Here is a 57,671-nt window from a genome sequence, read left to right as displayed (position 1 = left end):
GCCATTTTCTGGCAGTTCAGCAGCGATTTGTCAAAATCCAGCCGCCCTTGCAGCACGCCGTTGGTCAGCAGATCATAAAGCTGCGGATTGGCGCGCTGAATAATCATCGCGGGCAGGCTGGCAACCGCGCCGGTGGCGCTCTGGATGACGTTGCCCATCAGTTGCTGGAAGCCGTCGGTGATGCCGTTCAACTGGTTGCGCACGGTGGTGCCGATATCGAAATTGCCGCACATCATATCGGCGTTCCAGCCAATCCCCACGCTGAGCGGAGAGGGACTGCGGCGAACGGGTGGAGGCATCACGGCCTCGCCGCCGCCAATCTGATAGTAAAGCAGGTCGTCGACCGCGCCTCGCGTGCGGAAGCTGTAGTCATCGGCGGCCGCGCAAACCCAGGCGAAAAACAGTAAGACCAGGATAAGCGCTCTCATCACCGCCTCCGTTAACCCGTACTGCCGAGAAAAGTCTGTCCCCGGCGCGGGCAGCATTTGTAAGGCCGCCACAGCGTCCAGGCGTACGCGCCATCCTCCGCCAGCTTGTCGGCGTAGGTGTCGGTGGCGCTGCCATCCGGGAACACCGAACAGGCGGCGGATTTTTTCGGGGTGAGCATCTGCCAGCGATGGTTATCGCTGTCGCCTTCGATAATCGGAGAGGGCGGCCAGTACCCGGCGCGGGAGGAGGCTGCCAGCGGCGTATAGATATGCGGTTGTCCGGTACGGGTCACCAGATCGGCCACGCGCTGGGCGATAACGGCGGCAGCTTTATAGTCGTGCGTCTGGCTGATGGCACCGGCGCGAGGGTAGATATTGCCCCACATATCGCCGTCTTTCCCTACATCTCGTAACCCCGGCGTCAGCGCCTCCGGCCAGGTCATCTCCGGTACGCCGCTGCGCCACGCCAGCGTATCCAGTTGACTCAGAAAGTACGGTTGAAAAGGCTGCGATGAAGGCGAGCAGATATAGCCAAACTGGGTGAAAAACGTCGCCAGTTCGTCGCCTGCCGGGAAGCCGATGGCGTCGGCATTCTTAAAGCGGATCTTGCTGTGCTGGCTGGCCGTTCGCGGATTAGTGTCGCCACCGCCTTCGGCAATGCCGGGCAGCGGTGGGCTGAGCGACGACATCTCTGTCCACGGATTCTGCCCGGTGATGCTGTAAGCCGACACCACCAGATCCGGGCGGAAATGGCGAACCTTCACCGACGTGCGTACCGAGCAACCGAGCGGCGTGCAATAGAGCCAGTAGCACAAGCCGACAACCCGGTAGTTCACGCAGTCTGGCGACAGGGCGGAAGCGGCAATTTCCGGCGTGGTAATGGCTCTGAGCGGGAAAGCGGCGCACAGCATCAGGGGCAACAGCAGAGTAAAGCGGTCTGGCATAACGCCTCCGGCAACAGAGTTTTCTTCTGCCGGGTGTAGCACTATGCCCGCTAAATCGCGGTAGAAAACTGGAGCCAGCCTCTGAAAATTGTTGAGTCTGTCATCACCCTTTTGGGCTTTCTGGTAGTATTCTCTGGTCCAGGCCGGGCTACGAAAGTGGTTCCGGCCTGTTTTTTTCTTCATTGTTTATTGTGTTTAAGGAGCAAGGCTTATGCCAGTAAAACGAAAACACCTTACACGCCAGGAAGTGGGGCAGATACTGCTTGCAGCGGACCGAGGGATCCATTTCGAGCGCGATTACTGCCTCATCCAGATGTGTTTTTTACACGGTCTGCGCGTCAGTGAGCTGTGTGGAATGCGCCTGTCGGATATCGATTTGGTCGGACGCTCGGTGTATATCAGGCGACTCAAAAACAGCCTGTCCACGCAGCATCCGCTGTTCGATGCTGAACTGCCCGCGTTGATGCGTTGGCTAAAGGTGCGCCGCCGCTGGCGGGAGGCAGACAGCGACTGGCTTTTTTTGTCGCAGAAAGGGGGTCCACTGTCGCGCCATCAGGTCAGGTTATTGCTCAGACGTTACGGCGAACTGGGTGGGATCAGCATTCCCGCGTATCCGCATATGCTGAGACACGGATGCGGTTACGCGCTGGCGGACCTGGGGCGTGATACCCGTCTGATACAGGATTATCTGGGGCACCGGAACATCCGGCATACGGTGATTTATACGGCGACAAATACGCAGAGGTTTATGAATGTCTGGGGGAACATGAGAGAAAACCACACAATTAGTGCCAGAATGTAAAGTAGTATCAGAAAAATTTAGCAAAGTGTCAAAATTTTTCTGAGACCCCTTTAGGTTACGGATTATCTCGCTGTTTTTAAATAATTTATCTGCGCGAATATTGTCTAACACACCTCTGGCTCCTGCTGGCAACGTGCTGAAGTTGTTCACGTTGCCAGTTTTCATTTGCTCACCTTCTTATGGTTTTATGCCGTTCCTTAAGCGGTATTCCGCTTTCACCAACGTTTTATTCTGGACTTTCTTTTTCCACCAAATTTTCTCCTGAACTCACCACTCTGGCACTAACGGGAAAGTCTAATGCGGATTTTTTCACCGCCGGAGTGAAGCAGGGCAGACCCCTGGAGTGATTTTTCATCAAGGAGAAAGGTATGAAAAAAACGATAACAATCGTGTGTTTTATGCTGGCGGCCGGCAGTGCAATGGCCGCTGACGGGACGATCAATTTTACTGGCAGCATTACTGACCAGACCTGCACGGTGGACAGCGGTTCACAAAACCTGAATGTCAATTTAGGCAAAGTGGCGCAGACCGCGCTTAACGGCGCTGCCGGAATGAAAGCGGCGCCAACGCGTTTCACACTCAGCCTGAGTGACTGCCCGGACACCGTAACGGGAGCAAACGTGAAATTTGACGGCACTTCCGACGGCGTAAACCAGAACCTGCTGGCGCTGGACAACGGCACAGGTATCGCGACCGGCGTTGGTATTGAAATCGCTGACAAAAACGGTACGGCCATTCCGCTTCACACCGCCTCTCCTGACTACACCCTCGCCGCAGGGGCCAACTCACTGGACTTTATTGCCCGTTATGTCTCTACCGGCGCAGCCGTCACCACCGGTACAGCAAACGGCACCTCGCAGTTCACCATTAACTACAAATAACACTGTGCCGTCGCGGGGCGCATTCTCCTCCTCCTACCCATGCGCCGCCGCATAACAGGGAGCGTTTCGCAGGGATGCGTATTTTTCGTCCGGAGATAACAAGATGAACAGGTATGTACACGTTGCGCTGGCGTTCTTGCTGGCTTTATTTACCGTGCAGGCGCAGGCCGGAATCGTGATTGGCGGGACGCGGGTGGTTTATGACGGGGATAAAAAAGAGGCCTCAGCGTCCATCCGTAACCCGGAGAAATCCGGCGTTTATCTGGTGCAGAGCTGGGTGGATAATGGCGAACGGGGCGGCAAAGCGCCGTTTATCGTCACGCCGCCGCTGTTTCGCATTAACCCCGGTGAAGAGAATATGCTGCGCATCATTCGCACCGGCGGCAACCTGCCGCCGGACCGGGAGTCGGTGTTCTGGCTCAACGTAAAATCCATTCCCGCCACTGATGACAGCAAACCGCACACCAATGTATTGCAGGTAGTGGTGAAGTCGCGCCTGAAGCTTTTTTACCGACCGGCGGGTCTGGACGGGCATCCGGAGGCCGCATACCGCCAGCTGTCGGTGGCCCGCAGCGGCAATCGCCTGACTATCAGCAATCCGACGCCGTATTACGTCACGCTGTTCATCCTGAAGGTAGATGGGAAGGAGATAAAGAGTGCGGATATGGTGCCGCCGAAGGGCAGTGTGAGTTTCACGATCCCTTCCGCCACGGCGTCCCGCGTTAGCTGGCAGGCCATCAGCGACTACGGCGGCGTCAGCCAGTTCGAAAGCCGCCAGCTGTGAGGGGAGAGCGTGATGAACAACCCTGAACGGCGCACCATGATGATCCTGCTGGCGCTGCTGCTGGTGATGATCCTCCTGCTGGCATATTTCCGCAACGCAGAGGCCCGCGAGACTTTTAACTCCCATGCGCTGGAAATCGACAATCCCGGCCAGCCGGTGGCGGATTTATCCACCTTTGCCGAAGCGGACGGCCAGTTGCCGGGCGTTTACCGGGTGACGGTGTATGTGAACGGCGAACAGCAGGGCGAAGCGCAGGATATCGCCTTCACCGCCGGGCCAGACAAAAAACTCCGCGCGCAGATAACCCCCGCCATGCTGAAAGCGTGGGGCGTAAAAACCGATGCTTTTCCCGCGCTGGCGGCGTTGCCTCCGGATAAGCCGCTGAAGGATATCGGCCGCTATATCCCGATGGCGTCCAGCGAACTGCGCTTCAGTAAACTGCAACTGAACGTCAGCATTCCCCAGGCGGCGATGAGCGCCGCGGCCCGCGGCCAGGTGGATCCCTCGCAGTGGGATGAGGGCGTTCCCGCCGCGTTGCTGAACTACAGCCTCAGCGGCAGCAATACCTGGCGCGACCACCAGAGCGGCTCAGAGGATAACTACTATGCCAACCTGCAAAGCGGCCTGAACCTCGGCGCGTGGCGGCTGCGCAACTATTCCACCTGGAATTACGACGAGGACAATGGCAGCCACTGGGATTCGGTGAACACGTATCTTCAGCGGGATATCCAGCGCCTGCAGGGGCAACTGACGCTCGGCGACAGCTACACCCCTTCCGATATCTTCGACAGCGTGCAGTTCCGCGGCGCGCAACTGGCGTCCGACGACAATATGCTGCCGGATAGTCTGCGCGGGTTCGCTCCGGTTATCCGCGGCATTGCGCAGTCGAACGCGCAGGTGACGGTGAAGCAGAACGGCTACATCATCTACCAGAGCTACGTCGCGCCGGGTGCGTTCGCCATCAGCGACCTCTACCCGACCTCGGGCAGTGGCGACCTGGAAGTGACCATTAAGGAGGCCGACGGCAGCGAGCGCACCTTTATTCAGCCATTTTCAGCCGTTCCCATTATGCAGCGCGAGGGTCGCCTGAAATACGCCCTGACTGCCGGGAAGTATCGCAGCGGCAACAACGACAGCGATGAGCCGCAGTTCGGCTAGGTGACGGCGATTTACGGCCTGCCGCACGCCATCACCATTTATGGCGGCACGCTGTACTCGGAGGACTATCAGTCCGGGGCGGCGGGGCTGGGCTTTGGCCTCGGCACGCTCGGTTCGCTATCCGTCGATATCACCGCTGCGCACACCACGCTCAACAACGATGAAACCCACGACGGCCAGTCGTACCGGGTGCAGTACTCAAAGGATTTCCAGGCCACCGACACCAGCTTCACCCTGGCGGCGTACCGCTACTCCACCGAAGGCTTTTACACCTTCCAGGAGGCCAATGACCTGCGGACGGACAGCGATGACGGCTGGCGGATGCAGTACAACAAGCGGCAGAAACTCCAGCTCGACCTCAGCCAGAGCCTCGGCAGCTACGGCTCGTTCTTTATCTCCGGTTACCAGCAGGATTACTGGCACGAGGACGGCTACGAGCGCACCCTCAGCACCGGCTGGAACGGCAATATCAATGGCGTCAGCTACAGCGACTATCCTGACAGCACCCAGCCTGCCGACCAGCAGCTGGCCTTCAGCATGCAGGTGCCGCTCAGCCGCTTCCTGCCCAACGCCTGGGCCAGCTACAGCATCAACACCGCGAAGCACGGCGATACCCGCCAGCAGGTGGGACTTAACGGCACGGCGCTTGCCGACAACAACCTCAGCTACAGCCTCCAGCAGAGCTACACCAACCATGGCGTGGGCGGCTCCGGCAACATCAACGCCGATTACAAAGGCGGCTGGGGCGAAGTAACCGGTGGCTACAACTACGACGATGACAGCCAGCAGGTGAACTACGGCCTGAAGGGCGGGATTGTCGCGCATCCACATGGCATCACTTTCGGGCAACCGCTCGGCGACTCGCTGGCCGTGGTGAGCGCGCCCGGTGCGGAGGATGCAAAAGTGCAGAACAACACCGGGGTGTACACCGACTGGCGCGGTTATGCGGTGGTGCCTTACGTCAACCCGTACAAGAAAAACCGCATCGCGCTGGATACCAGCACGCTCGGCGATGAGGTGGATATCGACACCGCCGTCCAGACTGTGACGCCGACGCAGGGTGCGGTGGTAATGGCTGACTTCAACACTCGCGTCGGACGGCGCGTGCTGATGACGCTGCTTTACCGTGGGCTGCCGGTGCCGTTTGGCGCGCAGGCGAAGCTGAAGGAAGGCGGCAGCGGCATCGTTGGCGATGATGGCCAGGTCTATCTCACCGGCGTGCCGGATGAGGGCGATATTGCGGTGAGCTGGAACGGGACGCGGCAGTGCATGGTGCTTTACCGGCTGCCGGAGAATGCCGGAAACGTTCCGGTGACGGAAACTGAACAGGAGTGTCGTTAAATGAAGGTGTTATTAAAATCCGGCTGGCTGGTGCTGGCGTTGTGGCTGGTTTCTTTTGGTACACAGGCCTCCTGTGGTTTCGCTTCCGGAGTGAGTAGTGAAGTTCCGGGTATATCAGTTTCGGCAATGTGGCGGTCCAGCGTGATGCGGCGGTGGGCAGTGTCATCGCCACGGCCACAACGGGGCGTATAACGGCGGCAATACTATCGCCGGGTGTTCAGAAGCCTGGACCTACCGTTGGGAACTGAGTAAATGGGGAACGCTGAGCAGTCTCGGAAGCAATATCTATAACACTAATGTTCCTGGAGTGGGTATCCGGTTGACTAACACCTCTTCCGGGAAAGTGCTTCCCTATGACCAGAGTGTGGGCGCGAATGTTTATATTTACATCGGTGGTGATGGTATTAAAGCGGAGTTAATCAAAACGGGCGATATTACGGGAGGAACGCTGGATAGTGGCATGCTGGCGCGGGCCTCGGTGGCGAACCAGTTTTATTTTGCCAATGTCACCCTGAATGGCACAAATACCATTACCTCTGAATCCTGCTCCGTTACCACTAACCCGGTTAATGTCCCGCTGGGTGACCATGACAAAAGCGAGTTCAGCGGTCCGGGTTCCGCAACGGCCTGGCAGACATTCAATATCAATCTGAGTTGTATTCAGGGCGCACGGATTAATGTGCGTATTGACGCCACAGCAGATAGCGACGCCGGCGTACCCGGCGTCATTAAACTCGACAGCGATCCGGTAAATGCCAGCGGTGTCGGCGTGCAGCTCTGGTACCGCTATGAAGACAGCCCGGTACAGTTCGGTCAGGAGCGGTATTACTACACCTCGCCATCAGGCGGCAACGAATATGTTCAGCTTCAGGCGCGCTATTACCAGACAACACAGAGCATCACGGCCGGGAAAGCGAACGCCACGGCGACGTTTACGTTGACATATAAATAGCTACCTGAACAATTATAAAGGTTTTAGACTAACCCTCTGTTTATCAGGGAAGATGATAATGATCCAATATTGGTGGAAAGATCTGTTTGATCGCAATAATAACTGGCAGGGTCTGGAGCCGACACTTAAGAGCAGCCAGAGGACCGACGTGGCAATGGAAATGCTAAGTGGTCGTTATGGGCGGATGGCGTTGCAGGTTTCTGGGGAGACATTATTCTGGGCATCAATGTTGAAAGATCATTCCGGTGTCTGGTTGGTGTTTAATGCCGATCATTCCGCTTGCCAGACATTATTACCGGCTGTCACATCTGAAGATATTGAAGGCATTAAAAGCAAAGGCGAACGGGCCTGGACAGGTGAATGGTGTCGCTATTTTTCCCGGCAATTAATGAATGCGCCAGTGCCTCTTCTGTCTCTTCGCCGATGGCTGATAAGGCCGATGGAGGCCAAATATTCATTACCGAAATTATCCGGACAGCGTGTTCCTGTAAATAGCTGGCGTTTTGATGCCCCAGAAAGCAGCGGGAATATCGGCTGTAGCTGGACGCTCTACGGCGAAGATTTTCCTGATTTGGTCAATCCTGACAAAGTCAGATTAGTGGACTGGTGGTGGGGAGGTAGCCTGCTACTTGGGCGTTATCCGATACAACCTGATGCCGGAAGGTTGAAATGGTGGCGTAAAAAATGCCGGGAGGGTGCGCTGCCTCCAGTACTTGTCTGGTATATAGCAGGGCTGGGATCATTTGTTATTCTTGATGGTCATTATCGTTTACAGGCAGCGATTGCAGAAGAAATCCCACTTTCATTTCTGGTGCTCAGCGAATTGCAGGAACGGGATTTTGCTACCGATCAAGACCATCGGGCCCGTATTGTCCGGGCGTTAGAACAGCAGCTCAAAAATCCTAAGTGCAAAATCGATGGTGTAAATCAGACGCTGATTAATCTTTATGATACACGTTATCTTTATGCCTCAACCCATAGCCGCGCGACGCTTGGCGAAGGAACGCGCTGGACACAGGAGTTAGAAAGCTATCTGCAACGGTATCAGTTGGAAGACTATCGGGACAGGGTACTTAATGGCGTTAACGATGAATGCTGAATTAAGGATAACAAATGGCGGCATTCTTTAGGGAATACAGAGTCAACGGGCTTGCGGATACCAGCATCCCTGCTGGCCGACTATTTTAATGACACTGGTTTTTGACTTTCGAGACTCTGATGCACCGCCTCGCAGATCCGGCTTACCGCCAGCCCGTCAACTGCGGTGACCGGGTACGGTGACCTGTTCCTGACCGCCCGCACAAAGTCATTGATGGGGTCGATACCAAAGCCGCTGGCGACACCGTTGCGGTAGTTGATGAAGTAGCTGTTGGGCGTGAGCGTCTTGTCCGGGGTGGTAATTTCCAGTCCCCGATGCTGCGAGGAACTGCGGATATAGGTTGCCTCGCAGAGAATATCAATGCGCCCGTCGTTGTCTTTCGGAAAGCCTTCCGGCAGCACCCACGAGTTCTCGACCACCCACGAACTGCCGTCGCCCATCGTCAGCAGGCTTTGCACGCTGTCAAAGGTGTCGAGGCCGCATTCGACCATCAGCCGCTTCTGTCCGACGGCGTACACCGACACCACTTCCTGGCCGGAGAGGTGGCGCACCAGGTCGAAGCAGTGGGAGCCGAGGAACCATACCGGGGAGCTTGCGCCCGCCCAGTCCAGCCACGCCGTCGGGACCGTTATCACGTCGTCCATACTGATATGCCCGCGCAGGATGCGCCCGGCTTCCGGCCTCTCCAGTTCAGCCTTAATGCGCATCACCGCCGGGTCCCAGCGCTTGTGGAAATCGACGCCGACCAGCAGGTCCCGCTGCTGCGCCATCTCCACGATAAGCTCACACTCGCGTACCGAGGTGGCGAGCGGTTTTTCTGCCAGCACATGTTTACCGTGGCGCAGGGCGGTGAGGATGGATTCGGTGTGGTACGGATCCGGCGTCGCCACCGAGACCACGTCGATGGCTTCCTCCTGCAGAAGAACGTCCAGCCGGGTATAGCCCATCACGCCGTACGCCATGGCAAGGTCGTCACAGCGTTCCTCATCTGTTTCGCAGATGGCGACCAGCACCGTGTCCGGGTTATGGCGGTACGCGTTCATATGGTGTTTGCCGTAGATACCTGCGCCGACCACGGCGGCTCTGATTTTGTTCATCGTTGAGTCCTCAGAATAAGCCCAGGGAAAACAGCCAGCCGATGATGACGGCCAGCGGTCCGGTCAGTTGTCTCGACAGCAGAAAGGCGGGTACACCTTTTGCGATGGTCTCCGGCTTTGCCTCCTGCATGGAAAGACCTACCGGCACGAAGTCGCAGCCGACCTGCACATTGATCGCAAACAGGGCGGGCAGGGCGAAGGCCGGGGATATCGCCCCTGCGCCAATCTGGGTGCCTATCATCACGCCAATCACCTGCGAGATGGCTGCCCCCGGCCCGAGCACCGGGGAGAGGAAAGGAATGCCGCAGATGAGAGACAGCAGCAACAGCCCCCACAACGAGTTCGCCAGCGGCGTCAGGGCGTGGGCAATCAGGCTGCCGAGTGCGGTCTCCTGCACCAGGGCTATCAGCAGCGAGACAAAGGCCATAAACGGGATAACGTTGCGCAGCGACACGTCCACCGCCTCACGGCTGGCGGCGAACAGCAGGGCGATAACGTGGCCGACGGCGGTGCCGGTCTGCTCGACCATGTGCACCAGCTTCTCTGTGCCGCGAGGAGGTGGTGGCGTGGTGATAACCCGTGGTGCAGGCTCCGGTGTTATCTCAGGCTCGCTGTCCGGCGCTTCGGCGGTGTCCACCAGAACCAGCTGTTCCATCGTGACGCCGGAAACGTAGTTATCCTCGGTAATAAAGTGTGCCAGCGGTCCGGCCCGCCAGGTAGGCAGCACGTTGATGGTCGGGATGCCCTTCTGCGGATACAGGCCGCAGCGCAGGGACCCGGCGCAGTTAATCACCACGCACAGGATGTCGTTATCCGGCGGGATATCGGCAAAACCGTTGACGATTTCCGATTCGGTGAGCGCGCCGATTTCTATCGCCACCGGATGGATTTCCCGCCCGGTCAGCGACAGCACCTTTTTGCCGCTGGCGACGGGCAGCCACAGCCCCTTGCCGTAGCCGCCGGGACCGGGGGGAATAAGCACCGTGTTCATGGCCGTCCCTCCTCAATCACCAGATTGCCGTGGAGGTCTCGCAGGTTCGGCACCGGGCCGGAGAGATGAACCGCGCCGATATGGCAGGGATTCAGGTCGCCGTTGAACACCAACGTCAGGTGGCCGAGTTCAAACAGCGCCTGCTGTGCTCCTTTGCCGACGGCAGTCACCAGATAGTCGTGACCCGCCAGCAGCAGGCGGTCACCGGGCAGTATCATCAGGCTCTCTTCCCGGAACGATGGTTCCAGAGACAGGGAGTAATCGAGGCAGTCCTTCGGCCCGTTGCTGTCGAAGGTGATGAGTATCTTGTCGGTCAGGCCGTCAGCGACAAACAGCCCGATAGCAGTAATACGTGCGCAGTAAATCATCATGGCGCATTCCCCCGCTTGCTGAGCCGCAGGAACAGGTACTCGGTGATAATCCCGCGGATTAAACCAATCAACATGGCGGCAGCGATATAACGCAGCGCCAGCGAGGTGACGGGCAGGCCGAGCGCCTTAACCCCCGCAGCCACGCCGAGCCAGACAAACAGCTCTGATGGCACTACGTGGGGAAACAGGCTGGTGAGGGGATGGGCGGTGGTGCCGAGTGCATCCTCATAGCCGGGTTTACTCTTCTCAGGTAAGAGCTTACCGAGCGTCAGCGCGCCGGGGCTACTCATAAAGAACCAGCCGAGCACTGGCAACACGCCGTAGGTGAGAATGCGCGAGCGGCCGAGCAGGGCAGCGACCTTCTCCATCCGCACGATGCCGACCAGCTTCATCAGGAAGTTGATGGCCAGCAGCAGGCAGATGAGCATCGGGATTAGCCCGGTCATCATGTCGAGGAAGATTTTGCCTGCGGCCTGGAACAGGTGGATAAAGCCTTCAGCCAGGGAGACCAGAAACATGGCGGCCTCCTGCGATGGGTATGATGGTGCATGGTTGTGGTTCGGTGTGCATAAACAACTCTCCTGTCAGGTATCGTTGGTTAATGCGTCCTGCCACTCACAGCGCGGGTCGTTATGTCCCGGAGTTGTCGGTTGTTGTCATGGGGTGAAGCGGTTTTCGGGGTTTACATTTATTACTGGAATTGAGGTAACGGGCGGGCCAGATCTCTGAGGGATGAACGTCGAGCGCGATGGCAATCAGCCATTCGCCTTTTGGCCACGGGCGCGTCAGGGTATTCGACAGAGTTGACGAGGCCAGCCCCGCTTCCCGCGAAAGTTTCGCCAGACTGGTACCGCGCTTGTGTAAGGCGGCAACAATGTCGGCCGGGTGCCAGTCTTTTTTAGTCATTCCGTTTACCTTCTTGTGTTACAAAGCTGATTAAATATCCCATTTTGGGATATTTTTGTAAATGGCTGATATTCGATTTTGGGATATTAATCGGGTTTTATGAATGTCATCTATTTATTCTGATGAATATCAGTTAGTTATAAAGTTACTGCGCTCTGCAAGAATTGATCGGGGGATTACTCAATCTCAACTGGCTAAATCGCTGGGCAAACCCCAGTCATTCGTTGCAAAGGTGGAGAATGGCGAACGTCGTTTGGATGTGATTGAATTTGCAGCTATTGCTCGCCTGCTTTCGCTTGATCCCGCAGAAATACTGAACGCAGTTATGAAGTAATTTGCTTGGGTTGTTATCCTGTTTTGGGATAATGACAAGGCCACCGGATAGTCAGTCTTAACATAGAGTTGAGGCTGCCGGGATGACTTCTATCTACTCAAATGACTACCAGCTGGTGATTAAGGCTCTCCGGGATGCGCGGATAGCCTGTGGCATCACTCAACAAGAGGTTGCCAGTGCTTTCGGAAGACCACAGTCATTTATCGCAAAGGTAGAGAGTGGAGAAAGGCGACTGGATGTTGTGGAGTTTGTCAGACTCTGCCGTCTTTTAAATATTGAACCCGCGAGTATACTGAATAAACTACAGTAGATAATACGTTCAAAAAAAACGATTAATATGCATGGGGATTATTTTTAATTATAACAAATATCTAGTTTGAAATGTAGAAGTCTGTGTCTATCGAAAATAAAAATGGAGGGAAAAAGAGTATATAAAAATTAGATGTTGTTTATTATAGCTTGTTTTCAACTGTATTGTGGCCCTGTATGATTCGGGCCAGCAAATATTTATTTTAGTATTTCATTTTCCAATCTTTTCTGCAATGGTTTTAACTGTCTTTTTATAGCTTTCGAATTCATGATCTTCGCGGCGCGATAACCATAAGTCAAAAAATTCCTTCTTCCAATATGTGAATATCTGGCATATAATTTTTTCTTAAATAAAGCTTTTAAAGCTTCACCTTTATTTTCTCTAATCCTATTCTTGCTGTCCATTGTAGCTTTTGCTAAGCGGACACCTCTTTTCATTCGTTCCGAATATCTTGCGAGAGAAGATGAACGTAATAATATATTACTCCCATCAAAAATAAACCCAAGATACTGTAAAGGCATATTTGCCACTAAGGTACTGTCTTTGTATATAAAATCTCGAATCTCAGTTTTCTTAGTATTGAGTTCTACCTTAAGATGCTTAATCCGCTGGGCTACATCACCTGCTAGAGTTTTATTATACTTAGTTGGTACAATGAATAGCATATCATCACAATAGCGATAATAATGGCCACCACGTTCCTGCGCGTAATCTCTCATTTCAATATCAAAGTCAAGCATATATATATTTGAAAGTAGAGCACTAATTGGCGAGCCTTGGGGTATACCTTTTTGGGAATTATTAACTATAATAAGACCATTTTTTCTAATCTTATTTCTAAAATCAACAGGGGTGCAGATCTTGCGTCTATTATACTTGGGGTTATTCTTTGATATACCTAAAATCTCATACGCTCTATTTTTATCAACTTTAGAATATCTTGTTATACTTTTGTATATGGCAAAATGGTCTTGCGGCAACGCTTCAGTCCCAATAACTTTGCACCACTGGTGTTTCAAAATTTGATGATCTAAATTGTCAAAAAAACCAGAAAGATCTAATGCAACAGCGCTACACTCACCCATTTCAGTAATTGTATCAAATGCTCTCTTGGCAAATTCTATATTGCTTTTATTTAAAGATCTGAAGGCAAGGATGTTCTCGTGTAAATTGTTTTCTTGGATCAATAATTCATAATGTCCAGTAAGATATTCTGCGTAAAATGCATAAATATGACTATCCAAATGTGAGGAATAGGCAATAGGTCTTAATTTTTCAGTTTTACTTAATTGTTTTGTTGATTTGTCTTTTTTGATTTTAAACGATTTTACTTCAAAGCTTAAAAATGGCAGAAAAGAATGTTTTATTATTTTTTCTGGAGAGGAAACATATTTAACCGCTTTTTTTAATGAAACAGGTTCATCGAAATGCAAATAACCACGTTTTCTGAACCATGGGTAATCATCATTATTCATTATATTCCCTGAATGAAATTAGCAAAACCGGAGGATGACAGAATAGCGACAATTCTAGGACACATCCTCCGGCTTAACCAAGTGGTCTTTCTCCAACCTTCTCATCCACAATCAGTACCTAAATACAAATTGTGAACCTCGCCGCAAATGTTAGATATGCTGTATAATGTAATCAGTAGCGTGGAGTCAATTATGAATATCATCCAAGTGTTGCTTACCGTCGTCACAGTGATTGGTTTCACCAAGACCTGTGGGAGGCTTGACAACCTGTACAATACCCCTAAACCTTTGTTTAGGGCATTGTTTTTATATCATCGTAAATTTAAAAAAACAAGGTTTACCTATTAAATTTTGCGAAATTCTAGAAAAAAATTCAGCAACTCAGTTAACCCAGCAAGCAATGAGATGGTTTTATATCGTGTCTGTAAAGAATGTTCACAGGAATAAGAACTATGACGGCATGGAATCAGTGCAGCAATTGATAAATTTAGAACTTAAATTTCATAGCCGCCTCCACCTCACTACACCCCGTCTCCTGCATAATCCGCCTCCGCTCGGCCTTCTCATGCTTCTCAGTCATGGCCAGCGCCAGATACAGCGCTGGCGGCACCACCCGAAACAGCGCCTCCACGCGCGGCGACAGCACCACGCCCTCGGTATACTGCCCCGGCGATTTTACCGCTGAGCGCAGCAGTTGGCGCTGTTCTTCCGTCAGCGCTTTAAATCGGCAGACCTGCTCGATCTCTTCCGGCGGCATCACCAGCAGTTCCCACCACTCGATCATATTGAGCAGCTTCTTCGCCTCATCAGGAAAATCTGCCAGGTTCTGGGTGGCGAGCCACAGCCAGATACCGAGCTTGCGCCACATCTTCGAGCCTTTGGTGAGAAAGCGCGCCAATAAGGGATTAACAGTGATGATATGCGCCTCATCGGTGATATTGACGATGGGTCGCACCAGATGCTGGTCGCGTTCGCCGAGGTTATTGATATGGTTAATCAGCGAGATATAGCTGATGGCAAGCTGGGCTTCGTAACCCTCACGGGCGAAGGTGGCGAGATCGACCAGAGTTATATCCGTCTCCGGCCACATCTGGCCTTCACGGTTAAACAGTTCGCCTTCAAATCCGGCGCAGAACAGGTTGATGGACTCCGCCATTTCATACGCCCGCTGGCGGCGGGCTTCCGGCAGGCTGTTGTCGCGGGAAAGGGCGAACAGTGCATCGCGGATATCCTGCGTTAGCGTCTGGCGTTTTTCCTGATAACAGGTATGTGCGGCAGCGATAATCGCCTGACGGATCATCGCCATGTCTGGCCGGGTGAGGCGTGCATCTTCTTTCGCCTCGCCACCGGTGATCATCAGCCGGGCGGTGATCTCCATTTCACCGAGCACGTCACGCTGGTCATCGCCGTCGCTCTCTTCATCTTCCGGTGGTTCGGCGTCGGTGACCGCCTGTTCCACCAGTCGCCAGGCATCGGCGAACAGGGGCAGGGTGACACCGGAACCGGGACGCAGGTTGATTTTGTTCACCGTCAGACCGTGGGCGGCAGCGTAGTCCGCCATCAGGCCGAACGAGTTCCCGGCTTCGATGATAAACAGGCGAGGGCGGTGCAGTGCCATCAATTGGGCTATTTTCGCGTTCAGCGTGGCGGATTTGCCCGCTCCGGTCGGGCCGAGCAACAGCAGATGGCCGTTCTGGGCGCGGTCTAGCTTATTCAGCGGATCGAAGCACAGCGGCGCGCCGCCGCGATTGAAGTAACAAATCCCCGGATGCCCGGTGCCGGTTTCCCGCCCGTACACCGGCATCAGCCCGGCGATATGCTGAACGAAGTTGAGCCGGGTATACAGCCCGCACAGATCGCGCAGGGGATCGAAACACATCGGCAGCCAGCGTAACCAGTGGCTTAAGGGGGCCACTTCATGCTGCTCCTGTACGGGTACCAGACCGGCGTTAAGCAACAGGCTGTGCAACTGGCGCTGCTGGCGAAACAGGGTATCGGTGTCGGGTGCATGCAGGTAAAACGCCAGCGTGCTGCGGTAGAGCTTATGGCCGTCCTTGAGATAGCTGCGTACCTCGTGGCAGTCGCGGCGGGTGTATTCCGAATCGGTGTTGTCGCCAATCGCCCGGTCGGCGAGGTGGCTGATATGCTGCTCCAGCTTGTCCTGCGGATACACCACTACGGTCAGGTTTATGATGGTTCCCGCAGGCAGCAGGTCGAACAGGGCATTGATGCCGTCGCCGCGCGAGGTTTCTCCGGTCAGCAGGCCGGGCGGCGGCGCTTTGCGCAGGCGGTCGACCACCATCACTTTATGCGGTCGGTTATCCAACCACCAAACGCCGTTCTTTGCGTCCGAGCGCGGTTCGCTCGTCAGCAGTCGTTCAGCGAAATCGGTGATAACGGGCAGAGATTCAGCTTCCGGTAAATCCAGTTGTCGCCAGAAGGCTTTTTTATCTTCCACTGGAGGCGCAGGATTAAACCAGCGCACCATCCAGCGGTGAATGGCCTGTTCATTCTGGCGGATGGCGTTAATTCCCGCCGCTTTCAGCCCGGCGGTGAGACGCTCGCAGATATTGTTCAGCGTCTCTTCCGGGGACGGTTCGTCCGGCGAGAAACCTGGAAGCCAGCGGTACACCACCATCCGCGTGCGCCGCCACGTCGCCCGCCACCGGGTACGGGTGACGGTGTTATCGAGAAACAGCCCCTCATCGCGGGTGAGATTCGCCATATGGTTTGCCATCTGCGTGAGCCATTCGCGGGTAAAGGCGGAGTTGCGAATTTCCGGTGCGGCGTAAGCTGAAAGTGATGCCAGCCACGCCTCGCTGTCGTCCTCGTCCTGGCAGAAAAACTGCACCACCCACGGCGCACGTTCATGCTCATCAAAGGCATCCTGTAATGCGTCGGTGACGGTATCGCGCATCTGTTCGAGAAAGGCCGTCGAGCGGCCTTCGGTGCCAACAGGTATTAGCTCAAACACCGCGCCCACCGAGCGGCCATCTTCCAGCAGCAGCGTCTGCGACTCCGGCAAAAACTCCACCCACGGCAGCCAGTCGACAAAGGACGGGCCCTTGCGGTAGCTGGTATTCAGCGCCTGTTGCGGGAGACCGCACCGTTCATTCATGGCGGAGTCAGGCGTTCGCCCGGTAATGCATACTGCGGGCGGGTATAGAAGGGGAAGACGGTGCTGTAACCAGGCACCGGGGTGTTGCCGTTAAGGTGCGGGAAAACGTACAACACAAGATCCGGATTGGGCAGGCGCGGAAACTGGCTACGGATGGTATCCGCTTCGGGTTGCGACACCGGACCATCCGGCGTGCGGCGCAACTGGGCGCGGGCATCCAGCAGGGCTGCGCTGCCGCCGCTTTGCTGCTGCCACAGCGTCAGCATGCTGGCATCAGGATCGACCGGCATCAGTTCCTCCTGCGAGGTGCTGCATCCGGCCAGCAAAAACAGAAGCATCAATATAGCGCGTATCATTCCAGTCCCTCCGGCGTGCTGGCCTGCTGGTATTTCACTTTTCGGCCTTCCGGCTCGTAATCAATCGCCAGTGCTTCAGTCAGATGCACCGCCACCTTATGGCCCGGCGGCACGTACACGGCATCGAACATCTGGCCGTAGTGTTGCTTCATCCAGTCGGCTGTTTCTTTCAGCCCGCCGCCGATGGCCTGGCCGAGCACGTACTGGCCATTGTTGCCCGTCACCGCGCTGGTGATACTACCGTCCTCCACCACGGTGGTGCTTTCACCATTGGCGAAAGCCTGCGCCGCCGCGCCGGATCCCGCCAGCAGGAACTGCGAGGTCAGGTATTCCTTCGCGTTGCTCTTACGCTCGCCGGGAATACACGGCAGCCCCTGGTTATCCGAAAGCCAGCCGATCTCCTGCTGTTTGTTGCCGGATTTGCCGCCCTGCGGGACGGTGCGGATGGTGCCGTCGTGAAACACAAAGGTCATCGAGGTGATTTGCCCGCGCACGCAAGAGAGCGTCCAGTCGCCGGAGGCGATACCGGAGACCACCGCGCCCGCCACGTCCGGCAGTTCAATGCCGTTGGCGGTGAGGTTGTCCTCGCCAATCAGCAATTTGAACGGGTAGGGATCGCTGACGGTGCCGTTAAGCGGAACGCGACCAATCAGCGCCGTCATCGCCACCGATCCGGTCAGCGTGGCGTTCTGCGGCAGGGTGTAGACTTTTACGTCAGGTTTCGGCGGCGGTTTGTCCGCCGCTTTCAGGGGGACGCGCAGCAGCTTTTCGTCCACAGGCGGGGGCGCATCCAGCGGCTCCAGCCAGCGGATATCCGGCTGCACATCGGCAGGCAGTTCGCCGGGCGTCAGCCCCAGACCGGGCGGGATATCGTCCGGGCGTTTCGCCATCAGGCGGTCGAGCTTGTCCAGCAATCCTCGCTGGCTTTTTAGTAGTCCATCGCGCATCTGGTCCTGCTGTCTGCGCATATCCCCGCGTAACTCAGATGCCAGCGTCGCCTGCTGTGCTTTGAGGCGCTTCTCGCGCGCCTGCTGGCTTTCGTTATCGCTCTGGATTGACTGAAGCTCCCGACGATACTGCTTCATCTGGCCGACCAGCGTGGCGATGGTATCGGCGGGCGTGTCGCCGTCAATGCCCAGTTCGCGCAGTTCCTGCGGCGTTAAGGCAGCCACGGTGCGGGATGGAGATTTCTCCGGCGTGCTTTTGTCTGCCGGGCGCAGCAGTAGCCAGACAGTGAGAAAGACAATCACTGGTAGCAGGATTTTCAGCAGGAGACTCTGGCGCGGCATCATGATTTTGGCTCCGGCAGCAGGGCGCGGGAAACCGGACCTTCCGTCACCAGGTAAGCCACGGTGGTATCTTCTGCCAGACCACGCGGGCCGAGCCAGTAATGCTGGAACGCGGCGGCGGTAAACTGTCCCTGAAGTTCACGTGGATCGAGCGTGATGCGCTGCCCGCTACGGTTTTGCAGGCGGATGGCGGTGACGGTGGTGGCGTTGACTTGCCATGACGCCAGCGGGATGGCGGTGACAGGCTGCTGTGGCAGTAAGGTGGTGATGCGTTTCGCCAGCCGGACGGGCGCAGGCGTGACGCCGGGCAGGGCTTCGACGGTGCGCAGCGGCGCATACAGATTCTGCGCGGCGTAGCGCACCAACAGGACGGGCAGGGGCTCGGTTGATGCTGTCACCGGGACGGGCGTTTTGGCTGTGGCAGGCGTCTGCGGCGCATAGCTAATTTGCATTGCTTCAAGTGGTGAAGTGCTTTGGGTGGCCTGAATATCCAGCAGGATCAGCTCACCGCTGCTGGTATCGCGTAACTGGATACGAGTGGCCGGGAACGTCGTATTCGCCAGCAGGAAGACTTTGCCGCCCGCGCTTTGCAGACGTACTTTGCCTTCCAGCGTGGCGGGATAGCCGATGCGCACCGCTTTCCCTACGTCGACAATCCGCTCCTGCCCGACATGCAACGTGACTGGGAGCGGGATGTTTTCCCACTGCACCACCTCCGTGGCGAAGGCCGGGAAGCTGAAGAGTAAAACCAGGAAGACAGATTTCATTGTTTCTCCTCCGCCACCAGACGCTGCGGCGCGGCATCGGTACAGTCGATTGCCAGCCCCCACGGGTTTTTCTCCGCATCAATGGCATAACGCACGACCTGTAATGGGTAGCGCACCAGCGCCTTTTTTACCGGCTCGTTCTGAAAATACTCCTCAACCGCCACGTCCAGCGTTACCCGCCAGGCGTCCCGGCTTAATGTCTCGACGCGCGGGAAGGGGCGCTTATCACCGTCATGCACCGAGCTGCTGTAGCCGTGGCCGGGAAGCTCATACACGCCGCGCGTACGTTCGCGCAGTTCACCACCGTTGCGCCGCACCTGAAAATCGTGCTCCAGCCGGGTGTAACAGGCGGGCGTCAGGTAGGCGCGTAGCGAGCGCAGGTTGCGGGAATAGTCCTCCTCGCCATTATCCGGCCAGCGGTTAAGCTGCTGGAAGATATAGAAGGTGAAGGCGTAGACGCTGGCAGGCGGCACTTCCCACCACGGGCGGGTGCTGCCGCTGCGCAGATCCGGCGGGAACCAGAGAGTGAGCTTTTGCGGCGCGCGATACCAGCCGTAGCCGACGCCCGCCAGACACAGGCACAGCAGAATAATCACCGCCCGCAGTGTCAGTATATGGTTATCGCGCTCGGCCAGCGCATGGCGAAAGCGGCTCATCGCGGACTCCTGCGTACCACCCACACAGCGCTATGCTGGATCAGTTGCGTACCCCGAAGATGATGACGCTCCAGCCAGGCAAGGATTGCTAAGAGTAGCCAACTGTCGGGCTTACCGCTTTTGGCACGCGCCAGAATGCGCCCACCACCCTGAATCAGCAACGCCGAGCCTGCCAGCGCCGAGCCGGGGATCAACGGCCAGTAACCGCTGAGCAGGGCCAGCAGAATGCCGGATAGGCAACCACCACCAAGACCGCTTGCCAGTGCCAGAAACAGCTCGCTGGTGGTCAGGCCGCGCCAGACCACGGGCTCGCGGTTAAGGCGGTCGGGGAGAAAGGGGATAGTCGCCATATTACAGGACGTCCGAAGCCTGGTTGAGCAGCCAGATGATGATCACCAGCAGTATGCTGCCGACGCCCGCCATCGAGCCCAGATCTTTCCACTGCTTACGCCCGCTCTGGATCTCCGAATAGGTGGCAATACAGTTGTTCGCCACCACCAGAAAACCGACGGCACAGATGGCCAGCGCTAGCAGCACCACGATGTCAAAACCGTAGTTTTGCAGCGTCTCCATAATGCCCTGGCCCTGGCCGCGCGAGGGATCTTCCATCGTAGGCAGGTCGGCGAGGGCGTTAAATGTGGCGAACAGCAATAACAGAAGCCAGCGCATGATGCCTCCTCAGCTCAGTACCAGCCAGAAGCTGACCAGCACCAGTAACAGTGAACGTGCCGCCACCGCGCCAAAACTCTGCCAGCTCAGGCGCTGGCGGCAGACGCCCTGCCAAGCGACCATCAGTGTCCAAGCGCACCACAGCAGCAGGGCGCTGGTAAACAGACCGAGCACCAGCAGACTGACGGTCTCTGGTTTGCTCAGGCTGGCGGCCTGAAAGGCGGCGAGTTGGGAGCCAGTCATCGGGGTTCTCCCGCTGATAGCTGGCGCTCAGGGGCTGAACGGCGCGCGGCTGCGCTCTTGCCGGGGCAAGGTAGTGCTGGATGCCTTGTTCAACGGTGGTGAGATCCTGCTGCGCCTGTAAGTTGTCGAAGAAATAGCGCGACTGTGAGTCGGCACTGGCGCTGTTCCGGGCGCGCTCCAGCGATGTTTTTACGCCGTCGAGTTGCTTCAGCGCGAGGGCGAGCTGGGTGGATTCCGGGGAGGCATAGGACTGTGGCCCTATGAGTAAAGTCAACAGTAGAAATAATGGACTATGTTGCATGGCAGCCTTCTCAGGAAGCGTATTCAGGGCAGGGTAGATGAGAGGCTGGAGAAAGATCAGCGAGGAATTGTTTACATCGAATAAAAATTTTCAGAAGTGGCTAGGTTATCAATGCCACTTCTGAAGAGGGTAATGCACCCTGTGGTGTGTATAGGCTCAGGATTCATCCGGCTCTGTTCTGTGGCAACAAACGATCAAACTTCACTGTCTGCTATGAGCGAGAAGACACTATTGCCAAGTGCTGCTAATTTTATTGCCCAAAGAGCAAAAGTGGTCTTTCAAGGTTAATGTATTGGAAAGACCACAAATTAGTTGTCACCATGATGCTTGACAACCGTTAACCATCTGGGCGGGAGACGCTAGTGTTGATTGAATCTTTCCACCAGTTTTTTCAGTTTTTCCTCGGAATTGTCGACTAGCATTTGTGCCAATTCTGCAGGAGCACAACCCAGTAGCTTATTAAGATCATCTGTCGCTACCTCGGGCTGGTCGGCTGACCGAACCGGTGACTGGATTCGTTGCTGCACCTGCATCCACAACTGAGCTACCTGCTCAGGGTCCGTCGTGAAGTAGCCGATTGGCAATGTAAGGCCAGCATACCCAAGAGACGGATCCAAAGCAGCATGGTACTGAACCACTGCCATACCGTACTCGCCAGGGAAAACCAATATTTCCAAGTGCGACTCAGAACGGCCTTTTGGGAAAATTCGTAGGCTACCGTCGGTACGGCTATTAAACTGATTGGTGATTAAACGCTGTGCCCGAAATTCCTCATCGCACTGAAATGCCAAATTGAGGCGACTGTTGCGCTCTCCACTTGCGAGCTCGGTGTTCATTTGTTTGATGAACGACCCGAGACCTAAACTAGCGCCAAATAACTCGTTGGTAGCACCAAGCCAGATTCCTTGATGTACCTGCTGCTGACGTGGCAACCGTTCAGCCCACTTAATTAAAGTGTTACGATTGGGGGCTGCATAGACAGGCCCAATCATCATACGTTGCATCGTGCTGTTACCATAGCTGGTTTTTCTGCGCTGGCGATCATGGAGTAAACGCCCTAGTTCCAGCTTACCATCACGTCCGATATATCGGCGGATCACCATATCTTTTGCCAGATCACAATAGTCTTCTAGTGTGGAACTAGCGGCCTCTAACTTGCGCTCGTGCAGCCAGTTAATAGCCTCTGTTTTGAGACCGGAGCTTTCCATCAAGCGTGTATGCTCTAAGCTATAGTCCATCAACCGTGAGTCCAGACGTATCCCGTTCAGAGGATCGGAATGGACGTGGATATCGAGTGAGATCTGCTGTTTCAACCCCGATTGACCAACAGAGGCCCGATTCACTCGGTAGAGTCGGGCCTTCGAGCTACGCAGTGCGCGCTTGCTCTTGGTATCGGGTAAGCAAATCTGAAAGCGACGAAATTGGCTAGCGATCAAATCGGTGAAGTCACTGCGATTGATCTTACGTGGCAACTCGGGCAAACCTTTCTGCAGGTCCGCATTACACTTAGGCTGAATGTGCCCAGTGCAAAGGTCGATGAAGGTGAAGTCACGGTGATTTTCCACGTCCTCAATTGCAATGCCCTCATCCGATGCGCCTTCTCGGCGCTGCATTGTCAGCTTGACTGTAGTCGCGATATCGCCTTCATCATTGTATCGCACGAGGCCAGTGTCGATCATTTCATCAACCAGAACCTGACGCTCATGGTCAGCGAGTCCGAAAAAGCCTCCTAACTCAGAAGGAGACACGATTTCGAGTTGCGCCACTAGTAGAAGAGCTGACTCAAGAACCGCTGGTAGCGCTGCTTTATGCGTCACATCAATGTCCAGACTGATCTTCTGTACTGGTGCCAGCACGGTAATACTTTGTAGCAAGCGGTCATAATCAGCCGGCAGTTCCACAGGTTGCTGCGCTGTTCTGTTCAAGGTAAGGGTCTTGTTACACATAGTCACTCTCCTGCACCTCGGCGCAAGCATTATGGATCAGGTCAGCTGAACGAATGATTTGGTACTCACTATTATGGTATGAGTACTGTTGGTGGATATAGTCGAAGACACGGGCCAGCGGCTGACATGCATTCGCCTGTTGCCACATACTCCCTGCACCGATGATTAACAGACGCTCTTTTGCCCGAGACAGGGCCACGTTAACTCGGGCATTATCGGTCATGAATCCGCCCTTTTGCTCAGAGTTATGGCGTACTAAACTTAATAAGATGATACGATTTTCAGAGCCCTGATAGGAATCAATGGTATCAACCTTTATCATTGAGCGGATCGGCGCTGCCCAAGATTCAGATTCCAGCCGCATCTGCAGGAGTTCCACCTGCTTGCGGTAACCGGTAATAACCCCGATGGCTGGCGTAGTATCGTTGTCATTCCACTGACGTAGCTGCCCCATCGCCTGCTCATCGTCGACCAATTGCCGCAGCAAGCTGCACAACAGGTTAACTTCAACTTCATTGGCAATTCCCTTGCCGATATTCGTTTCTTGCAACTTACTGTCAGAGGTATCGATCCAAGACACCGTGCGATTCCACGGGGTGGGCAGGGAGGACATCCACTCGGGAGCAGAAGGCCGACCGGTCGCAAGTGTGCCGTCATAGAAGCAGTGGCTAATAATGTCACCTATCGCGGGTGCCATCCGATATTGCTTCAACAACATGTGACCATCATTCAAGACGTAAGCTCGCTCAAAATCCGTTCGTTTTACATCGACCTCATTCAGGCCTAGATCACGGGCGACTTGGCGTACATGAGCCACATCATAGCTAGGTGCCAATTGGTTGTAGTCCCCCACTAATAGCACTCGCTTCGCACTCTGCATAGCTATGGCTAGCTCGGAAAACGTAGCGCGCGCAGCCTCATCAATTACCACCAAGTCAAAGGCATTTTTATCCAGTTGATATCCGCCATGCCCGATGCCAACCAATGTGCCAACAACCAATTGACGGGTACGAGCAGCAAAGGCGGCATAGCCGGTTTCGTCTGTGGCTAATCGCTGATACCAGTGGTGGGCGACCTTAATTACCTCAGCCATCCGTTCAATGCGCTGCGGATTATTAATCTGGTGTCGCTCGGCAATCATATTAAGTACCGCGAGCAGCGGTTTATTGTGATGCAATACTTGGTCGGGCATATCGGTAAAGGCTGACAACCTGCCAGTTAAAGCGTTCGTCAAATTATCTAGGCGACGCTCAGCCGCCAAGCGAACTATTCGTTCATTATTTGGCAGGTTATCCATATCGACACTATCTTGCTGGAATTCCCTTACTTCATTTCGGGCAGGGGTGAACTCGAACAATTCACGACCGCAGGAACGATACAGAGCGGCAGATTCCAGCACAAATGCCTCAGGCAATTTCAGGCGTGCTGACAGTGCTAGCAGCCGGACTTCAAGATCGCGGTGAAAGGCCGTACGGGCTTGAGCTTGTAGAGCATTAGTGTGAACATCCAGCATACCTTCGCTGACCCGGCGGCGCTCACCTAAGCGTACAATGCTTGGCAGTTTGAAATCCGGGGATTGTTCCTGGCGCTTAAAGCTCAACTCACGCACACGGTTAGCCACTTCGTCGACCGCAGTATGCGATTGACTCACCACCAGTACGCGGCGTACGTCAGCATCATTCAGCAGATAATCTAGTGTTGCGCTAAGTAGTGTTGTTTTTCCCGTACCCGGCGGGCCCATCAACACACTGAGTGGATTTTGTAGCAAATACAGGAATGCGGCGCGTTTAGACTCATCCAGTCCATAGCGGCTGATTTGTTCGTCGGTCGGCATAGGTAATGCTGGAGGCTGGCAACCTCGAGGGCCAATTACGAAGCGGTCGATTAGATCCCCCATCACTGCATCACCAGCAATAATGCGTGATAGTGCCCGGTCTCGTCGCTCCCAGCTAACATCACTACCCGAATTAGACAGAGTCAGGATTGTATCTTCTCGAATGTTTTGCAGGCGGAAGTTATTCCCGCGGTTGTCATCCGAGAGCACCAGCACACCATTGCCGGACTTAGTAACATCCAGTTGGCCGAAGTGAGTTTCATGATCATCTGCTGTCACGTTGATCACGTCATCATCAGCAAACTCTAAAGCGTCGATATTCTCATTAACCTGTACATGAACGATGCCATCTCGCTCCTTAGGGCTTGCAATCACTTTGACGGTGGGCAGTGTTTCGCGCTCTACTTCTACTAGGCGCAGCCAGAGGCGCTTAAGACTTTCCCCTGGAGCATCGGCAACTGCCGTCGGTGGTTCTTCTGCGGGCTTGATGTCCAGGACATGTTGCACTACGTGTAATGTTCTGACAAAGTTTAGTAGTTCAGTATTTGTCGCACCATAAGAACCTTTTTTAAGTAAAAAGGGCTGCCCGACCGACATGGCACGATTATCATTCTTGCGGTTATTACGGGTGTCATACACCATCTCCCCCGTACCTAACCGGTCATAGAACATACGATGCACGGTTAGACTCGGCCCATCTACTTTGAGATTCAGTGTCAATTTATGGGACACACCCAAGAAGAATAATTTTAGAATATTACCCTTAGTATAATTGACCGTCAGGTGGTAGATGCCTGAGTCCATCTCGAACAGTTCGCCCTGCTCGTTGGGGAAATACAAACTCTCGATCACCAAGGGCGTAGCCTCAACCAACTCGGGTTCATTTGCATGTATCATTGTGCGCCGTAACATGTCTAGGTTACGAGGTACAGCGTTATTATCTCCCAACGCATTACGGATCTCCCTACGTATTTTATTGGCGCCAGGATGAATGCAGGCAGCAAATATCTCATCTACAATCATGTATACGGCATAGCGGTCACGCGCCGTGGCGCTGACGTCGGTGGTTGGGGAGTATTCAGAATTTGCCGGAGCAAGGCCATCCAGCTCTAAGTCAAACATATCAAGCAGCAGAATGCCCAGCTTGCCTCCTTCCGCCTGGACCAATAAATTTTCCGGTTTCAGATCACCATGACTTAGATCCAGATCGTGTAGGTTATGCACTGCACGAATCAGTGCATCAGCTAATTGGAAGCGCTCCTCATAACTATGGTTGGACAGCACCATCCATTGTTCCAAGCTCTCCCCTAGGGCATAAGACTGAACGACATGTGTTCCCATCATGCCGCAGCCGAATTCAATTAATGGCGGAATCGGCAAAACATTATTGGAGGCGACGGCACAGCGTTCAAGAAAGTGCAGAAGCCGCTGGGACTGACCATGGTTATCCTTGTTGGGGCGTGCATTCAAATATATACGCACAGTACAGGGCTGCCCATCAACAGTTGTGGAGCGGAAAGTCATACGTTGGCGCAGAGGATCAGTACTCGGTGCTTCCACCTGAGGATATTGCGTTATCGGCATAGCATCAGTATTGAATGCAGCTAACGCATTGAGCACCCTAACCTTATCTTCGTTAGTATCGAGGTTTTGAAAATTCAGGGTTCGCGTAAGCGCCTCCAGCATTGCACCCGCATCTGTGTGGCGCTCTGATGCATCGTGCTCTAGGCTACGCTGGATAAATCTGTCTAGTTTACCTTCGAAGGGGTCATTTAGAGGCTGCTTCCATTGGGGGGGCTCATCTTGGGATAAGGTTAGATGCTCTCCATAGGCAATTTGGTAACACAGTACTCCCAGTTGGAACACATCCACCGCTTGACCCAATACCTCGGTCTCACCAAAGGCATCTTCTGGCAGCACGATACCCGTTGTATCCAACTCCTGACGCATATCGCTGATGCTTTTATGCCCCAAATCCGGAAATTTGGCACTTGTCAGGCCACTGACGATGATGGCATTGCGTTCCCGGTCCCACCACAAGCGTTTAGCACTCAAATCGCGGTGATATACTCCCATGGCATGCATACCGGCCAAGGGAGTTAGCAGAGCTCTTAATAATAATGTACGTTTTTCAATCGACAACGGTGTAGATACTAGGTATTCGTCCAAACGCTCGGCTAGCCTAGGAAGTTGGTAGACTTCGGCCATGTCCACGGTAAGTGTGTCTTCTTGAAGGTTGTGCTTGGGTTCCAATAAATAGTCTTTGCCTAGTTGACTATCGGTTCGACGTATATGCCGCTGCGTTCGGTCCTCACGTAAGCCAAAAAAAACGCGCACAGACATATCTGTGCCGACATGGGCCATCTTAGTGAAGTCCCATATTCGTATCTGGCTTTTGTCGTCCGAATCACGCTCATGTTCGCCGTCAAACTCATTGTAGTAATCGTGGGGGCCCTCTAGATGTGGGGTCTTCTCCGTGATTACATAGCCTGCTTCGAGCTTCTGGCGGATCTGGACATAACTCCCTCCACGTTTCCACTTCTCAAAAATGGCAATTTGCCCGGGGGCACATGGGCGCTTTTCAGGATAGCGGCGAAAATACCCTTCAGCCTTGGTGTAGGGCATTTTGTCAAAATAGGTATCTAGATTCGCGATGGTCAAGAACTCATCAAGCGTTAGCACAAAGCCTTTATCCTTTGGCGATAGCTGTGTAATCTTTGCATCGCCAGAGAGAACTACCAACGCTTGGATTTCGTAGAAAGTATTCCCCCACAGCGCGCGCAGCTCTTCATCGAACATGGACTTGATTCGTTGGGCGTGCTCACGCTTGCGGTCGATGGGAGAGCCATGCTTGATTTTACGCCCACTAGGCGTGGTCTGGATCCACTGGTCGTCTTCCATATGAATTTGGCCGTGGAAGTTCTTAAGTTCTATCATCAAGATGCGATCCTCGGCGAAGATCAATACATCAAATTCTAGACTTTTACGATTTTTGTCGAGCAACAAGATACCCGCATACCCAACCCAGTGTGCAGGAAGGGCTTTCTCAATGGCAAGAATGGCATTGTGCTCGTTTTGGTGTAACCCTTGCGTTGCCGCGATATGTAGTTTCATTGAGTTGCCTCCGGTTGTGAGTAAACGGAGACGTATAGGACGAAGGCGTTTGTAAATAGCGATGTGCTATAAATGATATTAGACGGCGACATGAGCGCTGCATAGCAATGGTCTATAAGACCAATTGTGAGAAATTTCATATTTTCGTAGAGTTCATCAGTGGGTACGCCCCACAGCCCTCGCCGAATGCGAGAACCACTGACTTACCCCTAAATAGGACTTTCGACTGTAACATCACATCTGTTGAGTAAAAGTGATGCTTATCAAATGCGAACGGAATATGTCACGACAAATGTATCAGTATAAGAAAGCACAATCAGCGCTAGTGGTCGGCTTCTGATAGTGTAGTAATGTTATAAAGTCCCCTTCTTAAGGTAGTCAGTGCCATATTTTTAATATCGTGCTCGACCCAATTTGCCCTCGGCATGAGAACGTTTAGACCTAAAAGTTCGCTATTGGCACGAAACTACCCATGAGCTCAGACTTGATCTAATTCAGTCGATAGATTTACAGCGATTCTTGTTGGTGGAAAAGATCGTCTCTCAGCAAATCGATAAAACTAGACTCAGTGGTTGAAAATGGGAAAGTTAGTATTGAGCGGTTTATAACCAGCGCTTAAAGCTACCAGCCACTATCCATACCGTTACTCCAAACCATAAGGTGGCAGGCAGTAAAATCAGCATAGAGGGCAGAAACAGCGGCTGTGCCAGATAAAACACCCACAGCGTGGTGGCGACTGAACTGCCGGACCTGATGACGTAGCGGTGGAGAAAAACCGATTTCAGCCCGGAGCCAAACCGCCTCAAGTCCCGTTGTACTAGACCTTCTATCAGTCCGATTAAAACACACAGGCAGAGCAGGGGGAGCATGGCGGCAAGCCATATCAGGCGCTGCATAAAACTCACCAGCGTATAGGCCAGGCCGGTGAACGGTTTCTTCAGAAGCCAGTTGGGCATAAGCACGCGAGTTGCCCCGTTCTCCAGCAGCATGACAATTTCATCCTTCAGTGGATGTGGCTGTAACGCAATAACCAGCTCCACCCGCTCCCGGTTCATCACCTGAAAAACATGCCTGCTCCCTTCCTGAGGCCACCAGAAATACAGCCCCGCCAGTTCCAATACAATCCGCAGCACCAGCGCACCAATAACCAGCCCGATGAGCCGCCCGGTCAGCGACAGCAGCCAGCCAATTGGTCCCTGTGGTGGGCGTGACGGAGGCGTTCGCTGCTCACTCATTCCGCCTGTCCCTGCTGGCGCGTCTGCATCCAGGCCGCCAGTTGTGCGACGGACTCCGGTAGTGGGCAGGGTTTATCCGCCACGGGCAGTGGCAGACGAATTTTCCACAACTGTCCACCCTCAAGTAGAGCAAAAGCCTGACCTTTGGGAAGCTGGATCAGCGCGGCGGTATCCAGCAGCGGTACATTGCGGGTAACTACCTGCTCGCGTGTGTTGCTGCTGAAGCTGTTGATGCCGCCCGGCGTGTCGGTGACGCCGGAGCTAACCTGACGGCTGCGCACTTCCACCTGCGGCAGTTGCTTCGTCAGCAGTTCGGCGGTGGCGGTTTCGCACACCCGCAGCATAATCAGGTTATTAAAGTTACCCACCACCTGGCCTGCCTTGGGGGCGCTGCCGATGCGGGCCTGAATATCACTCAGCGTCTGGGTGTAGGCGGTGACCTGAATGCCCGCGCCGCCACCCTTGTTGACCAGCGGGATAAACTCCTCCCCCATCAGTTCATTAAACTCATCGCAGTGCAGGTTGACAGGCGACGGTTTTTCGCTATTGCCGGGCAGTCCATCATTGAGGCCAAATTTATAGAGATGCCCGGCAACGCTCACCAGGTCGGCAAACATGGAATTGCCGGCGGCGGCAGCAACCACCGCATCAGACAGCGCATCCAGTCCGACATACACCACTGCTTTCTGACGGATCGCCTGCTGCCAGTCGAGGATCGGGCGTGCATCATCCAGATCGTGGTAGTCCGGGGCGAGCAGGGCGGCGAGCGTACCGGTGGTCAGCTTTTCCAGCAGCGGCAGCAGCGAAGCGACAATCTTGTCGAAGTAGGTTTTGTCATAGCGCACCGCCGAGAGCAGACCGTCGAGGATCGGATCGTAGAATTTCTCCGCGTTGAGGTACTGTTCCAGCGCCACTACGTGAGGATCGCGTCCCAGCATATGGCGCGGCGTGTTTTTGTCGTTAACGCGCTCCGCCAGTTGCGCCACCACTTCCCACGCCCGAGCGTTGTGGCGCGGCAGCACGATGCGGGCATAGTCGATAAACAGGGCGTCGATATTGACCACGTGGCGGGAAATTAACTGATAGTCGGGGCGCTGTCCGAGCGCCACCAGGGCGCGGGCGATGATGTTGACAAAGCGCCAGGCGAACTCGCGGAAGGCTGCCGAGTTACCTTCGCCGGAAAGCTGTCCGGTGAGGCGCGATGCCACTTCCGAGATGCGGCCAAAGCGCCCTATCGCGTTGTAGCGGGCGGAGATCTTTGGGTAGGCCAGATGGAACAGGATAAAGCGGTCGCCGCGTCCGGCGCGCTGCGCCTCTGTCCACAGACGCTTCAGTAGATCCGCGTCGCCTTTCGGATCGAAAACGATTACCACCTCACCACGGCGGATGTCCTGAGTGGCAAGCAGTTCCGCCAGCCGGGTTTTGCCGACGCGGGTGGTGCCGAGCACCAGCGTGTGGCCGGGGCGTTCACTGAGCGGCAGGGTGACGTCGCACTCTTTCAGCTCCACCCCGTGCAGCCACGGATTGCCGCCAACGGGCGGCAGTGGGCGCACCGGATTCAGCCAGCGATCGGCGCTGAGCAGCCGGGTAAGACGGGGAAGAGTATGTTCGGCGCGTTTTTCGATATGCCTTGCCAGGCGATAACACCCTCCGGGGCGCAGCCAGCGTGCGGCTTCCGGTTGCAGGCAGTCGTACAGCCGTTGGGTGTGGATGGGCAGCCAGCGAAAGCCTTTACCGAGAAACAGCCGCTGGCGGCTGACCGGGATTTTCCGGCTGGTGAGCGCGTAGCGCGGCAGGCACAGGAGGTTGCGGTGGTAGCGCACGATGTGCCAGCCCTGCCAGCCGCGTCGGAGGGCCAGCAGCATCAGGGCGCTGGCCATCAGGCGGGCCTGCCATAGCGTCAGCATCAGCAGTGGGGCCTGCGTCAGGCAGATTAATGCGCCACAGCCAGCGGTGACGGTGCTGTAAAACTCCACGGGTGGGCGCAGCAGCGCCTCCAGGGCGTAGCGGCTCATGGCGGTGTTGCCCGTTGCAGATGGCGGCTGACCAGCTTGCGGTAGCGTGCGGCAGGCGCGCCGCCAGCAGGACGGTGATAACGGGCGGCAGCATTGAGCCAGCTTCCGGGACGTTCATCGTAGCGCTTACGCAGCAGGCGGGCGGTGAGCGACAGGTTCTGCAGCGGATGCAAGGCATCGCAGGGAGAGTCAAAATACGCCCGGTGCCAGCCGATATTGATTTGCCCGAGCCCCACGTCAATGCGCTTCGGGCTGATGCGGCGGATAGCGGCCAGCAGCGCCTGACAGGCCTGCTCCCGGCTGGCGTAGCGGTAGCCGGTCCCTTTGATATTGAGCGTCCACGGCCACGGAAGATGTCTGCCGTTCAGGTTCGCGCCGCTTTCGGTCTGCGTGACGGCCCATAGTAGCTCCGGCGGCACGCGGAAATGCTCTGCGGCGCGCAGGTACGCTTCCGGCAGAGGCTGTGCCAGCGCCAGGCAGGGCAGCAGCAGGATCAGGGCTGGACCTCGCGCCATTGCTCCCCCTTACGCTCCAGCGCCACCGGGATTTTGCTCTGCCCTAAAAGGAGCCAGCGTCCCGCGTCGTGGTTAAGTGTGATGCTGTGTTCACTCACCAGTTTTGCATCAATGCCATGCGCCATCGCCCAGCGGCGCACCCGGTTATCATCGCCTTCGCTTCCGACCAGCCAGATATCCAGCGAGCGCTGTTGCGCCAGCAGGGTACGCAGCAGGCTGTCGCAGGGCGGGCAGTTATCCTGGACAAACAGCGAAACCCGGGCAGTGCTGGCGGACGTGGTTTTCAGCGGCGTCAGGCCCGGATAGAGGCGTTGCCAGGCGGCATCATAGGCGCGCTGGAAGGCGAGTTCCTTCTCCAGCCGCTGGTATTCCTGTCTGACCAGCAGTTCGGCGAAGCGCTGGCGCTCATGGTCGTTTTCGGCCTCCACACCCAGCATGGTTAGCGGATCGAGCCCCGGCGACCAGACGCCGCGCGCCTGCTGCTTCAGCGTGAGATAGCGCTGCCACTCTTCCGGCGTGACGCCCCAGATTGCAGCCTGTTGTTGCATGGTCAGGGGTTGCAGGGCTGAGTCCGCGTTCTGGCTGGTCTGCACCTGAAGCGGTTGCGCCCCCACACTGGCGATGAGTAGTACCAGGAGAATCAGGCGTTTCATCGCTTACTCCGGCACTTTCAGCGTTAGCTGGCGCTTGCCGTGACGGAACACTGCCCGGCGCTCATCAAACCGCTCCAGACGCCAGCCATGCCACTGTTCTCCCCTGCGCAGCCATACCACCTGATGGAGGTAAACGGCTTCGGGCGGCACAATCACTGCCAGGCGGATATCACCGCGCTGTACGGTCCCGGCGAAAAAAAACGGGGCCGTTAACGGCCCCAAAGGGCGGAGGGACACGGGATGACGGTAAGCCACCGTCGGGGGGAGGGAACGGTCGCTGGTAAAACAGACTTCACGGCGGTTTTCGTCGGTGGTCATCCGCCATGCCGGGCTCGCCAGCAGTTGCAGGGCGGCCTTCAGGCGCAGCGGGCCGGTGTGGTACTGGCTCAACGGTAACGGGAGGCCATAAAGCTGCGCCCGGCGCGCATCGGCAAGACACAAGGACCAGCCGCTGCCACGCAGCAGGTACTGCAACGCTTCCCCTACCGTCGGGTGAAAACCGGGCGGAATGGACAGGGCGGTAAGCTGTTCGAGTGGCGGCTGTTGCGGTGACGGGCTGACCAGCAGATAGCGGTCGTAGCGGACGACTTCTGGCGCGTCTGGAGAGGCAGCGGCCACGGCGTTGAAAATGGACAGTATCAGGGCTGGCAGCAGTCGTTTCATCGCATCCTCCACAGTGCTTTGAAAGGAGCGTGCTGGATAAGAGGGCAAGGAACTACCGACAACTGTTTGCGGCGGAAAAAAATAGCGCCCGGTTAAGGGCGCAAAATCAGATCAGTAAGGGAATCTTTCCCCCCTCAGCCCCAGCGTGGCGGCGATGGGGATGCCTTGCTCAGAAAAATGAACGCGTAACGTCAGCCTGACGGTTTGCTGCTGTGTGCTGCCGTTGGTTTTTTGCGTCAGCACCGAGCGGTAATCGATACGAATGGTGCGTTGCGGCGGTTGGTGGGAGATAAAGGCCACTACCGCTGCCATCTCAACACCTTTCAGCAACTCCATGATGGTGTTGTCATCCCGGTCTTCAAGACAGTGCTTGTGGGCCGGAAGGGTAATGGCCAGATCCAGCGGTAAGCCAGCGTCCAGCGCCTCGTCATCAAGGTTAATCAGTTTGCCCCGGTTAAGGGCTTCTTCGCGTGAGTTCAATACGGTATTCATCATGCGTTTCTCCGGTAAAAAGCCGAGGAAACGCCCCGGCGGGGAATTTCCCCGGCAGGGTGAATGCTGTGCGTCAGAACTGCGGTACAGGCACTGCTGGCGGTGCGGCTGGCGCTGGCTGGGATTCCGCTTCGCGCTCTGCCCGGTAAACCTCTTCACCATCAATTTTTATGAGCCCGATGTGCAGCAGATGGGCTTTCAGGCTGACGCCGGTTTCGCCTTTACGGTCGCCTTTGCTGTAGACAAAGGTGTCGGCATACAGATCGCCGAGGCGGAACTGGATCAGTACCTTGCGCTTCTGCTCACAGGCGTCAATACAGCGGCGCACCAGTTTCTGCGCTTCCTTGCCGCTGACGCGGCAGTCGAACCAGGTGTGCTCCGCGTTGCTGGCTTCGCCCCGCAGTGCGGCAATGTCGCAGCACAGGAACGGTTCGCCTTTTTTCGGGGTCACTTCCCGGATGCGGTTGAGGTAGCCCAGACCGCTGGTATACAGGTTGAAGTAATGGGTATCGTTCATGGTGGTATCTCCGTGTTGAAAGGTGCGGAGGCCCCATGCGCGGGAACGTCCCGCTTCGGGTTTGGCTCATTGGCTGTGAGACCGCTGAGTTACTGGCAGTACGGGCATTCCGCGCTGTGCGCCTCCGCGTTTCAGGAATGCATGGCGGGTTTTGTTGATAACGGCATTACAGCAACAGCTTTCGGGGTGAGAGGACAGCGAGATTTGTTACCGGTGGCTGAATAATTTCCGTGACAGGCTGAGCGGAAGATATGTGATTTTAATCACAAAATTGCGCTTCGGTGAGTTGAAATATTGTGCAGTAACCTCATATAGAAAGCGGGTAAGGAACACTGCCCACAAGACATGAACTTTTTGAATATTCTTTTTTACTGTTCAGGAGGTACATGATGACTCTCAGAACTTTTCCCATGTTGCACGATCTCTCCGACTCTCTGTTTGCGGACCGTTTTAACCGCATCGATCGCCTTTTTAGCCAGCTAACCGGCAGTACACCGTTGCCCTCCACGCCTTCTTACAATATCCGGCGGATGGGTGATAACCGCTATGAACTGACGCTCAGTGTGCCGGGCTGGAAAGAGAGCGAACTGGAAATTGAAACCGTCGGCGGTCAGCTGAACATTAGCGGTAAACGTGAAGAGGAGAAAACCGAAAACGGCGAAGAAGGATGGATCCATCGGGGTATCAGCCGCAGCGACTTCCGGGCCAGCTATAGTCTGCCGGAGCATGTGAAAGTGACCGGCGCTTCGCTGGAAAACGGCTTGCTGGCGATTGAATTACACCAGGATATCCCGGAAGAAGAGAAACCGCAGCGCATCGCCATCAACAACAACCCGGCGATTGAACACAAGCCGTAATCGTTGACTGACGTTGTTTTCACGCCCGGCAAACGCCGGGCGTTTTGCTAACCTGATGAGCCACTTTTCTGGCCTCTGACTATTTGAGCCGTGAGCGCTGTAACGGTTTCTTGCTGCTGCACCAGGAACGCCTCCAGCCCCATTTTCCCCGTCGCGATGTCATCCAGCATCTGCTCCCACAGTGCAGTGGTGCCCGGATCTTTCAGCTTTTCCGGCAGGGCGTCAATCAGCGCGCTGGCGGTATCCGTTGCCAACAGAAAGCGGCGTTGCTTAATCAGATAACCACGCTTAAGCAGCGTCTGGATAATCCCGGCGCGGGTGGCTTCGGTGCCAATACCGGCGTTCTCTTTCAGCCGCTGTTTCAAGCGCTCATCGCTGACAAAACGGGCGGCGTTTTTCATCGCGGCAATCAGCGTCCCTTCGGTGTAGTGCTCCGGCGGTTGAGTCTGACGGGCGCGAACGTCTACCTGTTCCACCTGGCAGGTTTGTCCCTGTTGCAGGACGGGAAGTGACTGCGTTTCTTCCGGTGAATGTGTTGCCATCTCGCGTAAAAACAGTTGTTGCCAGCCGCTGACAATCACGACTGAGCCTCGGGCAGCCAGCGTTTCCCCAGCGCAGTTCAGGCGCAGGTCGGTTTTATCCACCTCATGGTCCGACAGAAACTGCGCCAGAAAATGGCTGCGTACCAGGCCGTAAACCTTGCGCTCGCTGTCATTCATCTGCGTCAGATCTACCGTTTTACGGGTCGGGATGATGCCATGGTGGGCGGTGATTTTGCTGTCGTCCCATAGCCGGGAGTGTTGTTGCAAATTCAGTTGCGTGGCGAGGGGCTGCAGTGAGATGTCGCTGGCGACCAGCGCCGCCAGAACCTGCGGTGCTTCAGTGTGCATGGAGAGCGGCAGCCAGCCGCAGTCGGTGCGCGGATAGGTGGTGGCCTTATGGGTTTCATACAGGCGCTGGGCGATATCCAGTACCTCCTGCGCGCCCATGCCCCACTGTTTTGAGCAGACCTGCTGCAGGGCGCTGAGGGTGAAGGCCAGCGGTGGCGGCGTTTTCTCCCGCCGGGTGGTCACATCCAGTACCAGCGTGGTCCCGGCCTGTTGCAGGCTCGCAGTGGCCTCACGGGCGGCGGATTCACGGATACAGCGGCCTTCGTCGTCACAGTACACCCCATCGGGTTGCCACTGCGCCAGAAAGGTAGTGCCCTCAGCATGCAACCGGGCGTCCACCCGCCACCAGGGGCGGGGCGTGAAGCGGGATATCTCCCGGTCGCGTTCCACCACCAGGCGTAAGGTCGGCGTCTGCACCCGGCCCACGGAGAGCACGCCTTTGTGCCGCCGGTTCATCAGCGTGCAGGCGCGGGTCATGTTGATGCCGACCAGCCAGTCGGCGCGGGCGCGCGCCAGTCCAGCCTGATACAGCGGATACGTACTGTCACCGGATCGCATCGCAGCAAGCGCCTTGTGGATACTGGCGTCATCCAGTGCCGACAGCCACAGCCGCTGGACCGGACCGCGCCAGCGACATTGCTCCAGAATTTCACGGGCGATGGTTTCGCCTTCGCGGTCGGCATCGGTGGCAATCACCACTGCATCCGCCTGTTTCAGCAGCTTTTCGATGATACGGAACTGCTTGCGCACCTCCGGGCGGATCACCAGCCGCCATGCCGGGGGAATAAACGGCAGATGCTCTGCCCGCCAGTGTTTCAGCGCCGGATCGTAATCCTCCGGCGCGGCCATGCTCAGCAGATGGCCGAAGCACCAGGTGATGGTCACGGTGGCGTTATGCAGGTAGCCGTCGCTGCGGTTACGGGCGTCAAGAACACGGGCGATATCGCGCGCCTGAGAGGGTTTTTCGCACAGGTAAAGTTGCATGGGATGTCTCCGGTGAAAGGGAGTTCAGCTTGGTGTGCCGGAGGGGTAAGGCGACATGGGAAACTGGAGGGAGCAGGTAAAAATTGCACCTTAAAACGCGCATTAAGCGGATAGTACGTGTTTTAAGGTGCATGAGGTGAGTTTAAAATTTTCGCTAAAGTGACACTCAGGGTTTAACTTTACGCAAAATTTTAAACCAGCGTGGTTAACAGCTGTATCCGCCGCAGCATAAACATCACCACCGAAAGCTGCGTATTCAGCACCTGCCGCCGCCATTCGAGCGCCATCAGCGCATCGCGCAGTTCATCGCTTACGTCAGGCTGTTGAATGGCCTCCTGCAACGCCACGCCTCCCGAACGGTTGTTGTCCAGATTACGCCAGCGCAGATAGCTGACGCCGGAGCGCGCCGGGTTGCTGCACAGGATCAGCGGTACGTTACGCCCCGGCAATTCATACACCGCCTGTTTCAGCACCGGCTGGCGTAGTTGCAACTGTATGCGCAGCGTCTGTAATTCCCGCACCAGCGCTCGCAGCTCTCCCTTACCCTTAAAGGCCTTTAAAAGGCCCTTTAGCGAGCTTTTGCGGGCGGCGCTTTCTTCGTCGTCGTCATTGTTCATCACGCAGGATCTCCGCAAGCATCTTTTTGGGCAAATTCCCGAGCTTATGCGCCATCGACTGCGCCAGCGGACTGTTCGCCCTCACGTCGGCGCGGGTCACGCCAGTGGTGCGAAAGCGGTTCACGAAGCTGAACACCTGGAGCATTAGCCGTGGGATGGTGGCAATGAAATCGCGCTTCTCCGCTTGGGTGATAAGGCCGAGGTGCCAGGCAAGCAGGGTGCGGCGGACCAGCAGATCGTAATCAATCAACTGTTGCAGCAGGCGCGAACCGGGTGGCGAGAACAGCGCCAGCGGCAGGATGAATTCGGTCGGGGACGGGTTACTGACCTGCGTGGTGTGGATAGCGCCCGGCAGGCTGGCGAAGGCCTGGTCCAGCCGACGATTTTTTTGCTTCAGCAGGTGCGCGATCAGGTTCAGGCGGATGCGCAGTTGCTTCAGCCAGTGGGCGGCCCACGGATCGTCGGCCTCTTCGGCGCGCAGCAGACGCCTGAGTAACGCCAGACAGAGCAGCATGCCAGTGGGATGCGCCTGCCACAGCCGGGCGGCGACGCGGGTGTGCAGGGTGATGCAGATATCGCTGAACAGGGTTGTGCCAGGCATCGGAAATTCTCCATGGATTCAGATGCCCGCAGTGTCGGTCCGCGCAATGAGCCAGGCGACAGGAAACCCATCTGGCCCGCAGAAAGTTAATTTCGCCGATGAATGAGGTTTGATTGATAGCTGGTACACCGGCTTTATGCGGTGCGCATAAAATCGGGGCTATCTGCGCCTGCGCCGAAGCTGATTGAACTCGCCCCGTCTGGCCTTCTCCAGTGTTGCCATAAGATAGGCGAGGGGGCGGTGGATATCGTGGGCGGCGATCCGCCACAGACAGTCGTCCAGCACCTGCTGGCAGAGAGCGGGCTCCAGATTGCGCATGGCGCGTTCGGCGGCGCGGCGCTCGCTGGCGCTGAAGGGATTATCCACAGGCCAGTGCAGCAGTTGCGTACGCTTTTGATGTTTATTGTTTAAATCTGTACCAGTATGTACGCAATGCGGCTCCGGCTGCCCGCCAGCCCCCGCCACATCACTGAGTCTTAATTGAAGACTCGGGCATTTTTTACTGAGTCCTCGATTAAGACCAGGGGCGGTCTTCAATGGAGACTCAGTGCAGGTTCGTCCACTGTCCACAGGTTGTTGCAGGGTGAGCAGTAACCCGATGGCGATGTTGCGGATACGCCGGTTGCGGTGATGGGAGCAGGCCGTGAGCAGCGCCAGATATTCGCTGTCCATCCTACAGGCATCGGCATGGGATAAAGGCGCATCATGCAGGGCGTAGAGGTTACCGGTGATCCTGCCGCTTGGCTCGTCGCGCAGCCGCTGGCACAGGCTCAGCCAGCGAGTGATCCGCAGCATCATCAGCGCGTTGCTGACGGTACTACGTGAGGCCTTCTCGCCCTCAGGCTGGTCGGAGAGCCAGCCCTGGAGTTCGTTGTATGACGGGAAGACGCCGCTGCCGTCGTCGCGCGCGTGCAGGCGCAGCAGTTGCCACGTGAACTTGTCGCGCGGGGAGAGGTTGCGCGCCAGCAGCAGGCGCTTCGGCACGCTCTGCTGCGGGTTGCCGAGAAACAGCAGCCTATCGTCACTCTTCATACAGCAGCTTCTCCTGAGTCCACTGGCGCAGCAGGTTCCAGATGACCGTCAGCGACAGATCGTGTTCGCGGGCCATCGCCATCATGGCGGTCAGCGCTTCGGGTGAGTCGAACTTTTTCACGCCCGTTTTCTGCCACTCGTTCCACACCAGCGTTTCCACCTGCTCATCGGGAGCATTGTTGCGCCCTTGCCGGACAAACAAGCCAATCAGCCGCCGCCGGGCGCAGACCTCCGGCGTGGAAAGGCCAAAATAGTGGTTGATGAATTCGATGGACGCGCCCAGCGACAGGGCTTCCTCCAGACGCTGCTGGAACAGCCGCTCCTGCTCCATCCTCGCCAGCATCCGGCCCAGCATCTCGTGGTCAATGTGGGTGGTGATGAACTGCACCGCACTGTTGCTGAGAAACAGGATGTCGTCGGCGGTAAGGCGCGTCAGTTCGCACAGCTCCTGCGGGCTGAAGCCCAGCGATTCGCAGTAGCGGATCTGTCCATCCTTCAGCGCCTGGACGATGTGGGTGAGCACTGCCTGGTTAACTGAGGGCGTCATGGCGAACCTCCCGCAGCCGCCGCTGGCGGCACAGGCTGATAAGCTGCATCAGTTGCTGGATCTGAGCGTTGTCGTAGTCCGGCGACAACAGCAATTCGAGGGCGGCCAGCACCTGATAGCAGCGCCGTGCCGCCGGATGGGGAAAATCGTGGCAAGGCGCGAGGGTGAAATCGGCCGGAGCGCTGTCGTCCGGCTGGATACAGGCATCCAGTCCCCAGCAGGCAAACAGCGACTGTGTCGTATGCACCAGCGGTGAGGGCTTTGGCTCATCGGGCGCGGCGGGTTCAGTCGGTGGCTCAGGCTCTGGTAGTGGTGCTTTTTCCACTTCCGGCGGTGGCGGCCAGAGGACCTTTTCGACCGGAGGCCCCAGCAGAACCTGCCGCTTGCTCTGACCATCGGTCAGTTCCGCCAGCAATGTATTCCAGCTTATGCCGCTGCGACAGCTCATCTCGCCGAGCAGTTCGTCCTGCACCAGTTGCGGTACCACAGCTTCCGGCTCGCCGTTGAAGGTGGCGAGGGCGGTGCTGAACAGGTCGGCAAATTCCGGCTGGCGTTCCAGCGGCATCAGCTTTACCCAGACCTGTTCCGCCGCGCTGCGTAGTGCCAGCAGGCGATCGATAACCTTTCGGGTAAGGCCGCCGTATAGCGCGTTAGGGATGCAGGGCAACAGCCAGTCCACGGTCTGTAGCATCCGGCTGATTTGCGACTGGCTGACGGGATAACCGTCGCGGGTCAGTTGCTCCGCCAGCGCCAGCTGCGTCGGGCATTCAATACCTGCCTCGAGGTAAAGATCGCGCAGATGCAGAATACCTTCCGCCCGTTCGATAAACATCAATCCGTTATGCAGGTCGCTTTCCGCCAGATGGCCGATCAGGCACTGGACTTCGCCTTGCTGCGGTGACAGCGTTTCCGGCCATGGTCTGAACGGCCAGCAGACGCGGTGGTAACGCTCATCCTGTGTCTCCTGCCACAGTTCATTGAGGATGGCGAGGTGCGTATTCCCGCCGCTGGCGAGCATGTATTTTTCATCACCGGGGCGACGGGTCAACACCGGCGGGTTATCTAGCCCACGGGCGAGAATTGACGCTTTCAGCGCATCATAGCCGGGGTTGCGGGTGACGCGGGGATTGAGAGAGAAGGGCTGGATTTGCTCCAGGCTGACCTGGACCATTTCCTGTTCTCCGGTATTGCTGGCACCGTGAAGCCAGCGGTTGAGCAGGTGTGAAGCACACATAATCTTCCTCCGGCATTCAGACATCGCGGGTAAGTCGGATGCGCTGGTGGATCCAGGCATCCACCTCGCTTTCCAGCCAGGCGACGTGGCGGCTGTTGAGTCGGATGGATGGCGGAAACTGTTGCAGCTGGATTTGCCGGTAAATCCACGATTTACCGAAGCCGATTTTGTCTTCCACCTGGCGTAAGCGTAAAAATCTGTCGCTATTCATAACCATTCCTCCTGTGTCCAGATTCGTTCACATCAGCACGATGGGCGTGGTTATCAAAGCAGCAGCGTCCCTGCCAGGCAGTAAAAATCCTTATCTGGGTTAGTGAGAGTTGTTAGTTGAAAGGGGGAGTTGATCGCGTTACGGCGGTGCGCCGCGCTGGAGTGCGGTTTTCAACGTCTCGGGGCTCAGCGGCAGGTGCATACCTTCCTCACGCGCCCAGCATTCGAAAATGTTCAGCAGTTTGTAGGGATGCTCCAGCATTTCGTCGTCCAGTTGCGGGTTGTGCTTGCAGGCCAGCCACAGCAAACGGGAAAGCGCGGAGGTGATCCGCTCCTTTGATTCCGGCTGATGGCGGGTCAGGAAGGCCTTGAGATGAGTGCGGCGGATGACGAACAGTGCGTCAGGAGGCAATGTATCCTGCAGGTAGCAGACGGACAGACTGAGCCGGGACTTAAGGTCATTGCGACCATTACCATATAACTGGCCAATCAGCAGATGTAGTTCTTCCTGAAGGTTGTTTTGCGTGGCGAGCAGTTCCAGTAAAAGCTCCCGCAACGATTTGCGGCAACAGAGTTGGTAGTAACTGTCGTTCTCATCGCAGACCACAATGCCAATTTGATTGCAGCAATGGGTATCTTTGGGACAAGGGCGATTCAACGTTTTCGCCAGTTGCTGGTGGAGCAGCAGACGCTCAAGGCCGATTAACGGCAAATTCCACAGATGGCTGGTGGTCAGTTGCAGAGTCGGGTCGCGTCTGCATGGCGGAGAGTTCGCCATTATCTTGCGGTTGCCGGGTTTGTTGCACTGCGAAGGCGGAAAGGGAGGCTTGCTGAATCGGCAGGCAAAGCGGCAAGGAGGATTGAGTGGTCTCAGCAGAACGGGCGAAGGGAAGTAGACCGAGAGCGACAGATCGCCGTGCAGGGCATGGCGGATCAGGTCGGCGGGCAGCAACGTGATGTTGTGCTGCCGTATGACTTCTGCGGCCTCGTCCAGCGTCAGCCACTCCTGGCGGATTTTATGTGGGGGCATGGGGCGTTTCTTTTTGTGTTGTTGGTTGCGTGTCGTGCTTGTTGATGGCGAAAACCGGTGTGCGATGTTTTTGCTAAAACAACTAACCTGATCAGTTTAGTTAACGATCTTTTCAGACATAATCTGGTGATGAATTACGCTGGAAAAACAGGACGTAAAATTGAATAGCTCGGAAGACGATTTGCTTGAAGTGGCGTGGTATTTGTCGAAGTACGGTAAATCTCAACCACCTGTGGGATTGGGTGTTCTGAAATGGAAAGAGGCTTATGATTTGTTTTATCCCCGTTTCGGGGCGGGCAAAACCGCTAGTGAGTTTCGCAATAGTCTGAAAAATAGTCGTGACCGTTTTGATTCCTGGCTTAGTGATGTGCGTGTCGGCTGGCTTGACGAGCAGGGCGCTCCTGCTGCGCTTTCTCATTCAGCGCAGCGTGTGCATCAGCGATTGAGTGTGCTTTCAGAGAGTGCAATTGAGCAGCGCGTTCTCTCGTTAATATCTTCTGCTGGAGATGAACAGGCACAACGAGACTGTCTTATTATTCAGCAGGATAAAAGTATTGAAGATACTGTACGCGAGCAACTTATTGCGGCGCGGCTGGGGCAGGGTACCTTTCGGAAAAATTGTCTCATGCTGTATCCGGCATGCCCTGTTACGGGAACGACTTTTGCGCCGTTACTGCGTGCCAGCCATATAAAGCCGTGGGCTGCCTGCGAGAATGGGAGTGAACGCCTTGATCCTTTTAATGGAATTATACTGGCCGCACATATTGATATTTTATTCGATCAGGGGTGGATTTCGTTTGAAAACGATGGACGTTTATTAATTAGTAATGAGCTGGATATTAGTTTTAAAGAGCAGTGTCTGTTGCCGGAGAAAATAAAGGCGTTTCCTGTTGAATCGTATTGTTATCTGGAATGGCATCGGGATAATTTGCTTCGATGAAAGTGAATGGGACAAATAAATTACTACTCAATCTAAAATATATTTTGAGAGTATCTGAAATTGAGTAATGTTCTTTTAGCGATCCTCTGGGGGAAGTTTACGTCAACGCTCACTTTGACGAACTAGTTTGCGTGGTTCGACGTTGAGGTGCTTGTTAAAAAATCGGTGGTTTAATCTGTCGAGTCGGGTCTAACCTTCTCAAGAGGAGCTGCGACTCTCCTTGTAGGCTGTTTTTATGAATGCACAAGCGTTTACCTAACTTACGGTTCATGAGATCATACCTACCACAGTGAAACCATGGGGCTCTTTGCTAGAATTTGTTGGATTATTGTTAAACTTTTTGAGCTAGGCTTTACCGACAAAAGAGGAATAGTTAGCTTCTTTTTCATTTAAAATATTGTATTTTATGGTTTTTATTGATGTTTATTCATTGGGCCCCCTGAAGAACGAGATGATTGTCAGATGAAAAAAGTATCTTGTGTTGATTTATTTTGTGGTGCAGGTGGGTTAACACATGGTCTTGTGCTTGAAGGAGTACCTGTTGTCGCAGGTATTGATATTGATCCTGCCTGCAAGTTTCCCTATGAGACTAATAATAAAGCAAAATTTATTGAGAAAAGCGTAAGCGATTTTACATCTTCAGACTTGAATGAGCTCTACGCTGATTCAGATGTAAGGATTCTTGCTGGCTGCGCACCTTGCCAACCGTTCTCAAGCTATGCAAGGCGTTATGAGCATGGTGGTAAGGATGGTAAGTGGGGCTGTTGTACGAGTTTTCTCGCTTGGCTGAGGAAACTCGCCCTGATCTGATCACTATGGAGAATGTACCTTCCGTGGCAAGACATGAAGTTTTCAGCGACTTTGTCGATACCTTAAAACGTATTGGCTATCACGTTTGGTTTAATGTCATTGATTGCACTCACTATGACGTCCCCCAGATGCGTAAGCGCATGGTACTGCTTGCTTCTTTACACGGTGAGATAAAACTCGCCGAGTCAACGTGCACTCAGCCAATTACAGTGAGACAAGCCATAAGCGATCTGCCAGCTTTAAAAGCAGGCGAAACTAGTTCTGGGGATAAGCTACATGTGACTTCAACGTTGTCGGAAAAAAATCTGCAACGTATTAAAGCTTCAAAACCCGGTGGAACGTGGCGTGACTGGCCTGAACATTTAGTTGCTGATTGCCATCGTACAGATAGAGGAAAAACATACTCTAGTGTCTATGGTCGAATGGAATGGGATAAACCTGCTCCGACTATGACTACTCAGTGTTATGGTTTCGGGAATGGCCGCTTTGGTCACCCAGAGCAAGATCGTGCAATCTCATTGAGAGAAGCTGCTATTCTTCAGAGTTTTCCGCAGGACTACGTATTTATCCCCGATGATAGCAATGTCAATCTTAGAGTTCTGGGCCGAATGATTGGAAATGCAGTTCCGGTAAAGCTGGGTCAGGCAATCGCTCGCAGTATAAATTCACACCTTGACGATTTGAACTTGGTCGCAACAAAGTGAAACTTTAACCAGCCTCTGGGCGTACTGAACCGGAATCTGAACATTTTATGGATATTTCGAATCAAAAAAATCATCCTCAACAAATTATTCCAGAGCCAGGGCAACTTGTTGAAGTTCGTCGACGCCAGTGGATCGTTGTTGAGGTTTCATCTTCCCAGTTACCACCGCCTTCGTCTCAGCAGCATCTCATAACTCTTTCATCCATAGATGAAGATGGTTTAGGAGAACTACTTGAAGTTATCTGGGAAATTGAACCTGGCGCTCAAGTAATTGAACGAGCTGGTTTACCTTCGATTACTGGCCTGGATGACTCTGACACTCTTGAGGCTTTTCTTGATGCAGTGCGTTGGGGAGCTGTCACTAAAGCTGACCATCGTAACTTCTTACAAGCACCTTTTCGTAGTGGCGTAAGCATTGAAGACTTCCAGCTTGATCCGTTGGTGCGTGCAATTGATATGGCCCGTGTCAACCTGCTTATCGCCGATGATGTTGGACTTGGTAAGACCATTGAAGCTGGGCTAATCATCCAGGAAATGTTACTTCGGCATCGAGCTCGCACAGTTTTGATTGTTTGCCCTGCGTCGCTGCAAGAGAAGTGGCGTGTTGAGATGTTAGAAAAATTCGGTCTTGAATTTCAAATCGTCGACACCGCTTATATTAAGCGATTAAGACGAGAACGTGGCATTCATGCCAATCCGTGGACATCGCATCCACGGTTAATCACTTCAATGGATTGGGCCAAAAGTGGGGAAGGTTTGCGTTCTATGCGTGACGTCCTTCCCTTAAAGCCTAGTTATCCACGAAAGTTTGACATGCTTGTCATTGATGAGGCACACAATATAGCCCCAGTGGGTAGAGCTAACTATGCAATGGAAAGCCAGCGTACTAGGTTTATTCGTTCGATAAGCCCACACTTCCAACACCGTTTGTTTTTGACAGCGACTCCACATAATGGCTATACCGAGTCTTTCACTTCGTTGCTTGAGTTGCTGGATGATCAACGTTTTGCCAGAAATGTACTTCCAGATGAGAAGTTGTTGAATCAGGTGATGATACGCCGCCTCAAAAGTGATCTGGTCGATTCAGAGGGCAATCCACTTTACGCTCAACGTAAGCTCAAAGCCTTATCCGTCGAATATTCGGCTCAAGAGCGTTCTATCCACAAAAAACTGGATGAATATTGCCATAGCCGGGAGCAAGGAGCAGAGAAAGCCAGCAATACTTTTGGGACGACCTTTGTCAACCAGCTACTTAAAAAAAGACTTTTTTCATCACCAGCAGCCTTTGCATCTACTCTTGAAAGGCACATATCAACTTTGATGCATGGCAAACGGCCTAATGATAAAAATGCCATGGCTGATCGTATCCTTCATAAAGCAATCCTTCGTCTAGAAGAAGATTACGCCGACGATCAAGAGATAGAGAATGCCCAATCTGAAGCGGTGGAAGAAGCAACACATTACACCCAACCGCTGACGAATGAACAGAAACAAATACTCGATGTATTGCGTCAATGGGCGCAAGTAGCTAAGAATCAGGTAGACTCTAAAGCCAAGGCAATACTTGATTGGATTAATACGAATCTTAAAACAAATAATCAGTGGAATGAGTACCGGGTAATTCTGTTTACTGAATATCGAACGACACATCAATGGATGCATGAGATTCTGGCCAGCCACGGACTTGCTGGTGAGCGCTTAGCTGTTTTACATGGTAGCATGCCGCAAGAAGAACGAGAAAAAGTTAAAGCCGCCTTCCAGACATCACCAAAGGCTTCTGCTGTTCGCATACTCCTCGCAACTGATGCCGCCTCAGAAGGCATCGACTTGCAAAACTATTGTAACTACCTTATCCATTTAGAAATTCCATATAACCCCAATGTAATGGAACAACGTAACGGTCGTATAGACCGCCACGGACAACGCCAAAAAGAAGTTGTAATTTGGCACCCAGTTGATGGTGTGGATAAGGTGAATGCTCGTATCGGTGGTCACGGTGACGATATCCTACGAGCATTACGCAAACTTGAATCAATGCGGGCTGACATGGGTAGCGTCAATCCAGTCATCGCACCTCAAATGTCAGGACTGATTGAAGGCACTATCAAAGATTTTGATACACGTCTGGCTGAAGCCAGAATTGCAAAAACGAAACGTTTTATTGGTGTTGAGCGCGAACTAAAAGAGAGAATTGCGAAGCTACATGAGCGACTCCTTTCAGCCAGACAGGAGCTTCATCTCACACCTGAGCATATACAAATAGCCGTCAATACAGCTCTCATGTTAGCTGGTCGTACAACTCTTGAACCTTTTGAGTTACACGATGCTCCCTCAGGTTCTGTATTCAGGATACCTGCTCTCTCAGGTACATGGGCACGTTGTCTTGAAGGACTTCGTCATCCCCATACACAGGAGATTCGTCCTGTCACTTTTGATCACAGCGTGGCGAAAGGACGTGATGATGTCGTACTCGTCCATTTAAATCACCTGTTAGTGCAGATGTGTCTACGTCTATTACGAGCAGAAATATGGGCGCGCGATGATATAAAAAAATTACATCGAGTTACGGTGCGCTCAGTACCAGACATGTTACTTGAAAGCCCTGCGGTCGCTGTTGTTTCACGATTGGTGATTACTGGAGGTAATCACCATCGACTTCATGAAGAATTGACAATAGCTGGTGGCTATCTTGGCGACAAAAATTTTAGGCGCGAGGATGGTGTTAATAAACTACAGCAATGGTTTGAGCAGGCGAAACCTGTTACTACTGAATTTTCGCTTTTGGATGCCTTTCGCATGCGTTTTGAGCGAGCACAAAACAGTATTCTCCAGTCCGTTGAAGCTAGATCAAAAGATCGCCTGCAATATCTGACTAATACCCTTCAGACCCGCAAAGAGCGTGAATTGTCTGATATCAATAACATACTCAATGAACTTGAAATAACTATCAAATCTGAGTTAGCTAAAGATCAACAACCTATGCAGTTTTCATTGTTTTCAGAAGATGAACGCGCTCAAATCAAGCGTGATAATGCAGCGCTCGAAGCCCGTCTCGCTCGCATTCCCGCAGAGCGGGAACAGGAAGTACAAACAATCGAACTTCGCTATACCAACATTGATGATCGCACATTCCCTGTCGCCGTCATTTTTCTCGTCCCAGAATCTACTATTCAGAGAGGTGCAGCATGAGTTTAAATAACATTCACGCTGAATGGCTTTCTCTGGTAGATATTTCGGGACCTTTTCTCGCTATCCCAGTATTAACGCATACATTTCCTCAGGGACTAGAGGTGCTTAGTAGCTTCAAGCGTAGGCGGTTGCGCCAAGCCTATGATGAATGGCGGGAGGCATTAGAACTGGAAGATCCTCAGCTAGAAGAATTGCACTCTGCATGGATAGACGAAGTGCTGTCACGAGTGTTGGAATTTGATGATGATGGTAAAGGTGATGTGCTGAAACGTGAAGAGTGGTGTAGAAGCCACTTGAAATCAGTATTGCCAGATCAGGGAGTGGTTGAATATCCCGATTTGGCAGTTGTTGATGAACAGCAAGATAACAAGCCATTGTTACTCATACATACCTATAAACCAAATGTAGAACTAGAATCAACAGTAAAATATGAGGGATGGATAACCACCCCGGCAGATCGTATGGTTCAGTTATGTCGCTCACTTGGTTGCCGTCTCGGATTGCTAACCAACGGCGAATGCTGGATGTTAGTAGATGCACCAGTGGGTGCTGTAACGTCTTTCTCAAGCTGGTACGCACGTCTTTGGAGTCAAGAGCCAATCACACTGCAAGCATTCGTGCATTTACTAGGAATCCGCCGTTTCTTCGTTGACGAGTCTGAGCAGCTACCTGCATTGTTTGATGCTTCGCTGAAGTACCAGGATGAAGTGACTGACGCTTTAGGTGAACAAGTTTGCCGTGCTGTAGAAGTGTTAATTCAGTCGCTGGACAAAGCCGATCAGGATCGAAATCGTGAATTATTGCACGATGTCAATGAAACAGAGCTCTATGAAGCTGCGTTGGCAGTGATGATGCGATTGGTATTCCTGCTCTCAGCTGAGGAACAGGGCCTACTGCTCTTAGGTGACGAATGCTATGAGTCTAATTACGCAATTTCCACTTTGCGTATGCAACTACGGCAAGAACCTTCAGAGCTCCTTGAGCGACGTTGGGATGCCTGGACACGATTGCTTTCTACCTTCCGTGCAGTTTATGGCGGGGTGGAGCATGAAGAGCTGCGCCTACCGGCGTTAGGGAGTTCATTGTTTGATCCTGACCATTTTCCTTTTCTTGAAGGAAGAACTAAAGGCTCAAACTGGAAAATCGATACAGCTGTACCCTTACCAATAAATAATCGAACGGTTCTCCTATTACTGGAATCTATCCAACTATTTCAGGGGCGTACTCTTTCTTACCGCGCATTAGACGTTGAGCAGATCGGCTATGTCTATGAAGGTTTACTGGAACGTACTGTCAAACGTGCCGCTGAAGTGACGTTAGAACTGAATGCTACCAAAAAAGCTCAATCGCCTTGGGTTACGTTAGCTGAACTAGATTCAGTAAGTATGGACGGTACTGAGCAGCTGATTGAGCTACTGCATGAACGTTCTGGTAGTTCGATCAGTAAGATACGTAATGATCTATCCAAACTAATTGATGATAGTCTGATTGAACGCCTCTTGATTACCTGTCAGGGGGATACCAAATTACGTGATCGAATTAAACCTTATGTACATTTGCTTCGTACAGATCCTTGGGGCTATCCGCTGGTTTATCCAGCAGGATCTTTTATTGTAACTAGTGGTTCCAATCGTCGTGAAACAGGTACTCATTACACACCTAAGTCACTTACCGAGGCGATTGTTGCTGAAACACTAACACCACTGACTTATATTGGCCCAACAGAGGGTATTCCACGTGAAAAGTGGCAACTAAAATCCTCTTCTGAACTACTCACTCTCAAGATTTGTGATCCTGCAATGGGTTCGGGAGCCTTTTTAGTTCAAACTTGCCGCTGGCTGGCCGATCGACTTGTTGAATCTTGGACTTTAGCTGAAGAGTCAGGAAAAAAAATCAGTGTTGATGGCTACATTCTAGGTACTTCGAGTACTCAAGAATATCTACCACATGATACAGACGCTCGAATAGTTATTGCTCGTCGGTTAATTGCCGAACGCTGTCTTTACGGTGTTGACTTAAATCCATTGGCTGTTGAGCTAGCTAAACTTTCCATTTGGTTGGTAACACTCGCTAAAGATCGACCATTTGGTTTTCTTGAGCACAATTTACGGTGTGGTGACAGCTTACTTGGTATTGAACGAATAGATCAGCTTACCCAGTTTTCGATGAATCCTACAGCCCAAGGACAAAAGCATCTTTTTAGCGACGAAATTGAATGTGCGGTAGATGAAGCAGTTGTGCTACGTCAGCAGTTGCGCAAAATGACAATTCGCGACATACATGATGTGGAATCAATGGGAGAATTGAACTCGCTTGCAGAAGTTAGGCTGAAAATAACTAGATGTATTGCAGATGCGTATATCGGAGAAGTCCTTATGGCGCAAGGCAATGGTACGGATCTCGAAAAGGCTTTAGCTCATCTTTCCATTCAAGTTAGAGATGTTATACAAGGCAATACAGAACAACTTGAGTTGATAAAACAAAGAGCACTCACAGCTTTGTCTTTTGAACTATCCGTAGGAAAAGCTTCTCGGAGACCTTTCCATTGGCCGTTAGAATTTCCGGAGGTATTTAGTCTTGATGGTGGTTTTGATTGTATTGTCGGAAATCCACCATTCCTGGGCGGGCAAAAAATTACAGGTGCCATGGGCGATTGTTATCGCGAATATTTGGTAAATACAATCGCATGTGGTAAGCGAGGTTCTGCTGACTTAGTTGCGTACTTTTTTATTAAAGCCAATGCTTTACTTTGCTCTAGTGGTTTCTTTGGATTGATAGCGGTTAATACGATATCAGAAGGGAACACTAGAGAAATTGGACTTGATTCGATACTTCGTTGTGGTTCGGTGATATATAGGGCAAACCCAAACCTAGTATGGCCTGGAAAAGCAAATGTAGTCACAAGTAGTGTTTTTGTTTCTAAATCAAATTGGAATGCTCCTTTTTATATCTCAGGTCAACAAGTTCCTGTAATTAGTTCCGCGCTAACACAACGGGAAAACTGGCAACCCGTTAAGTTAAAAGACAGTTGTGGTCTTGTATTTCAAGGGGTTATTACGCTTGGTGATGGATTTTTGATAGATAACGATACCTATGAAAAATGGGTGGACGAAAATGATGAATCCTGCAAAGTAGTATTCGATTATTTGATTGGTAAAGAAGTCAATCAGTCACCAAGGCACCTGCCCGCACGGAAAGTGATCAATTTTTTTGACTGGAGTATGGATACTAGCTCTAAATTCACAAGTGCTTTTAACTATGTAATAGATCATGTTAAAGAAAATAGAGAAAATGATAAAGATAAAGGAGCAAGGGAGGCTTGGTGGCGATTTCTTCGGCCGCGGCCTGAACTTTTTCATCTTCTTGGACGAGGAGGTTCTTTTGAAAAACATCCGAAAGGATGGGATAAGGACAAAAAAGCACTTGACCGTGTAATTGTTTTTGCAACTGGCGCGACAAAATACCCCTGCTTCACGTTAGTCCCAAACACTTATATTTATGCACATTCTCTATGTGTAATTGCCAGTGACAGCTATTCATTATTTTCGTGTTTATCATCAGATATCCATGGAATATGGGCGTTCGAGCATGGTTCACGGTTGCATGAACGTCTTAGATATACCCATGGAGATATCTTTGAAACATTCCCTTTGCCAGGTGAGAAAAATCATGAAATATTATCAAATCTTGGGGCAGAGTTTTTCGAAGAAAGGGCGGGATATATGGTGAATAAAAATGTTGGTATGACCAAGTTTTACAACGAATTCCATAATCCGGCGATAAATTCACCATCACTCAGCAAATTACGTGAATTGCAGGTGAGTATAAACCATGCTGTGCTGCGTGCGTATGGTTTTGATGATATAGATTTAAATCATGATTTTCATGAGGTTGCATACCTTCCTGAAGGAAAGAATATTCGTTACACGATTTGTGAGTCTGCACGGGAAAAATTACTCTATCGGTTGGCCTCATTGAATAAAATTCGTTATGAAGAAGGGCAGAAAGGTGGGATTAACGATCTCTAGCCTATTAATAATCAAAATTGCATCAAGGTAGTTTTGGGTAAGGAGTCTATATGACAGAGAACAATAAGCTAGCTGTATCACCTAATGCATGGTTCGCTATTGATCGTGGCCAATCTAAAAATCCTACTTTGGCCCTTCATACAGTACAGCTAAAAAGTGAACAAGCTCTCAAGCACGGTATTGCTGATAGCGATTGGGTCGTCGTCTTTGACACTACAGGTCATATCACGCGAATCGGACGTATTCTGCGCATTCGCTCTGATCTCGAAACTACCACCTTATGTTTCGACCGAATTTTGCAGGTTGAACCACTCATTCCCGTTGGCATGACTTCACTTACTCTGCCTGCAAAAGGAAGCTTTGGCAGAATTCAGTGGAAAGAATTCATTGAAATGCTTCCAAATACACTAAATACAAGCATTGCTGAAATACCAACGATCGAAGATCAAACTTACATTCGCGAATTACTGCAATTAGCAGTTATGGATGATTTACTCGGGCCGGCAGCTGGCCCTAATGAGCTTATCGTCGATATGGGCGTAAGGGATCGCTATCTTGTTGGTAAGCTTGCTCCACGTGAAGCAGCCGAGCGCAGCTCTGAGTTTCCAGTGGATCCAGAGAATGCTGATGATGATGTTGGTGACCAAATAGTTAAGTCTCAGACAACAAAAGTGCATTCTCCAAAAGTGTCTGGCCGAGGAGAACCCGATGTCCCGGAAGAAATTGATGCCGCCAGCAACCAATCATTGGTACCAAGTAGTCTGGGAATGACTTTTTGTGTCGATGGCGATATTGATCAAATAGAACTAGAAGTTCGTTGGGGACGTTATGAGCGTAGCAATGACCATGAGATCTATCGAATCCGCAAGAACAAGGAGACTGGGGTCGAAGAACAGACCAAAGTCAAAGCTTGGCAGCGTTTTCCTAGTGGCGGGAAGATAACATTATCACTAGTAGAGGGGGCTATTTCCCCTCAATCTTTAGATAGTTCATCTCCTGAAGTACTAATACAGGGCACCATTCGTCCCAAGAATGAAAATGGTGATCGTCTGGTCACTATATTTCTTGTAAATACTCAGAAAGAGCCAGAAACCAACCGAGATGCAGCATGGGTATTCCAACCAGAAATCATTGCTCGCCCAGTGAAGGACGCAGTCGAAAGATCTATTTTTAGGCGCAAGCCAGTTTTGGATTGTGACGGTATGGATCCTGAACGCGAAGCGCTGGAAATGATTTACCGTAACCATGTTGAATTTGCAGTCGGGCATGGTGTTGCAGTACATGCTGAACCTGCAGATAACACTGAACTTGCGACTGAAATTCGTACAACTGTCATGCCACAGTATGAAGTTCAGAGAACAGAGACCCCGGCCTTGATCCATCAGATCGTCCGGCGATGCAAGAAATGGTCAAAAGTGGTTTACTTGACATGCAGAAACTGGCCACTTTGGAGGTGGAACCACTGATCGATGCATTGAATGTACTAACCAAGGACTATCTGGATTGGATTAGTGAACAACGTGCCAGTGTAGGTATTAAAATTACAGGTTTTGAAACCCAATCTCAGATCGCAATGGATCGTTGTAAGGAGATCCATTCTCGCCTGCAAAAGGGTATTGATACACTTAAGCTTAATGAAAAAGCGCTGGCAGCATTTCGTTTCGCCAACAAAGCAATGGCAACGCAGCGAGTACGAAGTTTATACGCGTTGGCTAAACGCCGTGGTGAAGATACGACTATCGAATCATTTGATATTGAAAAGAATCGTAGCTGGCGTCCTTTTCAGTTGGCATTCTTGTTGCTCTCTATACCTTCGTTGGCAGACCCAAACCATTCCGATCGTGTGCAGCCTGTAAATGCATATGCTGATCTTTTATGGTTCCCCACGGGTGGTGGTAAAACTGAAGCTTATTTAGGCGTTGCGGCTTTTACAATGGCCATACGCCGCATGCAGGGTAATTTGGGGGGGTATGATAGTTCGCGCGGTTTGGCGGTAATAATGCGATATACATTGCGCCTGCTAACATTACAACAATTCCAGCGTGCGACAGCCTTAATTTGTGCTATGGAAGTTTTGCGGCGAGAAGCACTCAATAATGGCGACGTGTCTCTCGGATTAGAACCATTTACTATTGGTCTTTGGGTTGGCAACAAAGTAACGCCTGGTTCGACTGAAGAGAGTCATCGAGCTATTGAAGATGCCCGTAATCCGGGAAAAAACCATGCGGGAACGGCCTCACCTGCACAATTAACTAGTTGTCCATGGTGTGGTTCATCAATTATCCCCGGACAGGATGTTGAAGTTAAAAAGGATAAATTGGGGGGAAGGACGTTTGTTTTTTGCGGTGATAAAAAGGGGCGTTGTGACTTTTCCAAAGGAAAATCAAGTAAACAAGCCCATCCAGGATTGCCTGTATTAGTAGTGGATGAAGAGATCTATCATCGCCCTCCCACAATGATGATTGCTACTGTAGATAAGTTTGCCATGATGGCATGGCGTGGCCAGGTGAGAACGCTTTTCGGCCGTGTAGGATTGGAATGTGAACGACATGGTTTGCTCTGGCAGGGGGCTAGCTGCACAGGAAATCATCCCGCAGCCAAAGGACAACCTTCAACTAAAGTTAGGGTTATCAATCCAATACGACCACCGGACCTTATCATTCAGGATGAATTCCACTTAATTAGTGGACCTTTGGGCACTATGGTTGGATTGTATGAGACTGCTGTTGATGAATTATGTAGTTGGAATCTTGACGGGAAGTCGGTCAGACCAAAGATCATTGCTTCAACTGCAACAGTCCGTAAAGCTAAGGAACAGGTAAATAATGTTTTTATGCGCCAAGTGGCAGTATTTCCACCACATGGGATAGACGTTGAGGATAACTTTTTCTCAGTACAACGACCTATAAAAGAAAAGTATGGACGTCGTTATCTTGGGGTATGCTCGCCTGGCAGTTCAAGGCCCGCAATGCTGATCCGTGTTTACACTGCATTCCTGACCGCAGCACAGGAATTATTCAACCACTTTGGTGAGCCTGCTGACCCTTATATGACAATGGTTGGCTATTTCAACTCGCTACGCGAATTAGGCGGGATGAAGCGACTTGCAGAGGATGACGTACAAACACGTTCTTACCGGGTGCGAATGAGCATGGTGGAAAGACCGGCATTGGCACAACGTAGTATAAGTAATGTTCGTGAATTAACTTCCCGAGTATCCAGTCAGGATATCCCTAAATATCTTGATAATTTAGAGGTTAAGTTTAAATCTGAATTTGATACTACTACTGGTAAGTATGTGACTAAATGGCAGGAGGGGGATACTCGGGCTATAGATATCGTCCTTGCTACTAATATGTTGTCTGTCGGCGTCGATGTTAACCGACTTGGTCTTATGGCAGTAAATGGTCAGCCTAAAGGAACGGCCGAATATATCCAGGCTACCAGTCGTGTAGGGCGTTCATTTCCTGGTTTAGTTTGTACCGTACTAACTTGGGCTCGTCCAAGAGACCTTTCTCATTACGAAACATTCGAACATTACCATGCCACCTTCTACAAGCATGTAGAGGCCCAATCTGTTACTCCTTTTTCTCCTCGAGCGATGGACCGTGGTTTAACAGGTGCGTTATTAAGTCTTGTTCGTCTGGAAAACGACGAATTCAGTCCTAACGATGGGGCTGGTAAGTTGAATATGTCTAATCAAGCCGAGATCAGTAATGCGATTAAAGCACTGGCGAATCGCGCTGGCAATGTTGCAGAAGATAATTCTCGCAAAAAATTGGCAGAGAATGAACTGAAAGAACGTGCCGACGAATGGGCAAAAAAAGCGTCAATGGGCGGACGGATTCTGGCATATGAAAAGCGCGGGCCTGAAAAAGATAAGACTGTCAGCTTATTAGACTCTCCAGGCCTGAAGCCTTGGGACAACTGGACAGTGCCTATGTCAATGCGAGAAGTTGAACCAGGTGTGAGACTTATAATGAACACCAACCATATAGCGGACGATCACGATTGGAAGCCTCGTCCCGCAACTAAGGATGAGGACTGATTATGAACATTAATGAGAAAACACCCGTTGGTGAAGTTCGCCCGAGCCAATTGCTTTGGACATATGGTCCTGGAGCCCTAATTGATTTGCCCAACTTGTCAGTTGTAACACTTGGGATCGACAGGTGGGAAAAGAACTGTTGTCAGCCAATTCAGGAAACCCGGTTACTAGCTGCCGTTAGAAAGGTATTAGGTGATCAGGTTGAAAGCTTGCGAATGCCACCATTTCAAAAAAGCGAAGTCACAGATATGTGGTCTGCTGAAGCAAATATAGGGGTACCTGTACGTCCTTTCCCTAGATGGTTGCGATGCGTTAAATGTGGGTTACTTTCACCTTACGATGCCGGGCTTTTCGAAATAAAAGAAAATCGATTTAGGCCTGAACGAACTCGCTTTGTTCATAAAGACTGCCGGGGTTCTAAGGGCGATCAACCTGCAAGGGATGCTGATGCAGTTCCAGCCCGTTTTCTCTTGGCTTGCCGTGATGGTCATCTTGATGATTTTCCGTGGCACTATTTTGTTCATGGTGGTAACAATCCATGCAAAGGAACGCTGCGATTTTTTGAAAGTGGCGCTTCATTGCAGACAGAAAATCTTTGGGTAAAATGCGATTCCTGTGAATTATCAAGAAGTATGGCGCATGCATTTGGTAAGGCCGGTAAAGAAAATCTTCCCGCATGTAGAGGACGTCATCCTCATCTGGATTACTTTGATGCTGAATGTGACGAAGAACCTCGTGCAGTACTGCTTGGGGCTACGAATAGCTGGTTTCCTGTAACGCTATCAGCACTAGCGATCCCATTATCAAATGTTACTCCATTACATCAGATAATCATTGATTACTGGGATGATTTTTCTGATGTAGAAGATCTTTCTGAACTTAAAGGGATACTAAAAATCCTCAACAAACGTGGTGAAGCTCAAGGTATTGAAAAGCATGCTGCAGAGGAAATATGGTCTGCAATTGAAACTCATCGCTCACAAGATGGCGAGGATTTTGTCGGTGAGGCTGATATTAAAGATCCTGAATGGAATGTACTAATAGAACCTACTCCCCCCACTGATTATCCTCATTTTATGAGTAAAAAAACCCGTACTCCTACGCGGTTTGCGCCATATATTGAGCGAGTTTTACTCTTAGAACGATTACGTGAGGTTAATGCTTTACTTGGTTTTACCCGGGTCGAGGCTCCTGAAGAATCTGAAGATCTCAACGAAAGACCGCAAATGGCCAGCCTGTCACGGAGCAAACCTGATTGGGTACCCGCCAATCAGGTCCATGGTGAAGGGATATTCCTGCAGTTCAATGAACAAGCGCTTGTGGCATGGGAATCTCTGGACGCTGTAAAACAATCGGACAAAATGCTTCGCGGTGGGCATACAGGTTGGAGAAATGCTCGTCACTTGGATCCAGAAGAAGGTTATCCCGGCATTCGCTATGCTATGTTGCATACACTTTCCCATTTACTGATTCGAGAATTGGCTCTGGAATGTGGATATAATGCCGCGAGTATTCGTGAGCGTATCTATGCAAATACAACCAATGGTACTCCTCAGGCGGGTATCCTTATTTATACCGCTGCCGCTGATTCAGACGGTACTTTAGGGGGACTGGTTGATCTTGGCAAACCAGAAAATCTTGGACGTTTACTTGAACAAGCATTAAATCGCTCAAGGATCTGCTCATCAGACCCAT

General features: G+C 52.9%; 47 protein-coding genes and 3 pseudogenes (2 of these 50 running past the window's edge). 16 read left to right on the top strand and 34 right to left on the bottom strand.

Going from position 1 to position 57,671, the window contains the following annotated elements; genetic code table 11:
• Window positions 1-428, bottom strand: partial view of an integrating conjugative element protein gene (locus tag LPQ25_RS23055; RefSeq protein ID WP_041169000.1) — the start only. It extends 916 nt beyond the left edge of the window; the window shows 428 of its 1,344 coding nt (coding positions 1-428); the start codon lies at window positions 426-428; its stop codon lies off the left edge, out of view.
• An 11-nt stretch (window positions 429-439) separates the two neighbouring features.
• A complete protein-coding gene (locus LPQ25_RS23050; RefSeq protein WP_014908065.1) occupies window positions 440-1,372 on the bottom strand; it encodes a TIGR03756 family integrating conjugative element protein in 933 nt (310 codons plus the stop codon).
• Between the two features lie 211 nt (window positions 1,373-1,583).
• Here LPQ25_RS23050 and LPQ25_RS23045 point away from each other — a divergent pair, with 211 nt between their 5' ends.
• The 6 genes and pseudogenes from LPQ25_RS23045 (at window position 1,584) to LPQ25_RS23020 (ending at window position 8,389) form a co-directional block, all read left to right on the top strand.
• Window positions 1,584-2,174 carry a tyrosine-type DNA invertase gene (locus tag LPQ25_RS23045; protein WP_012737266.1) on the top strand — a complete coding sequence of 197 codons (591 nt, stop codon included), beginning with the start codon at window positions 1,584-1,586 and terminating at the stop codon, window positions 2,172-2,174.
• Between the two features lie 368 nt (window positions 2,175-2,542).
• Complete coding sequence (locus LPQ25_RS23040; RefSeq protein WP_012737267.1) at window positions 2,543-3,055, top strand: fimbrial protein; 513 nt, start codon at window positions 2,543-2,545, stop codon at window positions 3,053-3,055.
• Window positions 3,056-3,158: 103 nt separating this feature from the next.
• Complete coding sequence (locus LPQ25_RS23035) at window positions 3,159-3,839, top strand: fimbrial biogenesis chaperone (RefSeq protein ID WP_012737268.1); 681 nt, start codon at window positions 3,159-3,161, stop codon at window positions 3,837-3,839.
• A gap of 12 nt (window positions 3,840-3,851) precedes the next feature.
• Window positions 3,852-6,338: pseudogene (locus LPQ25_RS23030) on the top strand (fimbria/pilus outer membrane usher protein).
• A 205-nt stretch (window positions 6,339-6,543) separates the two neighbouring features.
• Window positions 6,544-7,290 (top strand): fimbrial protein, encoded by a 747-nt coding sequence (locus LPQ25_RS23025; RefSeq protein ID WP_442788081.1) that lies wholly within the window; start codon window positions 6,544-6,546, stop codon window positions 7,288-7,290.
• Between the two features lie 58 nt (window positions 7,291-7,348).
• On the top strand, window positions 7,349-8,389 hold the full coding sequence (locus LPQ25_RS23020) for a ParB/Srx family N-terminal domain-containing protein (RefSeq protein WP_014908063.1): 1,041 nt from the start codon (window positions 7,349-7,351) through the stop codon (window positions 8,387-8,389).
• A gap of 80 nt (window positions 8,390-8,469) precedes the next feature.
• Here the strand turns inward: LPQ25_RS23020 and LPQ25_RS23015 are convergent, their stop codons facing one another.
• The 5 genes from LPQ25_RS23015 to LPQ25_RS22995 all read right to left on the bottom strand — a co-directional run bounded on the left by LPQ25_RS23015 (window position 8,470) and on the right by LPQ25_RS22995 (window position 11,754).
• Window positions 8,470-9,486 carry a Gfo/Idh/MocA family protein gene (locus LPQ25_RS23015; protein ID WP_012737272.1) on the bottom strand — a complete coding sequence of 339 codons (1,017 nt, stop codon included), beginning with the start codon at window positions 9,484-9,486 and terminating at the stop codon, window positions 8,470-8,472.
• A gap of 10 nt (window positions 9,487-9,496) precedes the next feature.
• Entirely contained in the window at window positions 9,497-10,477 is a 981-nt protein-coding gene (gene srlE, locus LPQ25_RS23010; protein ID WP_012737273.1) for a PTS glucitol/sorbitol transporter subunit IIB, read from the bottom strand.
• Window positions 10,474-10,848, bottom strand: a complete 375-nt coding sequence (locus tag LPQ25_RS23005) for a PTS glucitol/sorbitol transporter subunit IIA (protein WP_012737274.1) — start codon at window positions 10,846-10,848, stop codon at window positions 10,474-10,476. The genes srlE and LPQ25_RS23005 overlap by 4 nt, the downstream gene beginning before the upstream one ends.
• Window positions 10,845-11,366, bottom strand: a complete 522-nt coding sequence (gene srlA / locus LPQ25_RS23000) for a PTS glucitol/sorbitol transporter subunit IIC (RefSeq protein WP_012737275.1) — start codon at window positions 11,364-11,366, stop codon at window positions 10,845-10,847. The genes LPQ25_RS23005 and srlA overlap by 4 nt, the downstream gene beginning before the upstream one ends.
• 112 nt (window positions 11,367-11,478) lie before the next feature.
• Complete coding sequence (locus tag LPQ25_RS22995) at window positions 11,479-11,754, bottom strand: helix-turn-helix domain-containing protein (protein WP_012737276.1); 276 nt, start codon at window positions 11,752-11,754, stop codon at window positions 11,479-11,481.
• 103 nt (window positions 11,755-11,857) lie between these two features.
• On the opposite strand from LPQ25_RS22995, the gene LPQ25_RS22990 reads away from it, so the two are divergent.
• On the top strand, window positions 11,858-12,088 hold the full coding sequence (locus tag LPQ25_RS22990) for a helix-turn-helix domain-containing protein (RefSeq protein WP_012737277.1): 231 nt from the start codon (window positions 11,858-11,860) through the stop codon (window positions 12,086-12,088).
• A gap of 82 nt (window positions 12,089-12,170) precedes the next feature.
• Entirely contained in the window at window positions 12,171-12,398 is a 228-nt protein-coding gene (locus LPQ25_RS22985; protein ID WP_012737278.1) for a helix-turn-helix domain-containing protein, read from the top strand.
• A gap of 197 nt (window positions 12,399-12,595) precedes the next feature.
• Here LPQ25_RS22985 and drt2 read toward each other — a convergent pair whose 3' ends face one another.
• The 19 genes and pseudogenes from drt2 to LPQ25_RS22890 all read right to left on the bottom strand — a co-directional run bounded on the left by drt2 (window position 12,596) and on the right by LPQ25_RS22890 (window position 34,256).
• On the bottom strand, window positions 12,596-13,873 hold the full coding sequence (drt2, locus tag LPQ25_RS22980) for an antiviral reverse transcriptase Drt2 (protein WP_012737279.1): 1,278 nt from the start codon (window positions 13,871-13,873) through the stop codon (window positions 12,596-12,598).
• A 487-nt stretch (window positions 13,874-14,360) separates the two neighbouring features.
• Window positions 14,361-16,991, bottom strand: coding sequence for a conjugative transfer ATPase (locus tag LPQ25_RS22975; protein WP_014908061.1), 2,631 nt, complete (start codon window positions 16,989-16,991; stop codon window positions 14,361-14,363).
• Complete coding sequence (locus tag LPQ25_RS22970) at window positions 16,988-17,347, bottom strand: TIGR03751 family conjugal transfer lipoprotein (RefSeq protein WP_012737281.1); 360 nt, start codon at window positions 17,345-17,347, stop codon at window positions 16,988-16,990. Before LPQ25_RS22970 ends, LPQ25_RS22975 begins: the two co-directional genes overlap by 4 nt.
• Window positions 17,344-18,639 carry a TIGR03752 family integrating conjugative element protein gene (locus LPQ25_RS22965; protein ID WP_012737282.1) on the bottom strand — a complete coding sequence of 432 codons (1,296 nt, stop codon included), beginning with the start codon at window positions 18,637-18,639 and terminating at the stop codon, window positions 17,344-17,346. Before LPQ25_RS22965 ends, LPQ25_RS22970 begins: the two co-directional genes overlap by 4 nt.
• A complete protein-coding gene (locus LPQ25_RS22960) occupies window positions 18,636-19,403 on the bottom strand; it encodes a TIGR03749 family integrating conjugative element protein (protein WP_014908060.1) in 768 nt (255 codons plus the stop codon). Before LPQ25_RS22960 ends, LPQ25_RS22965 begins: the two co-directional genes overlap by 4 nt.
• Window positions 19,400-20,059 (bottom strand): PFL_4703 family integrating conjugative element protein, encoded by a 660-nt coding sequence (locus LPQ25_RS22955; RefSeq protein WP_014908059.1) that lies wholly within the window; start codon window positions 20,057-20,059, stop codon window positions 19,400-19,402. Before LPQ25_RS22955 ends, LPQ25_RS22960 begins: the two co-directional genes overlap by 4 nt.
• Window positions 20,056-20,409 (bottom strand): TIGR03750 family conjugal transfer protein, encoded by a 354-nt coding sequence (locus tag LPQ25_RS22950; RefSeq protein WP_012737285.1) that lies wholly within the window; start codon window positions 20,407-20,409, stop codon window positions 20,056-20,058. The genes LPQ25_RS22955 and LPQ25_RS22950 overlap by 4 nt, the downstream gene beginning before the upstream one ends.
• A 1-nt stretch (window position 20,410) precedes the next feature.
• Window positions 20,411-20,728, bottom strand: a complete 318-nt coding sequence (locus LPQ25_RS22945; protein ID WP_012737286.1) for a TIGR03745 family integrating conjugative element membrane protein — start codon at window positions 20,726-20,728, stop codon at window positions 20,411-20,413.
• 9 nt (window positions 20,729-20,737) lie between these two features.
• Complete coding sequence (locus LPQ25_RS22940) at window positions 20,738-20,971, bottom strand: TIGR03758 family integrating conjugative element protein (protein WP_012737287.1); 234 nt, start codon at window positions 20,969-20,971, stop codon at window positions 20,738-20,740.
• A gap of 70 nt (window positions 20,972-21,041) precedes the next feature.
• A pseudogene (locus LPQ25_RS22935) lies at window positions 21,042-21,272 on the bottom strand (integrative conjugative element protein, RAQPRD family); the annotation flags it as partial.
• 359 nt (window positions 21,273-21,631) lie between these two features.
• Entirely contained in the window at window positions 21,632-23,218 is a 1,587-nt protein-coding gene (locus LPQ25_RS22930; protein ID WP_014908058.1) for a hypothetical protein, read from the bottom strand.
• Window positions 23,211-28,166: an AAA domain-containing protein gene (locus LPQ25_RS22925; RefSeq protein ID WP_012737289.1), complete on the bottom strand. Its 4,956-nt coding sequence runs from the start codon at window positions 28,164-28,166 to the stop codon at window positions 23,211-23,213. Before LPQ25_RS22925 ends, LPQ25_RS22930 begins: the two co-directional genes overlap by 8 nt.
• Before the next feature lie 602 nt (window positions 28,167-28,768).
• Window positions 28,769-29,401, bottom strand: coding sequence for an IncC plasmid conjugative DNA transfer DtrJ family protein (locus tag LPQ25_RS22920; RefSeq protein WP_012737290.1), 633 nt, complete (start codon window positions 29,399-29,401; stop codon window positions 28,769-28,771).
• Window positions 29,398-31,416 (bottom strand): type IV conjugative transfer system coupling protein TraD, encoded by a 2,019-nt coding sequence (gene traD, locus LPQ25_RS22915; protein ID WP_012737291.1) that lies wholly within the window; start codon window positions 31,414-31,416, stop codon window positions 29,398-29,400. The genes LPQ25_RS22920 and traD overlap by 4 nt, the downstream gene beginning before the upstream one ends.
• Entirely contained in the window at window positions 31,413-31,931 is a 519-nt protein-coding gene (locus tag LPQ25_RS22910) for a transglycosylase SLT domain-containing protein (RefSeq protein WP_012737292.1), read from the bottom strand. The genes traD and LPQ25_RS22910 overlap by 4 nt, the downstream gene beginning before the upstream one ends.
• Entirely contained in the window at window positions 31,910-32,584 is a 675-nt protein-coding gene (locus LPQ25_RS22905) for a TIGR03759 family integrating conjugative element protein (RefSeq protein ID WP_012737293.1), read from the bottom strand. The genes LPQ25_RS22910 and LPQ25_RS22905 overlap by 22 nt, the downstream gene beginning before the upstream one ends.
• A gap of 3 nt (window positions 32,585-32,587) precedes the next feature.
• Window positions 32,588-33,247, bottom strand: a complete 660-nt coding sequence (pilL2, locus tag LPQ25_RS22900; RefSeq protein ID WP_041937761.1) for a PFGI-1 class ICE element type IV pilus protein PilL2 — start codon at window positions 33,245-33,247, stop codon at window positions 32,588-32,590.
• A gap of 111 nt (window positions 33,248-33,358) precedes the next feature.
• Complete coding sequence (locus LPQ25_RS22895) at window positions 33,359-33,742, bottom strand: hypothetical protein (RefSeq protein WP_012737295.1); 384 nt, start codon at window positions 33,740-33,742, stop codon at window positions 33,359-33,361.
• Between the two features lie 70 nt (window positions 33,743-33,812).
• On the bottom strand, window positions 33,813-34,256 hold the full coding sequence (locus LPQ25_RS22890; RefSeq protein ID WP_012737296.1) for an STY4534 family ICE replication protein: 444 nt from the start codon (window positions 34,254-34,256) through the stop codon (window positions 33,813-33,815).
• Between the two features lie 386 nt (window positions 34,257-34,642).
• Between LPQ25_RS22890 and LPQ25_RS22885 the strand changes: the two genes are divergently transcribed.
• Complete coding sequence (locus tag LPQ25_RS22885; RefSeq protein WP_012737298.1) at window positions 34,643-35,113, top strand: Hsp20 family protein; 471 nt, start codon at window positions 34,643-34,645, stop codon at window positions 35,111-35,113.
• A 47-nt stretch (window positions 35,114-35,160) separates the two neighbouring features.
• Here LPQ25_RS22885 and LPQ25_RS22880 read toward each other — a convergent pair whose 3' ends face one another.
• The 8 genes from LPQ25_RS22880 to LPQ25_RS22845 form a co-directional block, all read right to left on the bottom strand.
• Window positions 35,161-36,987, bottom strand: coding sequence for a DNA topoisomerase III (locus LPQ25_RS22880; protein WP_014908052.1), 1,827 nt, complete (start codon window positions 36,985-36,987; stop codon window positions 35,161-35,163).
• Between the two features lie 191 nt (window positions 36,988-37,178).
• Entirely contained in the window at window positions 37,179-37,604 is a 426-nt protein-coding gene (locus tag LPQ25_RS22875) for a DUF3158 family protein (protein ID WP_014908051.1), read from the bottom strand.
• Window positions 37,594-38,205, bottom strand: coding sequence for a PFL_4669 family integrating conjugative element protein (locus tag LPQ25_RS22870; protein WP_012737302.1), 612 nt, complete (start codon window positions 38,203-38,205; stop codon window positions 37,594-37,596). Before LPQ25_RS22870 ends, LPQ25_RS22875 begins: the two co-directional genes overlap by 11 nt.
• A gap of 159 nt (window positions 38,206-38,364) precedes the next feature.
• The gene (locus LPQ25_RS22865) at window positions 38,365-39,237 is read right to left on the bottom strand and encodes an STY4528 family pathogenicity island replication protein (RefSeq protein ID WP_012737303.1); all 873 of its coding nucleotides are present in this window, start codon (window positions 39,235-39,237) and stop codon (window positions 38,365-38,367) included.
• Window positions 39,227-39,784 (bottom strand): DUF2857 domain-containing protein, encoded by a 558-nt coding sequence (locus LPQ25_RS22860; protein WP_012737304.1) that lies wholly within the window; start codon window positions 39,782-39,784, stop codon window positions 39,227-39,229. Before LPQ25_RS22860 ends, LPQ25_RS22865 begins: the two co-directional genes overlap by 11 nt.
• Window positions 39,768-41,018 (bottom strand): ParB family protein, encoded by a 1,251-nt coding sequence (locus LPQ25_RS22855; RefSeq protein WP_014908050.1) that lies wholly within the window; start codon window positions 41,016-41,018, stop codon window positions 39,768-39,770. Before LPQ25_RS22855 ends, LPQ25_RS22860 begins: the two co-directional genes overlap by 17 nt.
• 16 nt (window positions 41,019-41,034) lie before the next feature.
• On the bottom strand, window positions 41,035-41,229 hold the full coding sequence (locus LPQ25_RS22850) for a helix-turn-helix transcriptional regulator (protein WP_001561320.1): 195 nt from the start codon (window positions 41,227-41,229) through the stop codon (window positions 41,035-41,037).
• Between the two features lie 138 nt (window positions 41,230-41,367).
• On the bottom strand, window positions 41,368-42,258 hold the full coding sequence (locus tag LPQ25_RS22845) for a hypothetical protein (protein ID WP_012737307.1): 891 nt from the start codon (window positions 42,256-42,258) through the stop codon (window positions 41,368-41,370).
• A gap of 160 nt (window positions 42,259-42,418) precedes the next feature.
• Here LPQ25_RS22845 and LPQ25_RS22840 point away from each other — a divergent pair, with 160 nt between their 5' ends.
• The 7 genes and pseudogenes from LPQ25_RS22840 to drmB form a co-directional block, all read left to right on the top strand.
• Window positions 42,419-43,198, top strand: coding sequence for an HNH endonuclease (locus LPQ25_RS22840; RefSeq protein ID WP_012737308.1), 780 nt, complete (start codon window positions 42,419-42,421; stop codon window positions 43,196-43,198).
• Window positions 43,199-43,660: 462 nt separating this feature from the next.
• A pseudogene (locus tag LPQ25_RS22835) lies at window positions 43,661-44,712 on the top strand (DNA cytosine methyltransferase).
• Window positions 44,713-44,759: 47 nt separating this feature from the next.
• Window positions 44,760-47,900, top strand: coding sequence for a DISARM system SNF2-like helicase DrmD (gene drmD, locus LPQ25_RS22830; protein WP_012737310.1), 3,141 nt, complete (start codon window positions 44,760-44,762; stop codon window positions 47,898-47,900).
• Window positions 47,897-51,928, top strand: coding sequence for an Eco57I restriction-modification methylase domain-containing protein (locus tag LPQ25_RS22825; protein WP_012737311.1), 4,032 nt, complete (start codon window positions 47,897-47,899; stop codon window positions 51,926-51,928). Before drmD ends, LPQ25_RS22825 begins: the two co-directional genes overlap by 4 nt.
• A gap of 50 nt (window positions 51,929-51,978) precedes the next feature.
• A complete protein-coding gene (locus LPQ25_RS22820) occupies window positions 51,979-53,394 on the top strand; it encodes a hypothetical protein (protein WP_234599490.1) in 1,416 nt (471 codons plus the stop codon).
• Window positions 53,325-55,976: a DISARM system helicase DrmA gene (drmA, locus tag LPQ25_RS22815; RefSeq protein WP_225315831.1), complete on the top strand. Its 2,652-nt coding sequence runs from the start codon at window positions 53,325-53,327 to the stop codon at window positions 55,974-55,976. The genes LPQ25_RS22820 and drmA overlap by 70 nt, the downstream gene beginning before the upstream one ends.
• A 2-nt stretch (window positions 55,977-55,978) precedes the next feature.
• Window positions 55,979-57,671 carry the 5' portion of a DUF1998 domain-containing protein gene (gene drmB / locus LPQ25_RS22810; RefSeq protein WP_012737313.1) on the top strand. Its footprint extends 179 nt past the window's final position, so only the first 1,693 of its 1,872 coding nucleotides appear in the window; its start codon is at window positions 55,979-55,981; its stop codon lies off the right edge, out of view.

Source organism: Klebsiella sp. KPN54798 (assembly GCF_021184225.1).
Taxonomy (GTDB): Bacteria; Pseudomonadota; Gammaproteobacteria; order Enterobacterales; family Enterobacteriaceae; genus Klebsiella; species Klebsiella pneumoniae.
The sequence above is the reverse complement of the archived record's forward strand: the minus strand, read 5'-3'. Positions and strand labels throughout refer to the sequence as shown.

Coding starts and splice junctions, on each gene's coding strand:
- LPQ25_RS23050 (WP_014908065.1), bottom strand. CDS start 1,372: ATGCCAGACCGCTTTACTCTGCTGTTGCCCCTGATGCTGTGCGCCGCT.
- LPQ25_RS23045 (WP_012737266.1), top strand. CDS start 1,584: ATGCCAGTAAAACGAAAACACCTTACACGCCAGGAAGTGGGGCAGATA.
- LPQ25_RS23040 (WP_012737267.1), top strand. CDS start 2,543: ATGAAAAAAACGATAACAATCGTGTGTTTTATGCTGGCGGCCGGCAGT.
- LPQ25_RS23035 (WP_012737268.1), top strand. CDS start 3,159: ATGAACAGGTATGTACACGTTGCGCTGGCGTTCTTGCTGGCTTTATTT.
- LPQ25_RS23020 (WP_014908063.1), top strand. CDS start 7,349: ATGATCCAATATTGGTGGAAAGATCTGTTTGATCGCAATAATAACTGG.
- LPQ25_RS23015 (WP_012737272.1), bottom strand. CDS start 9,486: ATGAACAAAATCAGAGCCGCCGTGGTCGGCGCAGGTATCTACGGCAAA.
- srlE (WP_012737273.1), bottom strand. CDS start 10,477: ATGAACACGGTGCTTATTCCCCCCGGTCCCGGCGGCTACGGCAAGGGG.
- LPQ25_RS23005 (WP_012737274.1), bottom strand. CDS start 10,848: ATGATGATTTACTGCGCACGTATTACTGCTATCGGGCTGTTTGTCGCT.
- srlA (WP_012737275.1), bottom strand. CDS start 11,366: ATGTTTCTGGTCTCCCTGGCTGAAGGCTTTATCCACCTGTTCCAGGCC.
- LPQ25_RS22995 (WP_012737276.1), bottom strand. CDS start 11,754: ATGACTAAAAAAGACTGGCACCCGGCCGACATTGTTGCCGCCTTACAC.
- LPQ25_RS22990 (WP_012737277.1), top strand. CDS start 11,858: ATGTCATCTATTTATTCTGATGAATATCAGTTAGTTATAAAGTTACTG.
- LPQ25_RS22985 (WP_012737278.1), top strand. CDS start 12,171: ATGACTTCTATCTACTCAAATGACTACCAGCTGGTGATTAAGGCTCTC.
- drt2 (WP_012737279.1), bottom strand. CDS start 13,873: ATGAATAATGATGATTACCCATGGTTCAGAAAACGTGGTTATTTGCAT.
- LPQ25_RS22975 (WP_014908061.1), bottom strand. CDS start 16,991: ATGAATGAACGGTGCGGTCTCCCGCAACAGGCGCTGAATACCAGCTAC.
- LPQ25_RS22970 (WP_012737281.1), bottom strand. CDS start 17,347: ATGATACGCGCTATATTGATGCTTCTGTTTTTGCTGGCCGGATGCAGC.
- LPQ25_RS22965 (WP_012737282.1), bottom strand. CDS start 18,639: ATGATGCCGCGCCAGAGTCTCCTGCTGAAAATCCTGCTACCAGTGATT.
- LPQ25_RS22960 (WP_014908060.1), bottom strand. CDS start 19,403: ATGAAATCTGTCTTCCTGGTTTTACTCTTCAGCTTCCCGGCCTTCGCC.
- LPQ25_RS22955 (WP_014908059.1), bottom strand. CDS start 20,059: ATGAGCCGCTTTCGCCATGCGCTGGCCGAGCGCGATAACCATATACTG.
- LPQ25_RS22950 (WP_012737285.1), bottom strand. CDS start 20,409: ATGGCGACTATCCCCTTTCTCCCCGACCGCCTTAACCGCGAGCCCGTG.
- LPQ25_RS22945 (WP_012737286.1), bottom strand. CDS start 20,728: ATGCGCTGGCTTCTGTTATTGCTGTTCGCCACATTTAACGCCCTCGCC.
- LPQ25_RS22940 (WP_012737287.1), bottom strand. CDS start 20,971: ATGACTGGCTCCCAACTCGCCGCCTTTCAGGCCGCCAGCCTGAGCAAA.
- LPQ25_RS22930 (WP_014908058.1), bottom strand. CDS start 23,218: ATGTGTAACAAGACCCTTACCTTGAACAGAACAGCGCAGCAACCTGTG.
- LPQ25_RS22925 (WP_012737289.1), bottom strand. CDS start 28,166: ATGAAACTACATATCGCGGCAACGCAAGGGTTACACCAAAACGAGCAC.
- LPQ25_RS22920 (WP_012737290.1), bottom strand. CDS start 29,401: ATGAGTGAGCAGCGAACGCCTCCGTCACGCCCACCACAGGGACCAATT.
- traD (WP_012737291.1), bottom strand. CDS start 31,416: ATGAGCCGCTACGCCCTGGAGGCGCTGCTGCGCCCACCCGTGGAGTTT.
- LPQ25_RS22910 (WP_012737292.1), bottom strand. CDS start 31,931: ATGGCGCGAGGTCCAGCCCTGATCCTGCTGCTGCCCTGCCTGGCGCTG.
- LPQ25_RS22905 (WP_012737293.1), bottom strand. CDS start 32,584: ATGAAACGCCTGATTCTCCTGGTACTACTCATCGCCAGTGTGGGGGCG.
- pilL2 (WP_041937761.1), bottom strand. CDS start 33,247: ATGAAACGACTGCTGCCAGCCCTGATACTGTCCATTTTCAACGCCGTG.
- LPQ25_RS22895 (WP_012737295.1), bottom strand. CDS start 33,742: ATGATGAATACCGTATTGAACTCACGCGAAGAAGCCCTTAACCGGGGC.
- LPQ25_RS22890 (WP_012737296.1), bottom strand. CDS start 34,256: ATGAACGATACCCATTACTTCAACCTGTATACCAGCGGTCTGGGCTAC.
- LPQ25_RS22885 (WP_012737298.1), top strand. CDS start 34,643: ATGATGACTCTCAGAACTTTTCCCATGTTGCACGATCTCTCCGACTCT.
- LPQ25_RS22880 (WP_014908052.1), bottom strand. CDS start 36,987: ATGCAACTTTACCTGTGCGAAAAACCCTCTCAGGCGCGCGATATCGCC.
- LPQ25_RS22875 (WP_014908051.1), bottom strand. CDS start 37,604: ATGAACAATGACGACGACGAAGAAAGCGCCGCCCGCAAAAGCTCGCTA.
- LPQ25_RS22870 (WP_012737302.1), bottom strand. CDS start 38,205: ATGCCTGGCACAACCCTGTTCAGCGATATCTGCATCACCCTGCACACC.
- LPQ25_RS22865 (WP_012737303.1), bottom strand. CDS start 39,237: ATGAAGAGTGACGATAGGCTGCTGTTTCTCGGCAACCCGCAGCAGAGC.
- LPQ25_RS22860 (WP_012737304.1), bottom strand. CDS start 39,784: ATGACGCCCTCAGTTAACCAGGCAGTGCTCACCCACATCGTCCAGGCG.
- LPQ25_RS22855 (WP_014908050.1), bottom strand. CDS start 41,018: ATGTGTGCTTCACACCTGCTCAACCGCTGGCTTCACGGTGCCAGCAAT.
- LPQ25_RS22850 (WP_001561320.1), bottom strand. CDS start 41,229: ATGAATAGCGACAGATTTTTACGCTTACGCCAGGTGGAAGACAAAATC.
- LPQ25_RS22845 (WP_012737307.1), bottom strand. CDS start 42,258: ATGCCCCCACATAAAATCCGCCAGGAGTGGCTGACGCTGGACGAGGCC.
- drmD (WP_012737310.1), top strand. CDS start 44,760: ATGGATATTTCGAATCAAAAAAATCATCCTCAACAAATTATTCCAGAG.
- LPQ25_RS22825 (WP_012737311.1), top strand. CDS start 47,897: ATGAGTTTAAATAACATTCACGCTGAATGGCTTTCTCTGGTAGATATT.
- LPQ25_RS22820 (WP_234599490.1), top strand. CDS start 51,979: ATGACAGAGAACAATAAGCTAGCTGTATCACCTAATGCATGGTTCGCT.
- drmA (WP_225315831.1), top strand. CDS start 53,325: ATGCAAGAAATGGTCAAAAGTGGTTTACTTGACATGCAGAAACTGGCC.